General features: G+C 69.1%; 56 protein-coding genes (1 of these 56 only partly in view). 26 read left to right on the top strand and 30 right to left on the bottom strand.

Translation table 11 applies throughout. The features are described 5' to 3' along the window. Positions 1–48: 48 nt before the first annotated feature. Both cueR and ACSFBM_RS23920 read right to left on the bottom strand, forming a co-directional pair. Positions 49–447, bottom strand: a complete 399-nt coding sequence (cueR, locus tag ACSFBM_RS23925; protein ID WP_435486606.1) for a Cu(I)-responsive transcriptional regulator — start codon at positions 445–447, stop codon at positions 49–51. Continuing rightward, the gene (locus ACSFBM_RS23920; RefSeq protein WP_435486605.1) at positions 444–638 is read right to left on the bottom strand and encodes a heavy-metal-associated domain-containing protein; all 195 of its coding nucleotides are present in this window, start codon (positions 636–638) and stop codon (positions 444–446) included. Before ACSFBM_RS23920 ends, cueR begins: the two co-directional genes overlap by 4 nt. A gap of 143 nt (positions 639–781) precedes the next feature. Between ACSFBM_RS23920 and ACSFBM_RS23915 the strand changes: the two genes are divergently transcribed. After that, complete coding sequence (locus tag ACSFBM_RS23915; RefSeq protein WP_435486604.1) at positions 782–3,043, top strand: heavy metal translocating P-type ATPase; 2,262 nt, start codon at positions 782–784, stop codon at positions 3,041–3,043. A gap of 23 nt (positions 3,044–3,066) precedes the next feature. Here the strand turns inward: ACSFBM_RS23915 and ACSFBM_RS23910 are convergent, their stop codons facing one another. From ACSFBM_RS23910 to ACSFBM_RS23890, 5 genes are read right to left on the bottom strand one after another with little or no spacing between them, the layout of a single operon-like run. Next, complete coding sequence (locus ACSFBM_RS23910) at positions 3,067–3,549, bottom strand: GNAT family N-acetyltransferase (RefSeq protein ID WP_435486603.1); 483 nt, start codon at positions 3,547–3,549, stop codon at positions 3,067–3,069. Between the two features lie 44 nt (positions 3,550–3,593). Beyond that, the gene (locus ACSFBM_RS23905) at positions 3,594–4,721 is read right to left on the bottom strand and encodes a sterol desaturase family protein (RefSeq protein WP_435486602.1); all 1,128 of its coding nucleotides are present in this window, start codon (positions 4,719–4,721) and stop codon (positions 3,594–3,596) included. 35 nt (positions 4,722–4,756) lie between these two features. After that, on the bottom strand, positions 4,757–6,040 hold the full coding sequence (locus ACSFBM_RS23900; protein ID WP_435486601.1) for a beta-ketoacyl-[acyl-carrier-protein] synthase family protein: 1,284 nt from the start codon (positions 6,038–6,040) through the stop codon (positions 4,757–4,759). Continuing rightward, positions 6,037–6,324 carry a phosphopantetheine-binding protein gene (locus ACSFBM_RS23895; protein ID WP_435486600.1) on the bottom strand — a complete coding sequence of 96 codons (288 nt, stop codon included), beginning with the start codon at positions 6,322–6,324 and terminating at the stop codon, positions 6,037–6,039. The genes ACSFBM_RS23900 and ACSFBM_RS23895 overlap by 4 nt, the downstream gene beginning before the upstream one ends. A gap of 35 nt (positions 6,325–6,359) precedes the next feature. Then, entirely contained in the window at positions 6,360–7,220 is an 861-nt protein-coding gene (locus tag ACSFBM_RS23890; RefSeq protein WP_435486599.1) for an alpha/beta hydrolase, read from the bottom strand. Positions 7,221–7,360: 140 nt separating this feature from the next. On the opposite strand from ACSFBM_RS23890, the gene ACSFBM_RS23885 reads away from it, so the two are divergent. Both ACSFBM_RS23885 and ACSFBM_RS23880 read left to right on the top strand, forming a co-directional pair. Beyond that, positions 7,361–8,050 (top strand): response regulator transcription factor, encoded by a 690-nt coding sequence (locus ACSFBM_RS23885; RefSeq protein ID WP_435486598.1) that lies wholly within the window; start codon positions 7,361–7,363, stop codon positions 8,048–8,050. A 31-nt stretch (positions 8,051–8,081) separates the two neighbouring features. Beyond that, complete coding sequence (locus tag ACSFBM_RS23880; RefSeq protein WP_435486597.1) at positions 8,082–9,485, top strand: sensor histidine kinase; 1,404 nt, start codon at positions 8,082–8,084, stop codon at positions 9,483–9,485. A gap of 135 nt (positions 9,486–9,620) precedes the next feature. Here ACSFBM_RS23880 and gloA2 read toward each other — a convergent pair whose 3' ends face one another. The 7 genes from gloA2 to gstA all read right to left on the bottom strand — a co-directional run bounded on the left by gloA2 (position 9,621) and on the right by gstA (position 15,968). Then, positions 9,621–10,382, bottom strand: coding sequence for an SMU1112c/YaeR family gloxylase I-like metalloprotein (gene gloA2, locus ACSFBM_RS23875; RefSeq protein WP_435486596.1), 762 nt, complete (start codon positions 10,380–10,382; stop codon positions 9,621–9,623). Continuing rightward, a complete protein-coding gene (locus ACSFBM_RS23870; protein ID WP_435486595.1) occupies positions 10,379–10,864 on the bottom strand; it encodes a GNAT family N-acetyltransferase in 486 nt (161 codons plus the stop codon). Before ACSFBM_RS23870 ends, gloA2 begins: the two co-directional genes overlap by 4 nt. Continuing rightward, positions 10,861–11,343: a RidA family protein gene (locus ACSFBM_RS23865; protein WP_435486594.1), complete on the bottom strand. Its 483-nt coding sequence runs from the start codon at positions 11,341–11,343 to the stop codon at positions 10,861–10,863. Before ACSFBM_RS23865 ends, ACSFBM_RS23870 begins: the two co-directional genes overlap by 4 nt. Before the next feature lie 69 nt (positions 11,344–11,412). Beyond that, on the bottom strand, positions 11,413–12,516 hold the full coding sequence (locus tag ACSFBM_RS23860) for an alkene reductase (RefSeq protein ID WP_435486593.1): 1,104 nt from the start codon (positions 12,514–12,516) through the stop codon (positions 11,413–11,415). Positions 12,517–12,603: 87 nt separating this feature from the next. Continuing rightward, positions 12,604–14,463, bottom strand: a complete 1,860-nt coding sequence (locus ACSFBM_RS23855; protein WP_435486592.1) for an acyclic terpene utilization AtuA family protein — start codon at positions 14,461–14,463, stop codon at positions 12,604–12,606. Then, positions 14,460–15,188 carry an enoyl-CoA hydratase-related protein gene (locus ACSFBM_RS23850; protein ID WP_435486591.1) on the bottom strand — a complete coding sequence of 243 codons (729 nt, stop codon included), beginning with the start codon at positions 15,186–15,188 and terminating at the stop codon, positions 14,460–14,462. The genes ACSFBM_RS23855 and ACSFBM_RS23850 overlap by 4 nt, the downstream gene beginning before the upstream one ends. 171 nt (positions 15,189–15,359) lie before the next feature. Next, on the bottom strand, positions 15,360–15,968 hold the full coding sequence (gene gstA, locus ACSFBM_RS23845) for a glutathione transferase GstA (protein WP_435439851.1): 609 nt from the start codon (positions 15,966–15,968) through the stop codon (positions 15,360–15,362). A 180-nt stretch (positions 15,969–16,148) separates the two neighbouring features. On the opposite strand from gstA, the gene ACSFBM_RS23840 reads away from it, so the two are divergent. The 9 genes from ACSFBM_RS23840 (at position 16,149) to ACSFBM_RS23800 (ending at position 24,326) form a co-directional block, all read left to right on the top strand. Continuing rightward, the gene (locus tag ACSFBM_RS23840; protein WP_354353021.1) at positions 16,149–16,334 is read left to right on the top strand and encodes a DUF1328 family protein; all 186 of its coding nucleotides are present in this window, start codon (positions 16,149–16,151) and stop codon (positions 16,332–16,334) included. Between the two features lie 14 nt (positions 16,335–16,348). Then, a complete protein-coding gene (locus ACSFBM_RS23835) occupies positions 16,349–17,236 on the top strand; it encodes a transglutaminase-like domain-containing protein (RefSeq protein ID WP_435486590.1) in 888 nt (295 codons plus the stop codon). 174 nt (positions 17,237–17,410) lie between these two features. Beyond that, positions 17,411–19,384 carry a tRNA uridine-5-carboxymethylaminomethyl(34) synthesis enzyme MnmG gene (gene mnmG, locus ACSFBM_RS23830; protein WP_435486589.1) on the top strand — a complete coding sequence of 658 codons (1,974 nt, stop codon included), beginning with the start codon at positions 17,411–17,413 and terminating at the stop codon, positions 19,382–19,384. After that, a complete protein-coding gene (gene rsmG, locus ACSFBM_RS23825; RefSeq protein WP_435486588.1) occupies positions 19,381–20,022 on the top strand; it encodes a 16S rRNA (guanine(527)-N(7))-methyltransferase RsmG in 642 nt (213 codons plus the stop codon). The genes mnmG and rsmG overlap by 4 nt, the downstream gene beginning before the upstream one ends. Positions 20,023–20,189: 167 nt before the next feature. Further along, positions 20,190–20,804 (top strand): LysE family transporter, encoded by a 615-nt coding sequence (locus tag ACSFBM_RS23820; RefSeq protein ID WP_435486587.1) that lies wholly within the window; start codon positions 20,190–20,192, stop codon positions 20,802–20,804. Between the two features lie 18 nt (positions 20,805–20,822). After that, positions 20,823–21,737: a ParA family protein gene (locus ACSFBM_RS23815; RefSeq protein ID WP_435486586.1), complete on the top strand. Its 915-nt coding sequence runs from the start codon at positions 20,823–20,825 to the stop codon at positions 21,735–21,737. Positions 21,738–21,779: 42 nt separating this feature from the next. After that, entirely contained in the window at positions 21,780–22,325 is a 546-nt protein-coding gene (locus ACSFBM_RS23810) for an RBBP9/YdeN family alpha/beta hydrolase (protein WP_435486585.1), read from the top strand. Then, positions 22,325–23,281 (top strand): ParB/RepB/Spo0J family partition protein, encoded by a 957-nt coding sequence (locus ACSFBM_RS23805; RefSeq protein WP_435439858.1) that lies wholly within the window; start codon positions 22,325–22,327, stop codon positions 23,279–23,281. The genes ACSFBM_RS23810 and ACSFBM_RS23805 overlap by 1 nt, the downstream gene beginning before the upstream one ends. Before the next feature lie 139 nt (positions 23,282–23,420). Further along, entirely contained in the window at positions 23,421–24,326 is a 906-nt protein-coding gene (locus ACSFBM_RS23800) for a CsgG/HfaB family protein (protein WP_435486584.1), read from the top strand. A 104-nt stretch (positions 24,327–24,430) separates the two neighbouring features. On the opposite strand, the gene ACSFBM_RS23795 is transcribed toward ACSFBM_RS23800, so the two are convergent. Beyond that, positions 24,431–25,855, bottom strand: coding sequence for an FAD-binding oxidoreductase (locus ACSFBM_RS23795; protein ID WP_435486583.1), 1,425 nt, complete (start codon positions 25,853–25,855; stop codon positions 24,431–24,433). Positions 25,856–25,946: 91 nt separating this feature from the next. Here ACSFBM_RS23795 and ACSFBM_RS23790 point away from each other — a divergent pair, with 91 nt between their 5' ends. From ACSFBM_RS23790 to ACSFBM_RS23775, 4 genes are all read left to right on the top strand, one after another. Further along, entirely contained in the window at positions 25,947–26,447 is a 501-nt protein-coding gene (locus tag ACSFBM_RS23790; RefSeq protein WP_435486582.1) for a DinB family protein, read from the top strand. A gap of 18 nt (positions 26,448–26,465) precedes the next feature. Continuing rightward, positions 26,466–27,056, top strand: a complete 591-nt coding sequence (locus ACSFBM_RS23785) for a cob(I)yrinic acid a,c-diamide adenosyltransferase (protein WP_435486581.1) — start codon at positions 26,466–26,468, stop codon at positions 27,054–27,056. Beyond that, positions 27,053–27,412, top strand: coding sequence for a hypothetical protein (locus ACSFBM_RS23780; protein ID WP_435486580.1), 360 nt, complete (start codon positions 27,053–27,055; stop codon positions 27,410–27,412). The genes ACSFBM_RS23785 and ACSFBM_RS23780 overlap by 4 nt, the downstream gene beginning before the upstream one ends. 324 nt (positions 27,413–27,736) lie before the next feature. After that, complete coding sequence (locus ACSFBM_RS23775) at positions 27,737–28,267, top strand: class IV adenylate cyclase (RefSeq protein WP_435486579.1); 531 nt, start codon at positions 27,737–27,739, stop codon at positions 28,265–28,267. Positions 28,268–28,286: 19 nt separating this feature from the next. Here ACSFBM_RS23775 and ACSFBM_RS23770 read toward each other — a convergent pair whose 3' ends face one another. Beyond that, a complete protein-coding gene (locus ACSFBM_RS23770; protein WP_435486578.1) occupies positions 28,287–28,925 on the bottom strand; it encodes a GDSL-type esterase/lipase family protein in 639 nt (212 codons plus the stop codon). A 155-nt stretch (positions 28,926–29,080) separates the two neighbouring features. On the opposite strand from ACSFBM_RS23770, the gene ACSFBM_RS23765 reads away from it, so the two are divergent. From ACSFBM_RS23765 to ACSFBM_RS23735, 7 genes are all read left to right on the top strand, one after another. Continuing rightward, positions 29,081–30,274, top strand: coding sequence for an ABC transporter substrate-binding protein (locus ACSFBM_RS23765; RefSeq protein ID WP_435486577.1), 1,194 nt, complete (start codon positions 29,081–29,083; stop codon positions 30,272–30,274). Between the two features lie 145 nt (positions 30,275–30,419). Next, positions 30,420–32,249, top strand: a complete 1,830-nt coding sequence (locus tag ACSFBM_RS23760) for an ABC transporter permease (RefSeq protein ID WP_435486576.1) — start codon at positions 30,420–30,422, stop codon at positions 32,247–32,249. 12 nt (positions 32,250–32,261) lie between these two features. Further along, positions 32,262–32,831 (top strand): OsmC family protein, encoded by a 570-nt coding sequence (locus ACSFBM_RS23755; RefSeq protein ID WP_435486575.1) that lies wholly within the window; start codon positions 32,262–32,264, stop codon positions 32,829–32,831. Further along, on the top strand, positions 32,815–33,687 hold the full coding sequence (locus ACSFBM_RS23750) for an ABC transporter ATP-binding protein (protein ID WP_435486574.1): 873 nt from the start codon (positions 32,815–32,817) through the stop codon (positions 33,685–33,687). The genes ACSFBM_RS23755 and ACSFBM_RS23750 overlap by 17 nt, the downstream gene beginning before the upstream one ends. After that, positions 33,684–34,565: an ABC transporter ATP-binding protein gene (locus ACSFBM_RS23745; RefSeq protein ID WP_435486573.1), complete on the top strand. Its 882-nt coding sequence runs from the start codon at positions 33,684–33,686 to the stop codon at positions 34,563–34,565. The genes ACSFBM_RS23750 and ACSFBM_RS23745 overlap by 4 nt, the downstream gene beginning before the upstream one ends. Further along, the gene (locus ACSFBM_RS23740) at positions 34,556–35,458 is read left to right on the top strand and encodes a VOC family protein (RefSeq protein ID WP_435486572.1); all 903 of its coding nucleotides are present in this window, start codon (positions 34,556–34,558) and stop codon (positions 35,456–35,458) included. The genes ACSFBM_RS23745 and ACSFBM_RS23740 overlap by 10 nt, the downstream gene beginning before the upstream one ends. Positions 35,459–35,613: 155 nt before the next feature. Continuing rightward, positions 35,614–36,039: an RcnB family protein gene (locus tag ACSFBM_RS23735; RefSeq protein WP_435486571.1), complete on the top strand. Its 426-nt coding sequence runs from the start codon at positions 35,614–35,616 to the stop codon at positions 36,037–36,039. 69 nt (positions 36,040–36,108) lie between these two features. Here ACSFBM_RS23735 and ACSFBM_RS23730 read toward each other — a convergent pair whose 3' ends face one another. Beyond that, the gene (locus tag ACSFBM_RS23730; protein ID WP_435439868.1) at positions 36,109–36,372 is read right to left on the bottom strand and encodes a hypothetical protein; all 264 of its coding nucleotides are present in this window, start codon (positions 36,370–36,372) and stop codon (positions 36,109–36,111) included. 127 nt (positions 36,373–36,499) lie between these two features. After that, positions 36,500–37,444: a CysB family HTH-type transcriptional regulator gene (locus ACSFBM_RS23725; protein ID WP_435439869.1), complete on the bottom strand. Its 945-nt coding sequence runs from the start codon at positions 37,442–37,444 to the stop codon at positions 36,500–36,502. Positions 37,445–37,691: 247 nt separating this feature from the next. Between ACSFBM_RS23725 and ACSFBM_RS23720 the strand changes: the two genes are divergently transcribed. Continuing rightward, the gene (locus ACSFBM_RS23720) at positions 37,692–40,619 is read left to right on the top strand and encodes an SEL1-like repeat protein (RefSeq protein WP_435486570.1); all 2,928 of its coding nucleotides are present in this window, start codon (positions 37,692–37,694) and stop codon (positions 40,617–40,619) included. 37 nt (positions 40,620–40,656) lie between these two features. Here the strand turns inward: ACSFBM_RS23720 and minE are convergent, their stop codons facing one another. The 5 genes from minE to ACSFBM_RS23695 all read right to left on the bottom strand — a co-directional run bounded on the left by minE (position 40,657) and on the right by ACSFBM_RS23695 (position 44,592). Then, a complete protein-coding gene (gene minE, locus ACSFBM_RS23715; protein WP_435439871.1) occupies positions 40,657–40,935 on the bottom strand; it encodes a cell division topological specificity factor MinE in 279 nt (92 codons plus the stop codon). Positions 40,936–40,938: 3 nt separating this feature from the next. After that, a complete protein-coding gene (gene minD, locus ACSFBM_RS23710; protein WP_435486569.1) occupies positions 40,939–41,754 on the bottom strand; it encodes a septum site-determining protein MinD in 816 nt (271 codons plus the stop codon). Positions 41,755–41,818: 64 nt separating this feature from the next. Next, the gene (gene minC, locus ACSFBM_RS23705) at positions 41,819–42,589 is read right to left on the bottom strand and encodes a septum site-determining protein MinC (protein WP_435486568.1); all 771 of its coding nucleotides are present in this window, start codon (positions 42,587–42,589) and stop codon (positions 41,819–41,821) included. A gap of 129 nt (positions 42,590–42,718) precedes the next feature. Beyond that, entirely contained in the window at positions 42,719–44,002 is a 1,284-nt protein-coding gene (locus ACSFBM_RS23700) for a solute carrier family 23 protein (protein WP_435486567.1), read from the bottom strand. Between the two features lie 167 nt (positions 44,003–44,169). Further along, a complete protein-coding gene (locus tag ACSFBM_RS23695; RefSeq protein WP_435439875.1) occupies positions 44,170–44,592 on the bottom strand; it encodes a hotdog fold thioesterase in 423 nt (140 codons plus the stop codon). Positions 44,593–44,685: 93 nt separating this feature from the next. Here ACSFBM_RS23695 and ACSFBM_RS23690 point away from each other — a divergent pair, with 93 nt between their 5' ends. Further along, complete coding sequence (locus ACSFBM_RS23690) at positions 44,686–46,029, top strand: hypothetical protein (RefSeq protein ID WP_435486566.1); 1,344 nt, start codon at positions 44,686–44,688, stop codon at positions 46,027–46,029. On the opposite strand, the gene ACSFBM_RS23685 is transcribed toward ACSFBM_RS23690, so the two are convergent. From ACSFBM_RS23685 to ACSFBM_RS23675, 3 genes are all read right to left on the bottom strand, one after another. After that, positions 46,026–47,414, bottom strand: coding sequence for a tripartite tricarboxylate transporter permease (locus tag ACSFBM_RS23685; protein ID WP_435486565.1), 1,389 nt, complete (start codon positions 47,412–47,414; stop codon positions 46,026–46,028). The genes ACSFBM_RS23690 and ACSFBM_RS23685 overlap by 4 nt on opposite strands. After that, the gene (locus ACSFBM_RS23680) at positions 47,411–47,863 is read right to left on the bottom strand and encodes a hypothetical protein (protein WP_435486564.1); all 453 of its coding nucleotides are present in this window, start codon (positions 47,861–47,863) and stop codon (positions 47,411–47,413) included. The genes ACSFBM_RS23685 and ACSFBM_RS23680 overlap by 4 nt, the downstream gene beginning before the upstream one ends. A gap of 95 nt (positions 47,864–47,958) precedes the next feature. After that, complete coding sequence (locus ACSFBM_RS23675; RefSeq protein WP_435486787.1) at positions 47,959–49,287, bottom strand: hydroxymethylglutaryl-CoA reductase, degradative; 1,329 nt, start codon at positions 49,285–49,287, stop codon at positions 47,959–47,961. A 95-nt stretch (positions 49,288–49,382) separates the two neighbouring features. Here ACSFBM_RS23675 and ACSFBM_RS23670 point away from each other — a divergent pair, with 95 nt between their 5' ends. Continuing rightward, a complete protein-coding gene (locus tag ACSFBM_RS23670; protein ID WP_435486563.1) occupies positions 49,383–50,771 on the top strand; it encodes an aminotransferase-like domain-containing protein in 1,389 nt (462 codons plus the stop codon). On the opposite strand, the gene ACSFBM_RS23665 is transcribed toward ACSFBM_RS23670, so the two are convergent. The 4 genes from ACSFBM_RS23665 to ACSFBM_RS23650 form a co-directional block, all read right to left on the bottom strand. Further along, positions 50,761–51,558, bottom strand: a complete 798-nt coding sequence (locus tag ACSFBM_RS23665) for a crotonase/enoyl-CoA hydratase family protein (protein WP_435486562.1) — start codon at positions 51,556–51,558, stop codon at positions 50,761–50,763. The two genes, ACSFBM_RS23670 and ACSFBM_RS23665, sit on opposite strands and share 11 nt — an antisense overlap. A 73-nt stretch (positions 51,559–51,631) precedes the next feature. Then, positions 51,632–52,879, bottom strand: coding sequence for a metal-dependent hydrolase family protein (locus ACSFBM_RS23660; protein WP_435486561.1), 1,248 nt, complete (start codon positions 52,877–52,879; stop codon positions 51,632–51,634). Next, positions 52,876–53,385: a GAF domain-containing protein gene (locus ACSFBM_RS23655; protein ID WP_435486560.1), complete on the bottom strand. Its 510-nt coding sequence runs from the start codon at positions 53,383–53,385 to the stop codon at positions 52,876–52,878. The genes ACSFBM_RS23660 and ACSFBM_RS23655 overlap by 4 nt, the downstream gene beginning before the upstream one ends. Before the next feature lie 15 nt (positions 53,386–53,400). Then, positions 53,401–54,045, bottom strand: partial view of an MFS transporter gene (locus ACSFBM_RS23650; RefSeq protein WP_435486559.1) — the 3' portion only. Its footprint extends 723 nt past the window's final position; 645 of the gene's 1,368 nt are visible here — the last part of the coding sequence; the start codon falls outside the window, past its right edge; it ends in the stop codon at positions 53,401–53,403.

The following is a 54,045-nucleotide window of genomic DNA, read 5'->3' as shown; positions in this document are numbered from 1 at the left end:
GAGGGGGAAGGAGAAGCGACACGAAGTGCGCGCAGCCTGGCGGAGTGCCTAGTTCGCGAGGTCGTCCAGGATCGGGCAATCCGGCCTGGCGTCCCCGTGGCAGCAATGCACCAGGTGGGACAGCGTGTTGCGCATCGCCTGCATGTCCGCAATGCGCTGCTCCAGTTCGCCCAGGTGCTTCTGCGCGATGCGCTTCACGCTGGCGCTGGCGCGGCGGCGGTTGTGCCACAGGCCGACCAGCTCCGAGATTTCTTCCATCGAGAAACCCAGGTCGCGCGAGCGCTTGATGAAGCGCAGCGTGTGGATGTCGGCCTCGCCGTACTGGCGGTAGCCGCTTTCGGTGCGTGCCACCGCCGGCAGCAGGCCCAGCCCTTCGTAATGCCGGACCATGCGGGCCGACACGCCGGAGCGCTGCGCCGCTTCGCCGATGGCGACCGTGCCCGTCATTGGACGGCGTAGCCCGCGTTCTCGATCGCGACCACGAGATCCTGGCGCGGCTGTTCGCTCAGCACGTCGACGTGACCCGTCTGCAGATCGACCGTGACCTGCGCTTCGGGGTCCACCGTCTGCACCGCGTTCTGCACCGCGCTCACGCAGTGACCGCAACTCATGCCCGTGACCTGGAATTTCTGGCTCATTGTTCTGACTCCTTCGAAGTGGATGAATGGTTGACCGGGAAGAGGCTGCAGTCTGAACCCTCTCACGATGTCAATGTCCAGCGAAGGGGCACTGGAATCCAGTGCTTGACCTTGCCATCGTGTGAAGCCTTAGCCTCTTACCCATGGAAATACTCATGGAAAACCTGCAGCCATCCCCCGCCGCCACGCTCGACCTCTCGGTCGGCGGCATGACCTGTGCCTCGTGCGTCATGCGCGTCGAGCGCGCCCTGAAGAACGTGCCCGGTGTGCAGGACGTGAGCGTGAACCTGGCGACGGAGTCTGCCCGCGTCGTGACCACACCCGGCAGCGGCGGCAGCGACGACATGGACGTTCGCCTGCGCCGCGCCGTGCGCGCCGCAGGCTACGAGCCGCGCGCAGCGAGCACCGCCGCCGACGAAGCCGCGGCGCTGTCGCCATGGCACGGCTTCGCGCCTGTCGCGGCCGGCATTGCGTTGTCGATCCCCTTGCTTGCGCCCATGCTCGGCGACCCCTTCGGACAAGACTGGATGCTGCCGCCCTGGGTGCAACTGCTGCTGGCCACGCCGGTGCAGTTCTGGTTGGGCGCGCGCTTCTACCGCGCCGGCTGGCACGCGGCCAGGGCGCGCACCGGCAACATGGACCTGCTGGTCGCGCTCGGCACCAGCGCCGCGTTCGGGCTGTCGCTGTGGCTGTGGTGGCGTTCAGCCACCGGCGCGCACGCAGGCCACGGCGCGATGCCGCACCTGTACTTCGAGGCCTCGGCCGTGGTGATCACGCTGGTGCTGCTCGGCAAGTGGCTCGAGGCGCGCGCCAAGCGCCAGGCCACCTCGGCCATCCGCGCGCTGCAGCAGTTGCGGCCCGAGGTGGCGCACTTGGTGGGCCTGCGCGGCAAGGAAAGCGACGTGCCCCTGGCCGAGGTGATGGTGGGCGACCGCCTCGCGGTGCGCCCCGGCGAGCGCGTGCCGGCGGATGCCCGGGTGATCGAAGGCCAGTCCGAAGTCGACGAATCGATGCTCACCGGCGAGCCGCTGCCGGTGCCCAAGGGCCCGGGCGATGCATTGACCGGCGGTGCGGTGAACGGCGACGGCCGCATGGTCGTCGAGGTGCGCGCGGTCGGTGCCGAGAGCGTGCTGGCGCGCATCATCCGCCTGGTCGAGGACGCACAGGCGGCGAAGGCGCCGATCCAGCGGCTGGTGGACAAGGTCGCGGCCGTGTTCGTGCCGGTGGTGCTGGTGATTGCGCTGGTCACGCTCGCCGGTTGGCTGATGGCGGGCGCAGGCATCGAGACCGCGCTCATCCATGCGGTGGCCGTGCTCGTCATCGCCTGCCCGTGCGCCTTGGGGCTGGCCACGCCGGTCGCGGTGATGGCGGGCACGGGCGTGGCGGCGCGCCACGGCATCCTCATCAAGGACGCACGCGCGCTGGAGATTGCCCACCGCGTCGACACCGTCGCGTTCGACAAGACCGGCACGCTGACCGTCGGCCGGCCGGTGCTCACCGCGCTGGTGGTGCTGGCAGGTGTGCAGGCCAGCGAAGACGAATTGCTGGCCACGGCCGCGAGCCTGCAGGGCGGCAGCGAGCACCCCTTGGCCAAGGCGGTGCTGGCCGCCGCGGCGCAGCGCGAGCTGCAGGCGCCGGCGCTGGGCGCGATGCAGGCATGGCCGGGTCGCGGTGTGCGCGGCGACGTCGAAGGCGTCAACTGGGCGATCGCCAGCCTGCGCTGGTGCCGCGAACTCGACGCGATGCCCGAGGCCGCCGACATCGACGGCCTGCAGTCGCAAGGCGCCACCGTGTCCGCATTGCTTCGTTTCGACGAAGCAGGCACCGCGCATGCGCAGGCCTTGCTCGCCTTTGCCGACGAGCCCAAGCCGCAGGCCGCGGAGGCGGTTCGCACGCTGCGTGCGCGCGGCCTGCGCGTGGTCATGATTTCCGGCGACAACCTGCGCGCGGCGCAGGCCATGGCGGCGCGGCTGGGCATCGATGCGGGCGACGTGCGCGCCGACGTGCTGCCGGCCGACAAGGCAGCGCAGGTCGGCGCACTGCGAAAGAACGGGCACGTCGTCGCGATGGTGGGCGACGGCGCCAACGACGCGCCCGCGCTGGCCGCGGCCGACGTGGGCATGGCGATGGCGCCTTCGGGCGGCGGCACCGACGTGGCGATGGAAGCCGCCGGCATCACGCTGATGCGCGGCGACCTGGCGCTGGTGGCGCAGGCCTTCGAGCTGTCGGGGCGCACGGTGGCGAAGATCCGGCAGAACCTGTTCTGGGCCTTTGCCTACAACGTGGCCGGCATTCCGCTCGCGGCCTTCGGCCTGCTGAGCCCGGTGGTCGCCGGCGCGGCGATGGCGCTGTCGAGCGTGAGCGTGATGGCCAATGCGCTGCTGCTGCGGCGCTGGAAGCCTTGACGCTGTTGCCGCCGGCGTTTCATTCAGTCGATCAGCAGCGCCATCACGTACTCGTCGATGTAGTCCGCATCGCCCGCGCGCTTGTAGAACTTGCGCAGCGTGCCTTCGCGCTCGAAGCCCATTTTTTCGTAGAAGCGCAGCGCGGGCGCGTTGTCGCTTTCGGCGAAGAGCTCGATGCGCTTGACGCCGGCCGCCTTCAAGGCATCGATGGCTTCGCTCACCATCGCCAGCGCGATGCCCTGGCCGTGGAACGCAGGGGCGACCGCCAGCGTGCCCAGGCAGGCCACGTGCTGCACACGGCCCGGGTAGCGCGTGGCACGGTAGAAGCCGGCCATCTTTCCTTCGCGCTCGTAGATGAAGAAGCAGCCGCTGTCGACCAATGCCTGGTAGACCGGGCGGAAGTCGTCGAGCGGCATCGGGTCGTAGGCCAGGAAGGGCACGACCTTCTCGTGCATGTAGAGGGCGAAGACGGCGTCGAGGTCTTCAGGGGTGGCCAGCCTGCGCATGAGGGGAAGCTTCGAAGCGGTGAAGCCGCCGAGCATAGCGAGGCTCAGGCGAGCAGCAGCGCGGACAGCGCCAGCAACAGCAGTTGCGCGCACCACGCCCACCGCAGCCGCAGCCGCGCGTCGAGCACCGCGCCAATGGCCCAGAAGCCACCGACCGACAAGGCGAGCAGGGCCAGCCCGGTGTGGAATGCGAGGTCGTCGGCGCGCCACAGAAAGGCCAGCGTCATGCCAACCCAGCAGGCGAAGTGAATCGAAGCCGAGGCCGACTGCGCTCGCGTGAGGGCAGGCGCGTGGATGCGCCGGGCTTCGTCCAGCGAGAACGGCGGCTCGGGAAAGCGCGCCGCCACATCGGCCGGGCGCCACCCCGGCGGCTTGAACCACACCGCGACCTTGTCCTGCCAGCGCTTCGTGTGCCATGCGTCGCGCAGCAGCGGCACATAGGGCCCGAGGATCGCGCGCATCGGGTCGAAGCTGGCCAGTGCCTTGCGTGTGCCGTACACGCAGGGCTCCTTTTCTTCGGTGAAGGTGCCGAACATGCGGTCCCACACCACCAGCATGCCGCCGTAGTTGCGGTCCACATAGCCGTCGTTCACCGCGTGATGCACGCGGTGGTTCGAGGGCGAGGAGAACACGCGGTCGAACCAGCCGAGCTTGCCGATGTGCTCGGTGTGGATCCAGAACTGGTAGACCAGCACGATCAGCCCGGCCAGCCCGAACTGCTCGGGCGGCACGCCCACCACCGCCATCGGCAGGTAGAAGGCCCAGCCCAGGAAGGCCACGGTGCTCTCCTGGCGCAGCGCGGTGGAAAAGTTGAAGTGCTGGCTCTGGTGATGCACCGAGTGCGCGGCCCAGAACACGGCCGATTCGTGGCCCGCGCGGTGCAGCCAGTAGTCGAAGAAGTCGAACAGCAGCACGGCCAGCACCCAGCCGAGGGCGCTGTCCCAGAAGCCGGGCCGCGTCCACACGGCGACCAGCGGATAGACCATGGCGTACAGCCCGATCTGGAACAGCTGCGTGCACACCGCGAGCGCCTGGCTGAACAGGCCCTGGCTCAGGCTGCCGAGCGTGTCGGCGAAGCGGTAGGTGTTGCGCTGCTTGAGCCAGCCCCAGGCAAGTTCGCACGCCATGAGCAGCGCGAACACGGGCACCACGAGAACGACCAGCCGATGCACCGTGTTCTTTTTTTCAGCAAGCGTTCAGCGAATCTTCAGTCCTGCGCGGCACGGCCGGCGACGATGACCGCGTTGGTGCCGCCGAAGGCGAAGGAGTTGGACAGCGCGTAGCGGATGCCCTTGGCCTCGCGCGCCTCGCCCTGGACAAAGTCGAGGTCGAACGCGGCGTCCGGTGCCTGGAGGTTGGCGATGGGCGGCAGCGTCTCGCGTGCCAGCGCGCGCAGCGCCGCAATCAGCTCGATGGCGCCGCCGCCGCCGAGCACGTGGCCGTGGATCGACTTGGTCGCGCTGACCGGCGTGCCCTTGCCGAACACCTCGCGGATCGACGCGGCCTCCGCGGCGTCGCCGGCCGAGGTGGCGGTGCCGTGCGCGTTGATGTGGCCCACGTCGGCCGCCTCGATGCCCGCGTCGCGCAGCGCGGCGCGCATGGCGCGCACCTGGCCCGCGCTGTCGGGGTTGGTGATGTGGGTGCCGTCGCAGTTGGTGGCGTAGCCCGCAAGCACGAAGGGCGCGGCCTGCGCACCGCGTGCGGCCGCATGCGCTTCCGATTCGAGCACCAGGGCTGCGGCGCCTTCGCCGATGGCAAAGCCCGCGCGGTCGCCCGAGAACGGGCGGCAGGCGGTGGAGGGCGCGTCGACCGGCGGCGGTGCCATCACGCGCATGGCGTTCCAGCTGGCCATCACGCCCGGCGTGAGCATGGCGTCGTGGCCGCCGACGATGGCCACGTCGATCCAGCCGCCGCGAATGGCGCGCATCGCCTCGCCGATGGCCACGGCCGAGGAGGCGCAGGCGCAGGCGTACGCAATGGCCGAGCCGCGCGCACCGAAGTGCAATGCCAGCTCCGCCACCGCGGCGTTGGGCATCACGGTGAGCACGGTGGTCGGGCGCATGCGGCGCTGTTCGCCGTAGAGCGCGCTGGTGGTGTTGTCGAAGGTGCCGGCGCCCGCGAGGCCGCTGCCCCAGAAGACACCCAGGCGGTCGCGGTCCAGCGTATCGAGGTCGAGCTTCGCTTCGCAGGCCGCGTCCTGCGCGGCCGCCAGGGCCATGGCGGTGCCGCGGTCCAGCGGCAGGCGGGAGGTGCTGCGCACGCCGTTCGAGTCGAACTCGCAGGCGGCCACGGCCAGCTGCACGGTGTCCATGCCCTTGATGGCCAGCGTGTGCGAACGCACGGCCGAGCGGCCCGCGAACAGGGCCTCGTCGAAGGCCTCCACGGTGCGGCCGATGGGCGTGACGAAACCGATGCCGCTCACGCGCACCGGCGCGGAGGCGGCGCGCGCGGCCGAGGCGGCGAGTACGGCGTGGGCGGCACCGCTGCTCATGCCACGGCTTCTGCGGTGTGTGCGGAGACGGCGGCGCCGGTGCTCTCCGCGTCGATCACTTCGCACAGGCGCTGCAGCGTGATGCCGGCTTCGCGCGGGTCGAGGCGGTCTTCGGGAATGCGCAGGTGGAAGGCGTCTTCCACGGCGAACACGAACTCCATCAGCGCGAGCGAGTCCAGGCCGAGGTCCGACAGCGCGGTGGCCGGCGAGATGGCCGAGCGCTCGACGCGGAAGTCGGTCTCCAGGATCGTGGCGATGCTGTTGAAAGTGGGGGAAGAAGACATGGGAATGCTTTCCTTTCAGGCGGGGTCGGAAGGGTTCAGGCGTACAGCGGATGCTCGGGCATCGTGCCATGCGCTACCGCATCGGCGAACGACACGGTTTCGCGCATGACCTGTTGCCGGTCGTTGTCGATCGTGATCATGTGGTAGCTGTTCGCGACCACCACCGTGCGGAATGCGCGGCAGCGCAGGCCGCGCGCGAGGATGTCGAGATTGGCCACGCTGGCCACCTCGTCCTGCTGGGCGTGCAGTGCGAGCACGTTGCCGCATTGCACGTTGTGGAGGTTGCGCCGCACGTGGCGGATGAGCCGGTCGTGCTCGCGCAGGTGGCCCACGCCGATCACCGAGCTGCCCGCGCGCGAGACCTTGCGGTGGCGCAGCTCGCGCTCGATCCAGGCGCGCACGCGCTCGTTCTTCACGCCGTAGGGCGGGCGCTCGCGGTATTGCCACAGCCGCCCGAGCGGCGTGTAGAAGGCCAGCGGCAGCAGGAACTGCGTGCGCGGAATGGCCCAGCCGTCGAAGCGCAGCGTGGTCGACATGAGCACCAGCGCATCGACGTCGCTGCCGCAGCGGATGGCCGCGCCGAGCGCGAGCGACGAGCCGGCCGAGATGCCCACCAGCAGCACGCGGTCGTGCCGCACGCGAAGCGCCTTCACCTGCGCCTGGATCGCGTCGATCCAGCGCTCGTACGGCGCCGCGCGCTGCATCGGCGCGCCGGCGTCGAACGAGTAGCCCTCGATCGACATCGGGTGCACCGGGTAGCCGCGGCTGCGCAGCGCGGACTGCACGGTCAGCAGCTCGTCAGGCGTGCTGCATAGACCATGCAGCAGGACCACCGCCGTGCCTTGCACCTCGGGGGGAACAATGCTCAACTGATCGGAGGGTTCGCGTGCACTCATCGCGCGGCACAGGCCATGAAAGTGGCCCGTGTTTCGTGTGGCTGTCGTATGCTCATGCAGCGTTTATCGCTTGGAGCGACTGACGGGCCGCTGACCCATCATTCGCAGGGCAGACTACCCCCCTCACCATTCAAAATACCATGCGAATCCTGCTTGTCGAAGACGATGCCGTTCTGCGCGACGTGATGGTCCGCAGCCTTGCGGACGCAGGCCATCGGGTCGACGTGTCGACCAACGTCGAAGACGCCGACCACCTGTGGCGCGTGCAGCCTTTCGATGCCGTGCTGCTCGACCTCAACCTGCCCGCCACCGCCAGCCCCACCAGCGGCCTGGCTAGCGGCCTCACCGCGCTGCGACAGGCGCGTGCGCGCGGCGACCGCACGCCGGTGCTGGTGCTCACGGCGCGCGGGCGCACCGAGGAGCGCATCGCAGGCCTCGACGCCGGCGCCGACGACTACCTCGGCAAGCCCTTCGACCTGGCCGAGGTCGAGGCCCGCTTGCGCGCGCTGGTGCGCCGCGCCAAGGGCACCGAAGACATCGTGCTGCTGGGACAGCTCAAGCTCGACCGCAAGGCGCGGCGCTTCTCCACCGCGAGCGGCCCGCTCGACCTGCCGGCGCGCGAGTTCGAGGTGCTGTGGGAGCTCATGAGCCCGCCCGGGCGCACGGTGAGCAAGCGGGCGCTGTCCGACAAGCTTTCCAGCTTCGACGAATCGCTGGGCGACAACGCGCTGGAGGCCTTCATCTCGCGCCTGCGCAAGAAGCTGCAGGGCACGGGCGCGGGCATCCGCACGCTGCGCGGCATCGGCTACCTGCTTGAAGCCGAGGTGTGATCCGCGCCTTACCCACCCGGCGATCGATCGCGTGACCGAGTTCGCGAAAGAACGGCTGCAGGAGCCGAAGAAAGCAAGACAGGCACCGTCGCTCACGCGGCGCGTGCTGCGCAACGTGCTGGTGCCGCTGGCGCTCACCTGGATGGTCGGCGCGGTCATCGCGCTGGTCATCGCCAACTACTTTTCCGAGCAGGCCTTCGACCGCGGCATGCTCGACGACGCGTATGCGCTGTCGGCCAACGTGCAGGCGGGCGAGCGCGGCATCGAGCTGCTGCTCACGCCGCGCGAAGTGGCCACCGTGCTGTTCGACCAGGTCGACAAGGTGTACTTCGCGGTACAGCGGCTGGACGGCGCGCTGATCTCGGGCCAGTCGGGCCTGCAGGCGCCGCTGCCGGTCGATGGGGCGCGCTACCGCTTCTCGGACATCGACTACCAGGGCAGCGTGCTGCGCGCGGTGGTGCTCGAGCACGACGCCGAGCCCGACCTGAGCATGCCCTACCGCGTGATCATTGCGCAGACCACGCTGAGCCGGACCGCGCTGGTGCGCCAGCTGCTGGGCTATGCGCTGGCGCCGCAGATCCTGCTGCTGGTGCTGCTCGCCATCTGGCTCTGGTACGGCATTCGCAGCGACCTGCGCCCGCTGGGCGAACTGCAGCGCGCGCTCGACCGGCGCGACGTGCATGACCTGTCGCCGGTGGCGGTGGCCGAAACCTCGCGCGAGCTGCAGCGCCTGGGCAATGCGGTGAACGCGTTGTTCGAGCGGCTCGGCCAGAGCGTGCAGGCGCAGCGCGAGTTCGTGGGCAACGTGGCGCACGAGCTGCGCACGCCGCTGGCGGGCATTCGTGCGCTGGCCGAGTACGGCCTGGCGCAGCAGGACACGGCCGTGTGGCGCGAGCAGCTGGAGCGCGTGTCGGAGCGGCAGTCGCGTGCGAGCCACCTGATCGACCAGCTGCTGGCGCTGGCGCTGGCCGAAGAGGCGCGCGCGGGGCTGGAGCGCGTGCCGGTGCGCCTCGATGTGCTGGCCGAGCAGACGGTGCTGCGGCACCTGGCGCGGGCCGATGCGCGCGGCGTCGACCTGGGCGCGCGCGGCCTGGACGACGGCGTGGTCGTGATGGCCAACGACGCGCTGGTCGAAGGCATCCTCGACAACCTGATCGACAACGCGCTGCGCTATGGTGGAAGCACCATCACGGTCGAACTCTCGGGCCGCACGCTGAGCGTGATCGACGACGGACCCGGCATTCCGCTGGAGGCGCAGCGCGACCTGATGCAGCGCTGGGCGCAGGGGCCGGAAGGGCAGAAGCTGGGGCAGGGCTCCGGGCTGGGGCTGTCGATCGTGTCGCGCTATGCGGAGCTGCTGGGGGCGGAGCTGCGGCTGGAAGCGGCGGAGCCGACGGGCCTGCGCGTGAGCGTGGCGTTCGGCGAGGTGGCGTAGCGCTGTCTTGCTCCCTCCCCCGTTGGGGGAGGGCTGGGGTGGGGGCACGACGGCGCTGGTTGGAGCGCGGCGCCTGTTCGAAGGCCTGCCCCCATCCCTGCCTTCCCCCAGAGGGGGAAGGAGAAAAGCCGGCGCCTACAGCGCCGTGCCCTGGTGAAACACCATCCGCCACCGCCCCTGCCTGCGCTTCCACAGCGAGCTGCGCAGCGAGTCCGCCGCAGGCCTTTCAGCGATGGCTTCGCGGTGCGCGCGGTACGTGACCAACGCCACGTCGCTCGCCATGCGCAGCACGCGAAAGTCCGACATCGTGCGCTTTGAAAACGCTTCGTCGCGCAGTGCATCGACGATGGCCGCGCGTGTCCACACGGTGCCCGACACGCCGAGTTCATGGAAGTCGTCGTCGAGCAGTTCCATGAGTTGCTCCGCGCTCGCGCGCACCTCGCGCAGGTGCAATGCGCCTTCGAGTTTCAGCAGCAGGGCATCGAGTTCCTCGGCCGGCGGGGCCTCGTAGAGCTCCAGCGGAAGACCGTCGGGATCGGCGAAGAACGTGAAGCGCCGCCCGGTGAATTCGTCGACGCGCAGCGGCTCCACCGCAATGCCTTGCGCCGCGAGTTCGTCGGCGGCGGCCTGCACGTCGTGCACCTCGAAGGACAGGTGGCGCAGCCCTTGCGCTTCAGGCCGCGTGGGCCGCGCGGGCGCACCGGGAAAGGAGAAGAGCTCGATCTGCGAGCCGTCGGGCAGGGCCAGGTCGAGCTTGTACGAATCGCGCGCGGCGCGGTGGTTCTCTGCGACCACGCGCAGGCCGAGCACCTCGGTGTAGAAGCGTTTGGACACCGCGTAGTCGGCGCAGATGATGGCCACGTGGTGGATGCGGGCCAGCTGCATCGCGGTGCTCACTGCAAGGGCTTTCGCAGGTAGACGCGGGTGCGGCCGTCGAGCGTTTCGCGCTTGTATTCGACGTAGCCGATGCGCTGATAGAGCGCGCGGTTCTCGGTCATCTTCTCGTTGGTGTAGAGGTAGATCGACGCATGGCCTTGCCGCACGGCCTCGCGCTCTGCGAACTCGAGCAAGGCACGCCCGAGGCCCGTGCCCTGGTGCGCCGGCAGCACCGCGATCACGTCGATCAGGAAGCCCTCGCCGGTCACGTCGAGCAGCAGCGCGGCGACGGTCTCCTGCCGCAGCGTGGCGACCCACACCTGCGCATGGGCGATGGCCTCGGCGTAGTCGCGCGTCATCGGCCTGGGCTCGACGCCCAGGCGCGGAATGTAGACGCGGAAGGCGTCGGCGGCGCAGGCGGCAACGGCGGCCGTGTCGGCCGCGGTGGCACGCCGCAGCGTCCAGGGCAAGGTGGCGTTCGAGGGGATTGTGGGGTGCGTCATTCGAACTCCACCTCGCCCTCTATCTCCACCGGAATGTTGAACGGCAGCTCCGCCATGCCCACGGCACTGCGCGCATGCGCGCCGATGTCGGGGCCGAAGAGTTCGAGGATGAGGTCGGAGAAGCCGTTGATCACGGCCGGCTGCCTGTCGAAGCCGGGTACGCACGCGACCATGCCGAACACGCGCGTCCACGCGGTGATGCGGTCGAGGTCGCCGAGCGCGCGCTGCAGGCTGCCGAGCATGGCGAGCGCGGTGAGGCGCGCGGCCACGTAGCCCTGTTCGACGGTCACTTCGCGCCCCAGCTTGCCCAGCGGTTCGGCGATGGTGCCGTCGGCATTGAGCGGACCGTGGCCCGAGACGAGTGCGCGCCTGCCGATGACGCGCACGAACTGGAAGGGCAGCACGACGCCGGGCGGCGGCGTCACGGGAGGGGGCAGCACGAGGCCTGAAGCGGCCAGTCGTTGTGCAATGCGGGCCATGGCGGTTGTCTCCTGTCGGCGGACGAATGGGTCCGCCGCATCTTGCCATGGCCCCCTGCGGCAGCAGGGTCAGGCCAGCGCCGGATAGTCCGTGTAGCCCTTCGCGCCGCCGCCGTACATGGTGGCCTTGTCGATCTCGTTGAGCGGTGCGTTCTCGCGCAGGCGGCGTACCAGGTCGGGGTTGGAGATGAAGGGCTTGCCGAAGGCCACGAGGTCGTCGCCTTCCTTCACGGCTTCCTCGGCCAGCGGGCGGTCGTAGCCGTTGTTCACCATCCATGCGCCCTTGCCGCCGGCTTCGCGGTAGGCGGCCTTCAGCGCTTCGTAGTCGAAGGGACGATCGGCAATTTCGCGCGGGCCGCCGGTGGCGCCTTCGATGATGTGGATGTAGGCCAGGTTGAGCTGCGCGAGCTGCTTCACCACGTAGGTGAACAGCGGCTGCGGGTTGCTGTCGTGCGCGTCGTTGGCGGGCGTGACGGGCGACAGGCGGATGCCGGTCTTGCCGCCGCCGACCGCGTCGACCACGGCGCGCGTGGCTTCGAGCAGCAGGCGTGCGCGGTTCTCGATGGAGCCGCCGTAGTCGTCGGTGCGCTTGTTGCTGCCGTCCTTCAGGAACTGGTCGAGCAGGTAGCCGTTGGCGCCGTGCAGTTCCACGCCGTCGAAGCCGGCGGTTTCCACCGCGCTGCGAGCGGCCACCGCGAAGGCGTGCACGATGCCCGGGATTTCACCGGCGTCGAGCGCGCGCGGCTCGGAGGTGTCGACGAAGCCCGGCACGCCGTTCTTGATGAGCACGGTCTTGGTCTTGGCGGTGATGGCCGAGGGCGCCACCGGCTTGCCGCCGTCGGGCTGCAGTTCGGTGTGCGAGACGCGGCCCACGTGCCACAGCTGCACGACGATCTTGCCGCCTTCGGCATGCACGGCGTCGGTCACGCGCTTCCATGCGTCGAGCTGTTCGCTGCCGTAGAGGCCGGGCACGTCCGAGTAGCCCTGGCCCTGGTGGCTGATGGCGGTGGCTTCGGTGATGAGCAGGCCGGCACTGGCGCGCTGGGCGTAGTAGGTGGTGGCGATGTCGGGCGGAATCGCGTTGGGCGAGCGGTTGCGCGTCAGCGGCGCCATCACGATGCGGTTGGCGAGCTGCAGGTCGCCGGCCTGGACGGGGTCGAAGAGGGTGGACATCGGAGTTGCGGGTGGGCAGAGTTGAAACAGGCGCAAGGCTAAGCGCGCGGCCTCAACCCTGCTGTCGTACGGTTGTCCTGTTTGGTGCTAGGACAAGGGCGACAGCAAGGACAACAGCGCGGGGCTCACCCGCACCGGCACGGCCAGCAGGATCTGCCCCATGCCCTTGCCCAGCGGGTCGTTGCGCAGCGACGCCATGCCGCCGCCGCCCAGCGCCTGCTCGCAGACGAAGTTGAAGGCACCGATGCCCGGCACCTCGAAGCGCGTGACGCTGCCCTTGACGAGGTGGGCCAGCCAGCCGGCCACGCGCGCTTCGGTGAGCTGTTCGCGCAGCAGCGGCAGCAGGGCGGGGTGGCGCGCGATGACGCCGATGTTCGAGGTGTCGCCCTTGTCCCCGCTGCGGGCCCAGGCGAGTCGCACCAGGGGCACTTCGACGGTGTCCGATGCCTGGGGTGCGGGTGCGGGTGCGGTCTCCCGGGCCTTGTCGGGCTGCGCGACCGGTGCGGCGGCATCGGTCGCCACCGGTGCGTCGAGGCGCGGCAGCGCGATGGGTTCGCCGCCGACGTGCACGCCGGCCTGCACCTGCGACTTGTCGAGCAGGAAGGCGTACTGCCGGATCGACGGCGACACCGAGGCCCGCCCGCCGCCCGCGCCCGTGGTGCCCGGCGCCCACGAGGTGCCGGCCGGCGCCACCTCGCGCGCGAACAGCGCCAGCGCCTCCTTGCGCGGATGCGTCACGGCGAGCCGCAGCACCGCTTCGCGCGTCTGCAGGGCCTGCGCATTCGCATGCGGGCCGTAGCAGGACTCGGCCCCCAGCACCTCGAGCTGCGTGCCGCTGTAGGGGCCGAAGCCGTGCTGCGCGAACAGCGCCTGCGTGCGCGCCAGGATCGCCTCGCCCGTGCGCCTGGCCTTGGCCGCCGCGTCGAAGCCCACGAGGGTGAGCTGCGCCGCGGTCTTGAAGCCGTCGACGTAGGTGGCGCTCACCTTGTAGCTCGCGGTCGGTGCGCGGCCGCGCGCGCCGTGCACGCGCACGCGGTGCTCGCCGGCCTGCGCGATGTGCACCTGCGTGAAGTCGGCCGTCACGTCGGGCAGCAGGTAGGCGGCAGGGTCGCCGATTTCATAGAGCATCTGCTCGCCCACCACGGCGGGCGTGAGCTTGCCGCCGGTGCCCGCGGGCTTGGTGACGACGAAGCTGCCGTCGGCGCCGCACTCGACGATCGGGTAGCCGATGTTGGGCCAGTCGGGCACGGTGTCCCAGTCGGTGTGCAGGCCGCCGGTGGCCTGGCAGCCGCATTCGATGATGTGGCCCGCGAGGCTGCCGGCGGCGAGCAGGTCGAAGTCGCCCGGCTGCCACTTGAATTCGTGCATGAGCACGCCCAGCGTCACGGCTGAGTCGACGCAGCGGCCGGTGATGACCACCTGCGCACCGGCGTCGAGCGCGGCCTGGATCGGGCGCGCGCCCAGGTACGCGTTGGCCGTGAGCACGCGTTCCGGCAACGCCGCGCCGCTCTGCAGTTCGCGCACCGGCGGCTGCGACTGGCGCAGCTGCGGCAGCAGCGCGGACACGTCGTCGCCGCTCACCACGGCGATCTTCAGTTCGATGCCCTGCTCGGCAGCAAGGGCCGCGAGCGCGTCGGCGCAGCCCTGCGGATTGACGCCGCCCGCGTTGCTCACCACGCGAATGCCTTGTGTGACCACGTCCTTCAGCACGGCCTTCATGGCCACGGTCACGAAGTCGGTGGCATAGCCCAGCTCGGGCTTCTTCAGCCGCGCGCCGGCCAGGATCGACATGGTGAGTTCGGCCAGGTAGTCGAACACCAGGTAGTCGATCTGCCCGCTGCCCACGAGCTGCGGCGCGCCCACGCTGCTGTCGCCCCAGAAGCCCGAGGCGCCGCCGATGCGCACGACGCGGTTGGCGTGGTGCTCTTTGCTGCTGCTGCTGTTCATCGCCCACTCCATTGCGGCTTGCGTTTCTCGCGGAAGGCGAGCTGTCCTTCGGCGGCGTCCTCGGTCAATGCGAAGAGGCCGATCTGGCTTTCGGTGAAGGCCATCGATTCCTCGAAGGCCATCGCCTCGATCTTCTTCATGGTGTACAGCCCGCGGCGGATGGCGGCGGGCGACTTGTCGAGCAGGCGCGCCAGCAGCCCCTCGACGGCCTCGTCGACGTCGTCGCTCACGCGGTTGATCAGGTGGAGTTCCAACGCCTGCGCGGCGGTGATGGGCTCGCCGGTGATGCACATCTCGGCCAGCACGCGGCGCGGCAGCAGGCCGCCCAGCACGCTGAGCACCTGCGCGGGAAAGACGCCGACCTTGACCTCGGGCAGGCCGAACACGGCGTGGCGGGCGGCCACCGCCATGTCGCACATCGCCATGAGGCCCATGCCGCCCGCCATGCAGGCGCCGTTGACGCGCGCGATCAGCGGCACGGTCGATTGCCGCGCCTGGCGAAAGAGGTTGGCCATGCCCTGGTAGGGCGCGGCGTAGTCGAACTTGAAGGAGGTGCCGCTCTGCAGGTCGGCCCCCGAACAGAAGGCGCGCGTGCCGGCGCCGGTGAGCACCACGGCGCGCACGGCGGTGTCGGCGTTGGCGCGTGCGAGGGCATCGCCCAGGCCGGCGATGACGGCGGCGTTGACGGCGTTGCGGCGCTCTTCGCGTTCGATGGTGAGCCACATGACGGGCCCGCGCAGCTCTTGGCGCAGTTCGGTGCAGGAGGGGGACGGAGGCAATGAGGGCGAATTGGGCATGTGCCTAGCGTCGCCCGAAAAAAAAGCCGCTTCATGCGGCTTGTGGCTGAAGCGGGCCGGGTTTTCCCTGAGGGGAATCCGGCCGCGCCGTTGCCCGGCTTACTTCAGCAGGCCTTCGGCCTTCAAGGCTTCCTGCACCGCGGGGCGTGCGCCCACGCGTGCATGCCACGCCTGCAGGTTGGGGAAGCCGGAGATGTCCACGCCCGTCGGCTTGGTCCAGTTGGTCACGGTGAACAGGTAGCCGTCGGCCACGCTGAAGGTGTCGCCCATCAGGTATTGCTTGTTGGCCAGTTCGCTGTCGAGCCACTTGAAGCGCGAGGCGAGCTTGTCCTTGAAGATGGTCTTGGCTTCTTCGGGCATGTTGGGGTTGAACAGCGGGCTGAAGCCCTTGTGCACCTCGGTGCCGATGAAGGTCAGCCACTCCTGCAGGCGGTAGCGCTGCAGGGTGCCGTTGGCCGGTGCCAGGTTCTTGGTGGGCGCCAGGTCGGCGATGTATTGCAGGATGGCCGGGCCTTCGCGCAGGCGGGTGCCGTCGTCGAGTTCGAGCATCGGCACGTAACCCAGCGGGTTGATGCCGTAGTAGTCGGTGCCGTCTTGCAGCTTGTGGCTCTTGGTGCTGGCCAGCACGGCCTCGACGGCAATGCCTGCTTCATGCAGCGCAATGTGGGGCGAAAGCGAGCAGGCGCCCGGCGAGTAATACAGCTTCATTCGAATAACTCCAAAGGATGACGAGGTGATTGTTGTGGGAGACCGCGCAGGATGCTAGCGGGTTTGGCTGCGTCGCGTTTTTGTCCTACGGCGCCTTGAGGAGGGCGACTATCGGGCGCGGGGCGGGCTTTTTCTAAGCTGCGTCGCACGGTGGGCAGGGCCCCGCTGAAGGAGTTTCAAATGTTGAAGTACGCGATCATTTTTGCGGTCATCTCGTTGCTGGCGGGTGTGTTGGGCTTCGGTGGCGTGGCCGCCGGTGCCGCAGGCATCGCCAAGCTGCTGTTCGGCCTGTTCCTGGTGCTTGCCGTGCTGTTCGTCGTGCTGGCCGCGCTGGGCGTGGGTGCGGTGAAGAAAGCGCTCGACTGAGCTGCGAGGAACCCATGCATCTCTCCCACATCGACGCGCAACTCGACTACGAGGTGGCCGCGCCCGCCCACATGCTGCTCAACATCGAGGCGGCCAGGTGCGGCGTGCAGGCCGTGGTCAACGAGCAGCTGACCATCGAGCCGCCGACCGAGATGCAGGTGTTCTGCGACGAGGCGAGCGGCAACCGCTTCATCCGCTTCGATGCCAACCCCGGGCCGCTGAAGATCAGCTACAAGGCCAGCGTGCAACGCGCCCATGTGCTGGTGCCGCCCGACCTGCGCGAGGTGTCGGTCAGCCAGGTGCCCGACGAGGTGCTGCACTACATGATGCCGACGCGCTACTGCGAGTCGGACCTGATGTCGCGATGCGCGCAGCAGCTCTTCGGCGACCTGCCGCCGGGCATCGGCCGGGTGCAGGCCATCGTCGACTGGATCCACGACAGCATTGCCTACGAGCCGGGCAGCAGCGTCTCGACCACCACCGCCAGCGAGGTGTTCGTGGAACGCGCGGGCGTGTGCCGCGACTTTGCGCACCTGGGCATCACCTTCTGCCGCGCGCTGAACATTCCGGCGCGGCTGGTGGTGGGCTATGTGTGGTTCGACGAACCGCCGCAGGACTTTCATGCGGTGTTCGAAGCCTGGATCGGCGGGCAGTGGGTGCTGTTCGATCCGACGCGCATGGCGCCGGTCGACCGCCTCGTGCGCGTGGGCACCGGGCGCGACGCCAAGGACGTGGCCTTCTGCACGATCTTCGGCAACGTGCGCATGACGGACAAGCGCTTGTCGATTCGCGAGCTGCAGGACGAGAGCCTGCAACCCTCGAAGGCACCGCCGCCCACCGGCGCGCTGGTGGGCATCGAGAAGCCCGTGCCTGTGGTGCAAGTGGCTGAAGTGACCGGCTGACGCGGATTGGTTGCTATTAAATTGATAGCAAACTATTCAGCGGGCATGCGCGTAGAGGGCCAATTTGGCAGGGCCCTCTAGCTTGTCCACACAATGGGCGCAGGCGGGCACCGGCGATTAAAATTGGCGCCCCCTTTTGCGCCGCGCACGCGTCAGTTGTGCGCCCCCATTCAAATGCTGTACCCCGAAGAATTCGACGTGATCGTCGTCGGCGGTGGCCATGCCGGCACCGAAGCCGCGCTCGCCGCCGCGCGCATGGGCGCCAAGACGCTGCTGCTCTCCCACAACATCGAGACGCTGGGCCAGATGAGCTGCAACCCGTCGATCGGCGGCATCGGCAAGGGCCACCTGGTGAAGGAGGTCGATGCGCTGGGCGGCGCGATGGCCATTGCCACCGACGAGGCTGGCATCCAGTTCCGCATTCTCAATTCGAGCAAGGGCCCGGCGGTGCGCGCCACCCGCGCGCAGGCGGACCGCGTGCTGTACAAGGCGGCCATTCGCCATCGCCTGGAAAACCAGCCGAACCTGAGCCTGTTCCAGCAAGCCGTCGACGACCTGATGGTGGAGGGCGACCGCGTGGTCGGCGCCATCACGCAGGTGGGCATTGCCTTTCGTGCGCGCACCGTGGTGCTGACCGCAGGCACCTTCCTCGACGGCCGCATTCATGTGGGCCTGGACAACTACCAGGCCGGCCGCGCGGGCGATCCGCCGGCCATCAGCCTGTCGGCACGGCTGAAGGAACTGAAGCTGCCCCAAGGCCGCCTGAAGACCGGCACGCCGCCGCGCCTGGACGGGCGCAGCATCGACTTTTCCAAACTGGTCGAGCAGCCGGGCGACGGCATGCCGGGCGGGGCAGGGCCGATGCCGGTGTTCAGCTTCATGGGCCGTGCGGACATGCATCCGCGGCAGATGGCGTGCTGGGTCACGCACACCAACGCGCGCACGCACGACATCATTCGCTCCGGCTTCGACCGCAGCCCGATGTTCACCGGGAAGATCGACGGTGTCGGCCCGCGTTATTGCCCGAGCGTGGAAGACAAGATCAACCGCTTTGCCGACAAGGAAAGCCACCAGATCTTTCTGGAGCCCGAAGGCCTGACGACCAACGAGTACTACCCGAACGGGATCTCGACCAGCCTGCCGTTCGACATCCAGCTGCAGCTGGTGCGCTCCATGGCGGGCCTGGAAAACGCCCACATCCTGCGCCCCGGCTACGCCATCGAGTACGACTACTTCGATCCCCGCGAACTCAAGAGCAGCTTCGAGACCCGCTCGGTGAAGGGCTTGTTCTTTGCCGGGCAGATCAACGGCACCACCGGCTACGAAGAGGCGGCTGCCCAGGGCCTGTTCGCCGGCATCAATGCCGCGCTGCAATGCCGGGGTGAAGACGCCTGGCTGCCGCGCCGCGACGAGGCCTACCTGGGTGTGCTGGTCGACGACCTGATCACCAAGGGTGTGACCGAGCCCTACCGCATGTTCACCAGCCGCGCCGAGTTCCGCCTGCAACTGCGCGAGGACAACGCCGACATGCGACTGACCGAAGCAGGGCGCAAGCTGGGCTTGGTGGACGACGCGCGCTGGGACGCTTTCAGCCGAAAGCGCGACGTTGTTTCACGTGAAACAGAGCGGCTCAAGTCGATCTGGGTGAACCCGCGCAACCTGCCGGCCTCCGAATCGGAGCGGGTGCTGGGCAAAGCCATCGACCACGAATACAACCTGGCCGACCTGTTGCGCCGGCCCGATGTGAACTACGAAACGCTGATGTCCCTGGACGGCGGCAAGTACGCTGCCCCGGCGGCACTCAACGGCACCGAGGTCGAGCAGATCGAGATTTCGGCCAAGTACTCCGGCTACATCGAGCGTCAGCACGACGAGGTGGAGCGCGCGTCGCACTTCGAAAACCTGCAGCTGCCGGCCGATTTTGACTACGGGCAGGTCAAGGCGCTGAGCTTCGAGGTCCGCCAGAAGCTCGACAAGCACCGTCCGGAGACGCTGGGCCTGGCCTCGCGCATCTCCGGCGTGACGCCGGCTGCCATCTCGCTGTTGATGATTCATCTGCGCAAGGGCGGCCACAAGGCCTTTGCCCGCGGCGCCGAAGTGACCGAAACCGCCACGGAAGCAGCCGCCGCGCCGCAGTCTGCGGAATGACGGCGCCCATCGATACGCTGCGCGCGGGCGCGGCCGCCATGGGCGTTGCCTTGTCTGACGGGCAGGGCGAGCAACTGCTGGCCTTCGGCACGCTGATGCTCAAGTGGAACAAGGTCTACAACCTGACAGCGCTGCGCGACCCCGCCAGCGTGCTCACGCACCATCTGCTCGACAGCCTGGCAGCGGTCGCGCCGTTGCAGCGCGAGTGGCCGGGGGAGGGCAAGCTGCTTGACGTGGGCTCCGGCGGCGGGCTGCCCGGCGTGGTGATCGCCATCATGCGGCCCGACCTGCATGTGAGTTGCCTTGACGCCGTGGCCAAGAAGGCTGCCTTCGTGCAGCAGGTGTCGGCCGAGCTGGAACTGCCCAACTTGCGCGGACTTCACGCACGGGTCGAGTCGCTGACCGGCAACTACGAGGTGATCAGCTCGCGCGCCTTCGCCTCGTTGCCGGACTTCTTCAACGGCTCGATGAACCTGCTCGCCCCGGGCGGCGTGTGGCTGGCCATGAAGGGCAAGGTCCCCAGCGACGAACTCGCTGTCTTGCCCAAGGGCGTGGCGGTGTTTCACGTGGAACAACTGACGGTTCCAGGCCTCGATGCCGAGCGCTGCATCGTCTGGGCACGCAAAGAAGCCGCCTGAAAGCCGACCGAGGTGGGCGGGAATCGCGTTCGATTCCGTAAAAGAAGCGGAGGCACCGGCAAAACCCGGTGCCTCGACCGCCCTCCCGGCATCGTGCTCGCTTAGACTCGTTGTCTCCCTCGCGTTTCTGTCCCGTCTGTTCCCGGCTCTCTTTTTGAGGCAATCCCATGTTCGGCATCGCTGACTACGGCGCATTCGTCGCCGCCATCGTCCTGTTTCTCCTGATTCCCGGCCCGGGCAACCTCGCGCTGATCACGTCGACCAGCAAGGGCGGGATTCGTGGCGGGTTGGCCGCGACGGCCGGACTGATCCTCGGTGACCAATGCCTGATGTGGGCCGCAGTGGCGGGCGTGTCGGCTGTGCTGGCGGCGTACCCTGCCGCCTTCAAGGCGGTGCAATGGCTGGGTGCCGGCTACCTGGCGTGGCTGGGCCTCAAGATGCTGCTGGCCAAGCCTGGCTCGGCGCCCATTCTCAACATCAAGCCCAGCCACTTCCTGCGCCAGGCCTTCACCATCACCTTGCTGAACCCGAAGGCCATCGTGTTCTACATGGCCTTCTTCCCGCTGTTCGTGGACCCGGCCCGCCACCAGGGGCTGATCAGCTTCGGCGCCATGGCAGTCACGATTGCGGCGCTGACCTTCCTGTACGGCCTGACCTCGACGCTGCTCACGCACTTCCTGGCCGAGCGCATCCGCGCCAATCCCCGTATTTCCACCACGCTCGAGAAGCTGGCCGGCACCTTCCTGATCGCCTTCGGCATCGAGCTCGCGATTTCCCGCTGATCGACCTCCCGTACTGACATGGCCAAGATTTTCTGCATTGCCAACCAAAAGGGCGGCGTCGGCAAGACCACCACCACCGTCAACCTCGCGGCCGGCCTGGCCAAGGCCGGTCAGCGCGTGCTGATGATCGACCTCGACCCCCAGGGCAATGCCACCATGGGTTCGGGCATCGACAAGCGCCAGCTGGAGCTGACGGTGTACGACGTGCTGCTGGAGTCGGCCTCGGTGGCCGAGGCCCGCGTCAAGGCCGACAAGCTGGTGGAGGGCGGTTGCGGCTACGACGTGCTGGGCGCCAACCGCGAGCTGGCCGGCGCCGAGGTCGAAATGGTGGCCATCGACCGCCGCGAGAAGCGCCTGCGCACCGCACTGGCCGCTGTCGGTGCCGAATACGACTTCGTGCTGATCGACTGCCCGCCCAGCCTGAGCCTGCTCACGCTCAACGGCCTGTGCGCCGCGCACGGCGTCATCGTGCCGATGCAGTGCGAGTACTTTGCGCTCGAAGGGCTGACCGACCTGGTCAACACCATCAAGCAGGTGCACGCCAACCTCAACAAGAACCTGCAGATCATCGGCCTGCTGCGCGTGATGTTCGACCCGCGCATCACCCTGCAGCAGCAGGTGAGCGAGCAGCTCAAGTCCCACTTCGGCGACAAGGTGTTCGACACCGTGATCCCGCGCAACGTGCGCCTGGCCGAGGCGCCGAGCTACGGCCTGCCGGGCGTGGTGTTCGATCCGGCGGCGCGCGGCAGCCAGGCTTTCATTGCCTTCGCGCAGGAACTGATCGAGAAGATGCCGCCCGCGAGCGCCTTCGCCTCGGGCGCGGTGGCGCCGCCCATCGCCGCGGTCGGGCGCGCCGCGCCGGACCTGGCCATTCCAGACGACGTGCTGGCACCGGCTTCCTCGCCGAATTCCACCAGCGAAAACAATGCCTGACCCACGTCCTGTCTACGTGTGTTGCTATCAAAGTAATAGCAAATGACGGCGCCCCGCATCCTGCTCCTGCCCGGTTGGCAGAACAGCGGCCCAGGGCATTGGCAAACCCGCTGGGAGTCGGCGTACGGCGACCAGCGCGTCGAGCAGCACGAGTGGATGCGCCCGTTGCGCGGCGACTGGTCGATCCAGCTCGAGGAGGCCGTGCTGGCCGCGCCGGGCCCGGTGGTCTTCGCGGCACACAGCCTGGGCTGCATCCTGGTCGCCTCCTGGGCCGCGCATTCGCGCCACACGCACAAGGTGCGCGGCGCCTTGCTGGTCGCGCCCGGGGACCTGGAGCGCGACGACCTGCGCCAGCTGATTCCCGGCTGGGCGCCCATCGTGCGCCAGCCTCTGCCGTTTCCCGCAGTGCTGGTCGCCGCCAACGACGACCCGTACTGCGACGCCGCGCGCTCCCGGCAGCTCGCCCATGACTGGGGCGCCCGCTTCGTCGACGCCGGCCCGGCCGGCCACCTGAATGCCGAATCCGGCCTGGGCGACTGGCCCGAAGGCCGGCACCTATTGAACGAAATCTCGAAAGACACCGACTGATGGCGACCAAGAAACCCAAGGGCCTGGGCCGCGGCCTCGAAGCCTTGCTCGGCCCCACCGCCGCGCCGGCGGCCGACCACGGCAACGGCGACGGCACCCCGGGCTCGCAAGACGGTGGCGCGCAGCGCAATCCGAACACGCTGATGCTCGACCAGATGGTCGCGGGCGTCTACCAGCCGCGCACGCGCATGGACGAGGGCGCGCTGTACGAGCTGGCCGAGAGCATCAAGGTGCAGGGCATCATGCAGCCGATCCTGGTGCGCCGGCTCGACGCCGAATCGGCCGCCGCCAAGAACGCCGAGTACGAAATCATCGCGGGCGAGCGGCGCTTCCGGGCCGCCAAGCTCGCGGGCCTGGACAGCGTGCCGGTGCTGGTGCGCGACGTGCCCAACGAAGCCGCGGCGGCGATGTCGCTCATCGAGAACATCCAGCGCGAAGACCTCAACCCGCTGGAAGAGGCGCAAGGCCTGCAGCGCCTGGTGAACGAGTTCGGCCTCACGCACGAGCAGGCGGCACAGGCCGTGGGCCGTTCGCGCAGCGCCGCCAGCAACCTGCTGCGCCTGCTGAACCTGGCCGAGCCCGCGCAGCAGATGCTGATGGCCGGCGACATCGACATGGGCCACGCGCGCGCGCTGCTGTCGCTGGACCGCGGCACGCAGATCACCGCGGCCAACCAGATCGCGGCCAGGAAGATGTCGGTGCGCGAGGCCGAGGCGCTGGTGAAGAAGCTCGCGGCCGAGTTCACGCTCACGCCTTCGCGGCGCAGCAACGACGGCGAGAAGTCGCGCGACCTGCAGCGCGTGGAAGAAGAACTCGCCGACCTGTTGACCGCCGAGGTCGAGGTGCGCATCAAGAAGCGCACCAAGCGCGGCGAAAGCGGCGAGCTGGTCATTCACTTCGGCTCCATCGATGCGCTCAACGGACTGATCGAGCGCATCCGCCGAACGGCGGCCTGAACGGGCGGCATCCTCCGAATGGCCTGTGGTGTGAACGCAGAGTCGGGCATTCGTTTGGTTGATCAGTGCAATCCTTTGCGCGTATCCTTCGCGACTGAATTTGTTAACTAATATCTCTGAACACAGAGGGAGTCCACCCATGCAGCTCACCAAGTTCCCGCTTGCGGCCATTGCCGCGGGCGCCTTTTTTCTCACCGGTTGCGCGGCCACCGACATGCAGATGGGCAGCCAGTCGGCCAAGACCATGGCCACCGGCAGCGCGGCCGGCGGTGCCACCTCCGGCGAAAGCAGCCAGCTCGAGCGTTGCGAATCGCCGCTCGGCACGGTCTCGCTGATCGAGAACCAGAGCGCGGGTTGGTACACCGTGCTCACCGGCGAATACAAGCTGCCGCCCACCGCCAACCTGCTGCGCTTGCTGGTGCAACAGTCGAACTGCTTCGTCGTCGTGGAACGCGGCGCGGCCGGCATGAACGCCATGACGCGCGAGCGCGCGCTGCAGCAGTCGGGCGAAATGCGCGGCGGCAGCAACTTCGGCCGCGGCCAGATGGTGGCGTCCGACTACGGCCTGTCTCCTGAAATCGTCTTCAGCAACAGCGATGCCGGCGGCATCGGCGGCGCGCTCGGCGGCCTGGTGGGTGGCGGCCGCGGCCGTGCGCTGGCCCAGCTCGGCGGCAGCATGCAGACCAAGGAAGCCAGCGCGCTGCTGACTCTCATCGACAACCGCTCGGGCGTGCAGGTGGCGGCCGCCGAAGGCAGCGCCTCCAAGACCGACTTCGGCGCCTTCGGTGCGCTGGCCGGCCGCGGCGGCGCTGGCGGCGTCGGCGGCTACACCAACACGGCGCAGGGCAAAGTGATTGCCGCCGCGTTCATGGACGCCTTCAACCAGATGGTTCGTTCGCTGCGCAACTACAAGGCGCAGACAGTTCGCGGCCAGGGCCTCGGCGGCGGCGGGCGCCTGGGCGTGGACGGCGGCGCGGCACCGTCGCAAACCTACGTGCCCGCAGAGAAGGCACCGGCGCGTCGACGCAGCAACAGCAACCAATAAACAAAAGCAACCAGCAAGCACGGCAACTGCAAAGCAGAAAGCCCGGTGGCTCTCACGAGCCACCGGGCTTTTTTTATCGTGGCGCCTGAGCGGGCCGAGCCGGCTCAGAGCGCGAAGATCTTGCCCGGGTTCATGATGTTCTTCGGGTCCAGCGCGCGCTTGATGGTGCGCATCATGTCGATGGCGCCGGCACCGGCCTCGGTCACCAGGAAGTCCATCTTGTGCAGGCCCACGCCGTGCTCGCCGGTGCAGGTGCCTTCGAGCGCCAGCGCGCGGCTCACCAGCGCATGGTTGAGTTCCTCGGCCTTCACGCGCTCTTCGGGAATGTTCGGGTCGAGCAGGTAGCCGAAGTGGAAGTTGCCGTCGCCCACGTGGCCGACGAGGAAGTAGGGGATGCCGCTGGCATCGGCCTCGGCCACCGAGTCGAGCAGGCAGTCGGCCAGGCGCGAGATGGGCACGCAGGTGTCGGTGGAGATCACGCGGCAGCCCGGGCGCGACTGCACGGCCGCGAAGTAGCTGTTGTGCCGCGCGGTCCACAGGCGCGTGCGTTCTTCGGGCGTGCTGGCCCATTCGAAGGCATTGCCGCCGTGGCCGCTGGCGAGCTCCTGCACCGTCTCGGCCTGTTCCTTCACGCCGGCGGGCGAGCCGTGGAATTCCATCAGCAGCATCGGCTCTTCGCGCAGGTCGAGCTTGGCGTAGGCGTTCACCATGCGCACCGTGTTCACGTCGATGAGCTCCACGCGCGCAATCGGCACGCCCAGCTGGATGGTCTCGATGGTGGTGCGCACGGCGGCCTCGATGCTCGGGAACGAGCAGATGGCGGCCGACACCGCCTCGGGCAGCGGGTAGATGCGCAGCGTGATCTCGGTGACCACGCCCAGCGTGCCTTCGCTGCCCACCATGAGGCGCGTGAGGTCGTAGCCGGCGGACGACTTCTTCGCGCGCGTGCCGGTGCGAATGACCTCGCCGCTGGCGGTGACCACTTCGAGCGCCAGCACGTTCTCGCGCATGGTGCCGTAGCGCACCGCGTTCGTGCCGCTGGCGCGCGTGGCCGTCATGCCGCCGATGGAGGCGTCCGCGCCCGGGTCGATGGGGAAGAACAGGCCCGTGCTCTTGATCTCTTCGTTGAGCTGCTTGCGCGTGACGCCCGGCTGCACCGTCACCGTGAGGTCGTCGGCGTTGATCGACAGCACCTTGTTCATGCGCGACACATCGATGCTGATGCCGCCTTGCACCGCCAGCAGGTGGCCCTCGAGCGACGAACCCGCGCCGTAGGGAATGACCGGCACGCTGTGCTCGCTCGCGAGCTTGACGGCATCGGCCACGTCCTGCGTGCTTTCGGCGAACACCACGGCCGAGGGTGGCGGTGCGTCGAACGACGATTCGTCGCGCCCGTGCTGCGTGCGCACCGCCATGGCCGTGGAACAGTTGGCGCCGAAGCGCGTCTTCAGGCCGTCGATGAGTGCGGCAGGGACGTCGCGCAGATGAAGCTCCGGCATCAGGTGCGAGGTTTGGGTCGGGGCGTTCATCGGGCGTCTCCTGGCAGGGTGAGAGGGTTCGGGATCAAGCGGGGAGGGGCCATTTTACGGAGCGCGCACCATAATGCGCTTCGGAAAAAACATGAACCCTACGACCCTCAGCGCTCTCGCGGCCTTCCCGTCGCAACTGGAGGCCCACTATGCGGCCATTCCCGCCGCCTACAGGCACTGGACGCCGCCTTCGTGGGAGGGCGTGCCCAGCGAGGCCTTCACCGCCATCGAGCAGCTCTGCCATGTGCGCGACATCGAGATCGAGGGCTACCACGTGCGCTTTCGCCGCACGCTGGCGGAAGCCCATCCGACACTGGCCTCCATCGACAGCGAGCCGCTGGCCGTCGAGCGCGGCTACGGCACGGCCGATGCGGCCCGGGTGCTGACCGACTTCCGCATGGCGCGCATCCAGACGATGGAAATCGTCTCCAGCCTGAGCGACGCCCAACTGCAGCGCACGGCCGTGTTCGAGGGCTACGGCCCGCTCACGATGCGCAGCCTCATTCACTACCTTTGCAGCCACGACCAGCAGCATCTTGCAGGCCTGCAGTGGCTGGCCGGCAAGATCGACGCTTCCACCGTCGGCGCCTAACCCCTTCAGGAGCCTCCAATGGGCAACCGACTCTCACAGATCGCCACCCGCACGGGCGACGACGGCACCACCGGCCTCGGCGACAACACGCGCGTGCCCAAGGACCATCTGCGCGTGCATGCGATGGGCGACGTGGACGAGCTCAACTCCAACATCGGCGTGCTGCTGTGCGAGCCCCTGCCAGAGCCCGTGCGCGAACTGCTGGTCGACGTGCAGCACCAGCTCTTCAACCTGGGCGGCGAGCTGTCGATGCCGGGCTTCACGCTGCTGAAGGCCGAGGCGCTGCTGCAGCTGGACAACGCGCTGGCCGAGCACAACGCCGCCTTGCCGCGCCTGGCCGAGTTCATCCTGCCGGCAGGCACGCGCGCCGCGTCGCTCGCGCATGTGTGCCGCACGGTGGCGCGCCGGGCCGAACGTGCGGTGGTTGCGCTGGGTGCGAACGAACAGCTCAACGATGCGCTGCGGCAATACCTCAACCGGCTCAGCGACCTGCTCTTCGTGCTGGCGCGCGTGCTCAACCGCATGGACGGCGGCGACGACGTGTACTGGAAGAGCGAGCGCATGGCGCGCGCGGCCGAGGCAGAAGCCGACACCCAGGAGGCCCCATGAAATTCCCGAACACCTTGCACGCGTCGCTCACCGCAGCGATGGTTGCAGCGCTGTGGTTGCCCGTTGGCGCGCAGGCGCAAAGTGCCGACAACCCACCCCAGGCCCAGCGGGCCCACACCCTCAAGTCGCCCTCGCGCAGCGGCAAGGTCGTGGGCAGCGTGCAGCGCGGCACCAACGCCGCGGGCCGTGGCGTCAACCGTGCGGACGCCGCCACGCGACGCGGTGTGAACAACGTGTCGGAGAAGGCGAGCCGACCCGTGCGCAACGTGGGCGAAGCCTTCGGTCGCAAGCTGTCGCCTGGGTCCGGCGGGCGTGCGCGCCCACCGGCCGTGGGGCCGCAGGGCAACGCGCCCTGATCTCGGTGCACTCGGGGGGCAGTTCGGGGTGCGCTCACGCCGACGGGGTACCTTGCTCCGCGAATGTCCCCCGGCCTGCGGCCTCCTCCTTTATTTCGCTGCGCAAGGCACCCCATCGGCGTGAGCGTGTTCAGAGCCGTGGTTGATCGGCCGTTCACCGACAGCGTGCCCAAGTGAACAGGGCGTCGGGTGCTTCCCGCAGCGAAATAAAGGAGGAGGGGCGCAGCCCCGGGGGACATTCGCGGAGGGAAGTACCCGGCGGCCTGTTCACACGCCCTGGACAGGAGACCGCCGAACATCGGCAACTCATGAAGAGGAACAGGCATGCCAAGAAACATCGAGATCAAGGCCCGCATCGACAGCGTGGACCGCGTTGCAACCATCGCAGCAACGCTGGCCGACCAGGGCCCCATCGAGATTGCGCAGGACGACACCTTCTTCCGCTGCAACGACAGCGCAGACCGCCTCAAGCTGCGCACCTTCGCGCACGACCGCGCCGAGCTGATCTTCTACCGCCGCGCCAACAGCAGCGGGCCGAAGGAATCGTTCTACCTGATCACGCCCTGCACCACGCCCGACGTGCTGCGCGAATCGCTCTCGCTCGCTTGGGGCCAGGCCGGGCGCGTGCGCAAGCAGCGACGGTTGTTCATCGCCGGCCGCACGCGTGTGCACCTCGACCGCGTCGAAGGCCTGGGTGAGTTCCTCGAACTCGAAGTGGTGCTGGAAGAGGGCGAGTCCGCAGAGGCCGGCACGGCCGAAGCGCACGCGCTCATGGCACGGCTGGGCGTGGGCGCCGACCAGCTGGTGCAGGGCGCCTACGTCGACCTGCTGAACGCCCCGATCAGCAGCGCCTGATCAATTAGCGCCTGATCAATCAGCGCCAGCCCGCGGCCTTGAGCTGGTCCGCCAGCAGCTGCGCGACCTTTTCATAGCCTCGTGCATTGGCATGAATGCGGTCGGAGCGCAGCGACGCGTCCGACAGCACGCTCGAATACACATTGGGCACCAGCAACGCCTGCTGCGATTTCGCCACCTCTTCGTAGAACGGCGCGTCGCTGAGCGAACCGACCGCCGCGCGCATCGCATCGGGCGCGGGCGTGGCCAGCACGGCGACGTAAGGCGTGTGCGCACGCGCCTGCGTGATCAGCGCCGCGAGGTTGTCGCGCGTGGCCGTGGCCGACACGCCGCGCAGCATGTCGTTGCCGCCGATGCCGATCAGGATGGCGTCGTAGGCGCGCGCGTTCAGCAGCGCGGGCAACCGCTGCAGTGCGCCCTCGGAGGTGTCGCCGTTGACGCCCTCGTTGTCGACCTGCCAGCCCGTGAACTCGCCGAGTTTCACGGGCCACGCCGCCTCGGGCGTTGCGCCGTAGCCATGGGTCAGGCTGTCGCCGATGGCCAGCACGCGGGCATCGGACTTCAGCGCGGCGATGGCGGGCTTGCGCTTGCCGCAGGCCGACAAAAGGGCCAGGGCGGGCACGCAGGTCCCCAGGTGGAGGAGGTGTCGTCGCTTCATGTGGCGCGCAGCATAAACGCAGCCGCAAGGCGCGCAGGCGCTTGCCCCTTTGCGCGGAAAGCGCATAAGCCTCCCCGTTTTTGTTCGTTCCCCGGCGCAGGGTGCAGGCGAAGAATCGCGGCCCTGCACGTTCATTCATCACGGGGTTCGACACCATGCCCACGCCTACGACGCTTCTCACTCGCCACCGCTTCCTGCGCCACGTGGCAGCTCTCTCTACCGCCTTGCTGGTGGCGCCTCTCTCGGCCTGGGCCGCACCCGCCACCGGCGAGCCCGTGTGGTTCGGCGTGAGCGGGCCGCTCACCGGACAGAACGCGCAGTACGGCGCGCAGTGGAAGGCGGGCTTCGACCTGGCGCTCGACCACATCAACGCGCAGGGCGGCATCCTGGGCCGCCCGCTGGCCTACAACTTCGAGGACAGCCAGAGCGATCCGCGCCAGTCGGTGGCCATTGCGCAGAAGCTGGTGAACGACAAGCGCGTGCTCATCGAGCTGGGTGACTTCTCCAGCCCGGCATCGATGGCCGCCTCGCCCATCTACCAGCGCGCGGGCCTGGTGCAGCTGGGCTTCACCAATTCGCACCCCGACTTCACCAAGGGCGGCGACTACATCTGGAGCCCTTCCATCAGCCAGGCCGACGCGCAGCCGCTGCTGGCCGAGCTCGCGGTGAAGACGCTGGGCTTCAAGCGCATCGCGGTGCTGTACCTCAACACCGACTGGGGCCGCACCAGCAAGGACGTGCTGGTGAAGGCCGCGCAGGAGCGCGGCGCGCAGCTCGCCATTGCAGAGGGCTACCAGCCCGACGAGAAGGACTTCCGCTCGACGCTGGTGCGCGTGCGCGACGCCAACCCCGACGGGCTGGTGCTCATCTCCTACTACCCCGACGGCGCGCTCATCGCGGGCCAGGTGCGCAGCGTGGGGCTGAAGCAGCCGATCGCGGCGGTGGGCTCGGTGTATTCGCCCAAGTTCATCGAGCTCGGCGGCGCGGCGGTCAACGGCATCCACACCAACACGGCCTTCTATCCCGAGGAGCCGCGCACCGAGGTGCAGGACTTCGTGAAGAGCTTCCGCGCCAAGTACAACAAGGAGCCCGATGCGTTCAACGCCTACGCGTACGACGCGGTGGTGTACGCCGCGGCAGCGCTGCGCCAGGCCGGCCCCAAGGCCGACCGCAAGGCGGTGCGCGATGCGTTCTACAAGATCAAGGACGTGCCGAGCGTGATCTTCGGCAAGGCCAACTTCGATGCGCAGACGCGCCGCGTGGTCGGCGTGAAGAGCGTGAACCTGGTGGTGAAGGACGGCAAGTGGGCGCAGCTGGACGAGAAGGCGGCCGTGGCCTCCACGAAATGACCGGGTCTTGGCGTTGTTCCCTCTCCCTCTGGGAGAGGGCTAGGGTGAGGGCAGTCGGCCTCGCAACATCGCGCGGCGTTGATGGCCGCGTGCCCTCACCCCAACCCTCTCCCAGAGGGAGAGGGAGCAAGGCAGGCAGCACCGCATGAGCTTCACCTCCTTCTTCGACTACACCGTCAACGGCCTGATCATCGGCAACATCTACGCGTTGCTGGCGGTGGGCCTCGCGCTGATATTCGGTGTGTCGCACCTCATCAACTTCGCGCACGGCTCGGTGTACACGGTGGGCGCGTACATCGGCTGGGCCAGCATCACCTACCTGCACACGCCGCTGCCCGTCACCATCCTGCTGGTGGTGCTGGGCTCCGGCGCGCTGGGCATGCTCATCGAGCGCGTGGGCCTGCGCCCCCTGCAGGGCGCGGCACGCATCGCGCCGCTGCTGGCCACCATCGGCATCAGCTTCGTGCTCGACATCCTGGTGCAGCTGGTGTTCAGCCCCGACCCGCGCTCGCTGCCCACGCAGCTGCCCGACTGGCGCCTGCAGATCGGCACCGGCACCATCGGCGCGCTCGACCTGCTCATTGCGGGCATCGGCATCACGAGCGCGGCCGTGCTGTTCGGCTTCCTGCGTTTCACCAGGCTCGGCTGGGCCGTGCGCGCCACCGCGCAGGACCGCGACGCCGCGCAGCAGATGGGCGTGGACGTCGACCGCGTGAACCAGACCGTGTTCGCCATCGCCGCCGCGCTGGGCGGGCTCTCGGGCCTGCTGGTGGGCATGTACTACAACAACATCAGCCCGGCGATGAGCTTCCAGGCCACGCTCAAGGGCGTGGTGGCCACGGTGGTCGGCGGCGTGGGCAACGTGCCCGGTGCCATCGTCGGCAGCCTGCTGCTGGGGCTGATCGAGAGCTACGGCGTGGCGATCCTCGGCACGCCGTACCGCAACCTGTTCGCCTTCGCGCTGCTGCTGGTCATTCTGGTGTGGAAGCCCAACGGGCTGTTCGGCCGCAAGCGTGCGTTGCCACCGGAGCCGCTCACGGGGACCTTCATCGCGCCGAGCAAGCCATGGCATGTGCCGCCGCGGGTGCTCGTGGCGCTTGCCGCGGCGGCGGTGGCGTTGCCGCTGTTCGATCCGTCGCCCTACCTGCTGCAGACGCTCACCAACGCATGGCTCTACGGTGCGCTCGCGTTGAGCCTCACGCTGGTCGCCGGCACCATCGGGCAGATTTCGCTGGGCCATGCGGGGCTGCTGGCCATCGGCGCGTATGCCTCGTCGCTGCTGGTGCTCGACCTGCACCTGCCGGTGGGCACGGGCATCGTGGGGGCGGGCATTCTCACGTCGCTGATCGGCACCGCGCTGATCTTCCCGGCCTTCAGGCTGCGCGGCCACTACGTGTCGATCGCCACGCTCGGCATCGGCGAGATCGTGGCGCTCACCATCCTCAACTGGGAAAGCCTCACGCACGGGCCCATCGGCGTGTCGGGCATTCCGCCGCTGTCGCTGTTCGGGCGCGACGCCTCGTCGAACGAGGCCATCTACTGGGCCTCGTTCGGTGCGATGGTGCTGCTGGCCCTGCTGCAGTGGCGTCTGCTGCGCTCGCACCTGGGCCGCACCTTCCGCGCGGTGCGCGAAGACGAGGTGGCCGCGCGTGCCTATGGCGTGAGCCCCGACCGCTACAAGGCGCTGGCCTTCGGCTTCGGCGGCTTCGCGGCCGGCGTGAGCGGCGCCTTCACCGCGCACATGTACTCGTACATCAACCACGAGACCTTCGGCTCGCAGATCTCGATCCTCGCGCTGACGATGGTGATCCTCGGCGGCCTGGGGAACATCAGCGGCGCGCTGCTCGGCGCGGTGGCGCTGGTGAGCCTGCCGGAGCTGTTCCGCGTGACGGCCGAGTACCGCATGCTGATCTACGGCGTTGCGCTGCTTCTGTTGATTCGCTTCCGCCCGCAAGGCCTGCTGGGCACTGTCTGAAAGAACCACACCATGAGCCACCTGAACGACTACCTCGCCGAGAAACGCGCCGCCGTGCTGGCACGCAATGCCGCTGTCGAAGCAGGCACCGCCAAGCCCGCGCAACTGAAGGCCAGCGTCAAGGCCGAGGGCCGCAGCGGCGTGCGCCGCCTGCGCATCCGCGAGCACCAGGTCATCAGCGACAGCCCGCCCGATTTCGCGGGCTACAACCTCGGGCCCAGTTCGCCCGAGCTGCAGCTGGGCGTGCTGGGCACCTGCGTCACGCACATCTTCCTGATCCATGCGGCCGAGCGCCAGGTGCCGCTCGAGAGCCTCGAAGTGGAAGTCACGGGCGTCATCGATCCGCGCGGTGGCAAGCCGGGCCACGAGCAGACGCCCATCTGGCCGCACGAGATCGGCTACACGGTGCACATCGATTCGCCCGCGAGCCGCGAGGAGATCGACGCGCTGTTCGAGGCGGTGGAGCGCAACTGCCCCATCCTCAACCTGCTGCGCAACCCGCAGACCATCCGCGCCGAGGTGAAGCTCGTCAACTCGAAGGCCCGCACCGTGGATCAAACCGCCGATGCCCTCGCTGCTTGAGATCCGCGGCCTCGTGCGCCGCTTCGGCGGGCTCACGGCCGTCAACGCCGTGGACCTGCACGTGCGCGAGGGTGAACTGCTCAGCGTGATCGGGCCGAACGGCGCGGGCAAGACCACGCTGTTCAACCTGGTGACCGGGCTCGACCGGCCCGACGAAGGGCAGGTGCTGTTCGACGGGCAGGACATCACCGGCCTGCCGGCGCAGCAGCTCGCGCAGCGCGGCCTGGCGCGCACCTTCCAGCATGGGCGCGTGTTCGCGAACCTCTCGGTGCTCGACAACGTGCTGGTGGGCGCGCACACGCGGCTGCGCGCCGTGAAACCGCGCGTGGGCGGCATGCCGGGCCTGGGCGCGTTGGCCGAGCTCGCGCTGGCGCTGCTGCAGCCCGGCGCCGTGCGCCGCGAGGAACAGGCCCTGCGCGAAGAAGCGCGCGAGATCATCGCGCTCTTCGGCGAGCGCCTGGCACCGCGCGTCGACCACCCGGCCTACAGCCTGTCGTACGCCAACCGACGCCGCGTGGAGATCGCACGGGCACTGGCGCTCAAGCCGCGCCTGCTGCTGCTCGACGAACCCACCGCGGGCATGAACGAGAGCGAGACGGCCGAGATGCTGGAGATCATTCGCGGCCTGAAGGCGCGCGGCCAGACCATCCTGCTGATCGAGCACAAGCTCGACCTGGTGATGCAGCTGTCCGACCGCGTGGCCGTGCTCGACGACGGCCGCAAGATCGCCGAAGGCCTGCCCGACGAAGTGCGCAACGACCCGGCGGTGATCGAGGCGTACCTGGGGCATCGCCATGTGGGCACGGCACGGACGCAGACGCAGACGCATGCAGAGGCAGAGGCGGTCTCCGCATGATCGCCACCGTCGCCCGCTCCGGTCTTGCTCCCTCTCCCCAGCGGGGAGAGGGTTGGGGTGAGGGTCTGCCTGAACGCACCACCGCGCCCGCATCCAGCGGCTCGAAACATCCCCTGCTCCAGCTCAAGAAGATCAACAGCTTCTACGGCCCCGTGCAGGCCCACTTCGACCTCGACATCGAGGTGCGCAAGGGCCAGATCGTGAGCCTGCTCGGCGGCAACGCGAGCGGCAAGTCGACCACCATGAAGATCGTGCTCGGGCTGCTCAAGCCGCGCTCGGGCGAAGTGAACTTCAACGGTGCATCCACGCTCGGCCTGAGCACGCCGCAGATCATCCGCCAAGGCATCGGCTCGGTGCCCGAGGCCCGCCGCCTGTTCCCCGCGATGACCGTGCGCGAGAACCTGCTGATGGGCGCCTATGCGCGCAGCGACCGCAGGGCCGTGGCCGAAGACCTCGAGCGCATGCTCGAACTCTTTCCGCGCGTGGCCGAGCGCATCGAGTTCCAGGCCGGCACGCTGTCGGGCGGCGAGCAGCAGATGGTGGCCATGGCGCGCGCGCTCATGGGCCGCCCGCAGCTCATCTGCATGGACGAGCCCACCATGGGCCTGTCGCCGCTGTACGTCGACAAGGTGCTGGAGCTCATTGCGCGCATCAACGCGCAGGGCGTGTCGGTGTTCATGGTCGAGCAGAACGCCAGCCTGGCGCTGCAGATCGCGCACCACGGCTACGTGCTGCAGACCGGGCGCATCGTGCTGTCGGGCCCGGCGCGCGAGCTGCTGGCCGACGCGCGCATCCGCGATGCGTACCTGGGCGGCAGCGATGCCGCGCGCACCGCTTCCTGGTCCAGACCACCCACAGAGAAACACACATGTCCTTGAAGCTCGACCACATCGTCATCGCGGTCCACGACCTGGAACGCACCATCGCCGACTACGGCGCGCTCGGCTTCCACGTGGTGCGCGGCGGCGACCATCCGGGCCGCGCCACGCACAACGCGCTGGTGGTGTTCGGCGACGGCAGCTACTTCGAGCTGATCGCATGGCGCGAACCGTCGCCCACCGAACGCTGGTGGCAGCTGCTGCAGCGCCACGGCGAAGGCATCGTCGACTTCGCGCTGCTGCCGCGCAGCACCGCCGCCACCGTGGCCGACGCGAAGGCGCGCGGGCTGCTGCTCGAAGGTCCGCTCGACGGCGGCCGCGTGCGCCCCGACGGCGAACGCCTGCGCTGGCAAACGGCGCGCTCGCCCTCGGCCGACCTGCCCTTCCTGTGCGGTGACCTCACGCCGCGCGCCCTGCGCGTGCCCGAAGGCGAGGTGCGCGTGCATGCCAACGGCGCACTCGGCGTGGCCAGCCTGGCCATTGCCGTGCGCGACCTCGACGCCACGCTGGCGCGCTACCGCGCCTTGCTCGGCACTGAACACGACAACACGGACACGCACATCGGCGAGCCCGTGGCGGTGCCGGCCAGCAATGTGCGCGTGGCGGTCATCGCGCTGGGCGGCAGCGTGCTCGTGCTGTCGTCGCCGCGCGAGAACGCGGCGAATGCGGCGAATGGGGGGGAAGGCGGCGACACGCTCGCCCAGCGCATTGCTGCGCGCGGCGAGGGCCCGTACGCGCTCGTGCTGCACACCGGCAAGCCGCAGTCGACCGGCACGCTCGACCTGGCGCGCACGCATGGCGCGTTGATCGAGCTCGACCTGCCACCGGTGGGGCGCGAAGCCAGGCTCGACCGTTCGCACACCGACCCGGCCGACAGCGCGGTGGGCGGATGAGCTGAACCTGCGCGGCGCTGACGGGCCGTGCAGGACAAGGCCCCGCCCGGATACCAGCGCTTACCTGATTTCACCTGACCGCGACCTGAAGTGCCCGAAGCGGACACAAGCGGGGCACACAATGGACTCGTCACCAACGCATGAAGGAGTTCCAGATGATCCGCAATTCAAAGAGCATGGCCGTTGCCGCCGCGGCGCTTGCAATGTGCATGGCCGCGGGGAGCGCCTTTGCGCAAGACCGCCGCTTCGACGGTCGCCCGGGTCCCGGCGGCGATGGCCGTTTCGAACAGCGTGGCCCCAATGGCGACCACCGTGGCGGCCCTCCGGGCTACCGCGGCAACCAGGACTTCCGCGACGGACGCCAGTTCGATCGCCGCGGCTTCCCGCAGCCGCACGCCGAATGGCGCCGTGGTGGCCGCGTGCCGCCCGAGTACCGTGGCCGCAACTATGTGGTGCAGGACTGGCGCTCTTACCGCCTGCAGCAGCCGCCCCGCGGCTACCAGTGGGTGGGCGTGGGCGGCGACTTCGTCCTCGCGGCCATTGCCACCGGTGTGATCGCCAACATCATCGCAGGCCAGTAAACAGACGCTGTTTCGGCTTCAGCACGCAACAGACGAACGCCGCAGGCCTGAAGGCTTGCGGCGTTTTTTTCAGACCAATGCGGTGGGTGCGGACTGGGCGCAGACGTTGCGCCCGGTGATGGTCAGGCGCAAGCCGCCGCCGTGCCATTCGAGCCAGTTGAGGCCCACGTACGCGTCGATGTCGGCGTCGTCGATGCGGTCGGCCTGTCGGCTCTGCAGCAGCTCCACCGTGGCGGGCAGGGCCCGTCTCAACCGCTCGCGGCGCTCTGCTGCATCGGCCGCCTTGAGGGCGGCCCTGGTTTGCTGTTGCTGCTGCTGCGGGGTCGATGCCATTGCTGATCCGTTTCCAGGAAGCCAGGGAATTAACCCGAATGTACGCCCCCTGTGTGAAGCCGCATTCTTCTTTTTTAACCTTTCTGTCGTCCGCAGTACACACCCCGCAACTGGCGCTGGACAGGCTCTAGATTTCGTAGTGCGAGGCCTTGGCCTCGTCGCCCAGCGCCTTTTCCACGACGGCACGCGTCAGCGTCGGCGCGAACGACTCGATGAAGGCGTAGACGTACTTGCGCAGGTAGGTGCCCCGGCGCACCGCCAGCTTGGTGAGGTTGATGCCGAACAGGCGCCCCGCGTCGAGCGCGCGCAGCTGCGTGTCGCGCTCGGCTTCGTAGGCCACGCCGGCGACGATGCCCACGCCCAGGCCCAGTTGCACGTAGGTCTTGATCACGTCGGCGTCCATGGCGGCCAGCACGATGTTGGGCTGCAGCCCGCGCTGCTCGAAGGCCTCGTCGATGCGCGAGCGGCCGGTGAAGCCGGTGTCGTAGGTGATGAGCGGATAGCGCGTGAGCGCGTCGAGCGTGAGCGGCGCGTCCAGCAGCGGATGGCCCGGCGGCACGATCACCGAATGCGTCCAGCGGTAGCAGGGCAGGGCGACCAGCTGCGGGTAGTCGCCCAGCGCCTCGGTGGCGATGCCCACGTCGGCCTCGCCGTCGAGCAGCATCTGCGCGATCTGCTTGGGCGAACCCTGGTGCAGGTGCAGCTTCACGTTCGGGAACTGGGTGCGGAATTCCTGCACCGCCACCGGCATGGCGTAGCGCGCCTGCGAATGCGTGGCCGCCACCGAGAGCAGGCCGCTTTGCTGCGCCACGAACTCCTGGCCCGCGTGCTTGAGGTTGCTGCTCTCCATGAGCATGCGTTCGATGATCGGCAGCACGTGGCCGCCGGGCTCGGTGAGCCCGGTGAGCCGCTTGCCGGCGCGCACGAAGAGCTCGATGCCGAGCTCTTCCTCGAGCTCGCGGATCTGCCGGCTCACGCCGGGCTGCGAGGTGTGAAGGGTGTGGGCGACTTCGGTCAGGTTGAAGCCGCAACGAACGGCCTCGCGTACCGAGCGCAGTTGTTGGAAGTTCATCTGCCGCGGAGGAGTCAGGAAAGTCGGGGCCCCGGTTGGAGCCGAGGGGCGATTCTCGGCAGAAGTGCTTATTCGGGGAACGATGCGTTTGTTGGTTCCACATGAGCAAAACATCTTTAAGGCGTTTGCCGCCGCTTCGAGGAGGGCGTGGGGGGTGAGTGCGCGGGTCGCTCGGCGCCTCGTGCCGCACCCCTAAACTGCCCGCCAACCCTGGCCTTCGCCAGGACCACACACGCACCGACCGCACATGGGTAATCGCTCCTGGCTCTATCTCGAACACCGCACCGCAGCCGATGACGAAGAGGCCGCCTCCACCGAATTCGGCGCGGCCAACAACAACTTTCCCGTGCTCTGGCAGATCCTGCTGGCGGACGGCGCGGCGGGCGCGGCCATCGACCACCAGCGCGTCTTCGGCGATGCCGGCACCCGCAACCTCGCCAGCGACGCGCACGCCGCGCTGGGCCGCGTGCGGCGCATGCAGGCCTTCGTGGGGCAGCATCCGATGCTGCACACGCTGCCGCAGGTCGCGCTGCAGTTCGAGGCGCTGGCGCTGCACCTGGCCGCGCTGATCGACGAGGCGCCCGAAGGCACCCGGGCGTGCCTGTCCGCCGACCTGGACGAACTGTCGTGGATGGACGGCGATGCGCAGCAGGACGGCTTCATCGAGCGCAGCCGCAACGAATGCAATGCGCGGTGGGCGCGCGTGCAGCGTTGCATCGACAGCGGCAACCACCCGGGCTTCGACGCCGAACTCGGCATCAAGCGCTTCTCGGACTGGGAGGGCTGGGCCTGGCAGTTCGGCCTGGGCGGTGTGTCGCATCCGTACTTCAACGGCTACGAGCCGCCGCGCGACGAGCGCTTCGAAGACTTCCTGGCGAATGAAGGCGACGGCGGCGACGAGGAGGACGGGGAAGCCGGAGAAGACCGCGACTGGGACAACCACCTGGGCGGCCCGCTCTGGCGCTTCGAGGCCGACGGCCTGTGGGGCGTGCGCTTCTCGCAAGACGGCGATCGGCGCACCGTGGCCGAGCCCGCGTGGGACGACATCCGCACCAGCGGCGCGAGCGACGCACGCCTGCTGTGGGTGTCGCGCGGCGAGCACACCGGGTTGCTGCTTGCGCACACCGATGCGCCGCGCGTGCTGCTCGAACCGCAGCTCGACGAGGCATGGGACTTCGAGGACGACATCGCCACCGTGCTGGTGGGCGACCACATCGGCCTGCTGCGCCCGGACGGCAGCTGGCTCATGGCGCCCTCGGTCGACGAGATCTGGAGCTTTGCCGGCGGCATGGCGCGCGCCCGCGTGGGCGAGCGCCAGGGCTATGTCGATGCGCAGGGCCGGTGGGCCGTTGCGCCGCAATTCGACGAGGCCGAAGACTTCGCGCCCTGCGGCCTCGCACCCGCGCACACCGACGCCGGCTGGGGCCTGGTGCGCACCGACGGCGCATGGGCCGTGCCGCCGGGTTTCGACACCCTCGAGTGGCACCACGACTGGGACGCCTTCGAAGCCACGCGCGGCGGCAGGACCGGGCTCATCGACACGCAGGGCCGCGTGGCGGTCGAGCCGGTGTACGAGGTGCTGGAGTTGCTCGAGGAATATCCCGTCGAGATGCTGCAGGCCGCCGACGCGGCGCCGGACCATGCGCCCGTGGCCCGGCCGAAGCGCTTCGCCGTGCAGCGCGAAGCCGGCCGGTGCGGGCTGATCGACGCGCGGGGCCGGGTGCTGGTGCCCTTCGACTACGGCCTGTTCGAATCGCTGGAGCCGCTGACCGGCGAGGAGCGCGCCCACGCGATGGTGCAGCGCGACCTGGTGCGCGTGGCGTCCAAGGGCGGCCGCACGGCGAAGAACGCGCCGTGGCTGCGCGGCATCTACGACATCGGCGCCGGCCGCGAGCTGGTGCCCTGCAGGCACCGCACGGTGCAGCCGCTCACGTGGGGCACGCAGGACATCGGCTGGCTGGTGGCCGACCCGCTGCCGCGCGCTGAAAAGACCGACAAGACCGCCAAGGGACAGCTGGCCGTGGGCGTGCTGCGCGCCGACGGGTCCACGCTGCATCCGCAGGCCTACCCCTGGATCGCGTCGCCGGTCTCCGTCAGCGAGGGCTGGTACGCCGTGCTGGTCCGCTCCGAACTGCGCAAGCGCTGGAGCGCCGGCGAGCCGGTGAAGGCCGCGCGCAACGACCGCGACGTGTACGTCTGGCTGCATGCCGACGGCCGCGAGCAGGACCACGCCGCGCACATGGCCGCGCGCCATGCGGCGGGCGACCTGCGGGCGGCCTACGAGCTGGCCTGCCATCTGCGCGACGGCGAGGGCGTTCCGGCCGACGCAGCGCAGGCCCTGCAATGGATGGCGCGCGCCGCCGGCGTGCGCGCGCCGGGCGATGCGCCTGCCAGCGCGTCACCGGGCGGCTTGCCCGAAGCCATGCGCGAGCTCGCGCTGATGCTGCGCGCGGACGCGGCTGGCAGGGGCGCCGACCTGGCCGGCGCGCGCGCCTGGCTCGCCCATGCCGTTGCGCACGGCGGCGCCGACGACGCGGAAACCCGGGCCCAGCTGGGCTACATGCTCTTCGAAGGGCTGGGCGGCGAACGCGACCCCGAGGCCGGCGTGCGGCACTACGAGGCGGCCGCCGAACGCGACAACCCCATGGCGCTGTTCAACCTGGGGCTGGCGTTGCGGGCCGGCGAGCAGGTAGCGCCCGACCTGGCGCGCGCCGCAGGCTACTTCCGCCGCAGCGACGAAGCCGGCGACCACGACGGCACGCTGCAGCTCGGCGTCACGCTGTGCAGGCAGGCCGTGGAAGCGGGCGAGAAAGATGGCGACGAGGCAGCCGATGCGGCGCAGGCGAAGGTGCTCTACGCCGAGGCGGCCTATGCGTTCCAGAAGCTGGCCGAAGACGACGACAGCCGCCTGCAGGGCTGGGGGTGCTACGAGCTGGGCATGCTGCGCTTTCACGGGCATGGCGCGCCGCCAGACGCCACCGAAGCCGAACGCTGGCTGCTGGCCGGCGCCGCGCTCGGCGATTGCGAGCAGAACCTGGAAAGCCAGCGCGCCTGTGTCGAAGACCTGGCGCAGGTGCTCTACGGCGACCGCGAGAGCCCGCTGTTCGACGCGCACAAGGCGGCCGAATGGGCGCAGCGCCTGCAGGCGCTGCCCGAGGCCGCTCCGGGGGACTGAGGCCGCCGGCGGTGCCGGTCCGGCCCTGTGGGCCCGCTCAGCGCGCGGGCGCAGGCGTCGGGTCGGGCAGCTCGATCTTGATGTCGAGCACTTCGAGGTTGTCCTGGGTCTCCAGGTGCACCTTGATGTCGCTCGGGTTGATCGACACGTACTTGGAAATCACCGCCACCAGCTCGCGCTGGAGTTCGGGCAGATAGTCGGGCCGCTTCTTGCCGCTGAGGCTGGACCGCTCGTGCGCGAGGATGATCTGCAGCCGCTCCTTCGCGACACTGGCAGTCTTCTTCTTTTCGCCCAGCAGGAACGAGAGAAAGGACATGGCCTACTTGCCTCCGAAAATCCGCTTGAAGAAGCCCGGCTTCTCGGCGTCGACGAAGCGCATCGGCCTGTCTTCCCCCAAAAAGCGCGCCACCACGTCGGTGTAGGCCTGGGCCACGTCGGTTTCCTTGTCGTGGATGGCCGGCACGCCCTGGTTGGAGGCGTGCAGCACGCTCTCCGACTCGGGGATCACGCCGATCAGCTTGATGCGCAGGATGTCCTGGATGTCTTCCAGCGACAGCATCTGCCCGCCCGCCACCCGGTTCGGGTTGTAGCGGGTGATGAGCAGGTGCTCCTTGATGGGGTCGCCGCCGTCCTTGGCGCGCTTGGTCTTGCTGCTGAGCATGCCCAGGATGCGGTCCGAGTCGCGCACCGAGGACACCTCGGGGTTGGTCACCACCAGCGCTTCGTCGGCGAAGTACATCGCCATCATGGCGCCGGTCTCGATGCCCGCGGGCGAGTCGCAGATGATGTATTCGAAGTCCATCGCGGCCAGGTCGGTGAGGATCTTCTCCACGCCCTCTTGCGTCAGCGCTTCCTTGTCGCGCGTCTGCGAGGCGGCCAGCACGAACAGGTTGTCGCACTGCTTGTCCTTGATGAGCGCCTGGCTCAGGTTGGCCTCGCCCTGGATGACGTTGATCAGGTCGTACACCACGCGGCGTTCGCAGCCCATGATCAGGTCCAGGTTGCGCAGGCCCACGTCGAAGTCGATCACGGCCGTCTTCTTGCCCGCGAGCGCCAGGCCCGAGGCGAAGCTGGCGCTCGTGGTCGTCTTGCCGACGCCGCCCTTGCCCGAAGTCACCACCACAATTTTGGCCATGGCCATTCCTTCTTGTTTCGATTCAGTTGTTGGTTGTCAGGGTCGCCGCGGTCCGTGAGGGGGCTCAGGGAATCGGGTCGATCGCTAGTTTTTTTCCGTCCAGGCGCACCTGGGCCGATTTTCCCAGCACGTTGTCGGGCAGCGGCACTTCGTTGGTCCGGTAGATGCCGGCGATGGCCACCAGCTGCGCTTCCATGCAGGTCGAGAAGATCCGCGCCTCGGTGTTGCCCCGCGCGCCGGCAATGGCCTTGCCGCGCAACGGCGCGTACACGTGCACGTTGCCGTCGGCGATGACCTCGGCGCCGAAGCTCACCACGGCCGTCACCACCACGTCGCCGCCGCGGGCGTAGATCTGCTGGCCCGAGCGCAGCGGCTTGTCGATCAGCAGCGTGCCGTTGGCCGGCACCGGCACCTCGCGCACGATCTGCGGGGCTTCCGACACCGGGGCTTCGGCCGGCGGCGCAGGGGCACGCGGCGCCGGGGCCGCGGGCATGGCGGCCACCGAGAGGCCGGCGGCGCGCGCCGCGGCGTTCTGCCCGGCGTTGCCGCCGCGCACCGCGATGGGCTGGGTCTGGTGGCGCGCCAGCAGGCTGCGCAGCGCGGCAAAGTCGATGTCGGCGGCGGCCTGGCCCTCGCCCTGTGCGTCCTGCAGCAGGGAAAGATCGATGACCACCGGCTCCTGCTCGAAGAAATCGGGCGAATCCGCCAGCTGTGCGTCGAGCGCCTCGGCCAGCACGTCCAGGTCGGACGTCTTCAGGATCACTGCGATCAGCGGCAGCGTGGCGCTCTTGAATTCGAAAACCGCCTTGGTGCGCGCGGCGGAGACATCGGCCATTGGAAAACGTCGGTGCGAAAAGCGTTGGAGTCTAACGGGCGCGGGCCAAACCCCGGCGACCCGTCCCCGCCTGGAGCACCCCGGACAACACTTCTTTCATGAGGTTGCACTTTTCCGGGGTGGGCCGCGTCAGTTCTTCGAGCGCCCCAGCAGGGCGTAGAGAATGATCGCGCCGAAGGTGGCGGTACCGATGCCGCCGAGCGCGAAGTCGCCGAACTTCAGCGTGAAATCGCCCGTGCCGATGATCAGCGTGATGGCCGCCACGATCAGGTTCTTGTTCTGCGAGAAGTCCACCTTGTTGTCGACCCAGATCTTGGCGCCCGCGATGGCGATCAGGCCGAACACCACGATGCTCACGCCGCCCATCACCGGCAGCGGAATGGCCTGGATCAGCGCGCCGAACTTGGGGCTGAAGCCCAGCACCAGCGCAATCACGGCCGCCACCACGAACACCGCCGTCGAGTAGATGCGCGTGGCCGCCATCACGCCGATGTTCTCGGCGTAGGTGGTCACGCCCGTGCCGCCGGCGGCGCCGCTCACCACCGTGGCGATGCCGTCGCCGATGAAGGCGCGGCCCATGTAGGCGTCCAGGTTGCGCCCGGTCATGGCCGTCACTGCCTTCAGGTGGCCCAGGTTTTCCGCCACCAGGATGATCGCCACCGGGGCGATCAGCAGCATGGCGTTGGCCGTGAACACCGGCGCGGTGAAGGTCGGCAGGCCGAACCAGGCCGCGTTGGCGATGCCGCTCAGGTCCACCGGCTTGCCCAGCCCCAGGCCGTTGGTCAGCACCGCGTAGACCACCGTGGCCAGAATCAGCCCGATCAGGATCAGCAGGCGCTGCAGCATGCCGCGCGCGAACACCGCCACCAGGCCCACGCACAGGAAGGTCACGGCCTGCATCCACGAATCGAAGTTGCTGGCCGCCATGTTCTTGATCGGCACGCTCGCCAGGTTGAGCCCGATCACGGCCACCACCGCGCCCGTGACCACGGGCGGCATGAAGCGCTCGATCCAGCCGGTGCCGATGGCCTGCACCAGCGCGCCGATCAGGATGTAGACCACCCCGCAGGCCACGATGCCCCCCAGCGCCACCGCGATGTTGGCGTTGGGCCCCTTGCCCGCGTAGCCGCTGGCCGCGATCACCACGCCGATGAAGGCGAAGCTCGAGCCCAGGTAGCTGGGCACCTTGCCGCCGGTCACGAAGTAGAAGATGAGCGTGCCGATGCCGCTCATCAGGATGGCGATGTTGGGGCTGAAGCCCATCAGGATCGGCGCCAGCACCGTGGCGCCGAACATGGCGATGACGTGCTGCACGCCCATGGCGCCGGTCTGCAGCCAGGGCAGCCGCTCGTCGGGCCCGATGACCGCGCCGTTGGCCAGCGCGGACGCGGGTCGTTCTGTCCAGTTGAACATTGCTTATCTCCTCTTGTTGGTTGTGTGTGCCCGGCGGCCAGGACGCCCTGGCTTGCCCGGGGCGTGATTGTGGGCGAGGAAACGGGGGCTGAACATCCGGCACGCACCCTGCACATCGGAGAAAGCGGCGTGCCGGCCCTGGCAGGCCGGCGCGTGTCGACGCCCGCTCAGCGCGGCTGCAGCACCGCCATCGTGATGCGCGACACGCAGGTCAGCTCGCCTGCCTCGTTCGTCAGGTCGATCTGCCAGACCTGCGTGCTGCGCCCGCGGTGCACCGGCCGCGCGGTGCCGATGACCCAGCCGCTGGTCACCGAGCGGATGTGGTTGGCGTTGATGTCCAGGCCCACGGCGCGGTCGCCTTCGGGGGCCGAGTAGTGCGCGCCGCAGGAGCCCAGCGTCTCGGCCAGCACCACCGACACGCCGCCGTGCAGGATGCCGTAGGGCTGGCGGGTGCGCTCGTCGACCGGGCAGCGGGCGCGGATGAAGTCGTCGCCCACCTCCAGGAATTCCATGCCCAGCGTGGAGACGGCGGTGCCGACGTGGTTGCGGGTGAGCGCCTCGACGGAGATTTCTTTTTGCCAGATACGCATTCGGTTCTTTCGTGCTTGGTGCCTGTAGGGGTGGCAAAACTATAGCGACGGCGGCTGACAGGCGCAGTCGCCTTTGCGTGTTACCTTGGCCCGATGAAGCACCCCGTCCGTCGTTGGCTCCTCGGCATTGCCGCCGTTCTGGTGCTGGGGGCAGGCACGCTGGTGCTGGTGGTGAGCGCCAGGCTGCCCACCGACGACGAGGTGGCCGCAATGATTTCCGCGGGCTTCGAAAAGCGCTTCGGCGTGGCGCTGAAGGTCGGCGCCGCCCACTGGGCGCTGCTGCCCACGCCCATGCTGGTGCTGACCGACGTGGCCACCGACCAGCCCCGCCCCATCACCCTGAAGCGCGCCAGCATGCAGGTGCAGCTGGCGCCGCTGCTGCACCGCGTCGTTGCGCTGGACGAAATCGACGTCGAAAGCCTGGTGCTGCCGCGTGCCTCGGTGCGGGCGTTTCGCGGCTTGGGCCCCAAGCCGCAGGAGGGCGCCGGCGCCATCGCGCTGCCCGCGCCCTGGACGCTGGCCGCCGTTCCGGTGGAGCAGGTGCGCTGGCGCGACGTGGTCTGGATCGACCGGCGCGACATCGCGCTGGCCTACGACGGCGAGGTCAGCTTCGATGCGCAATGGCGTCCGCGCGAGGCCCGCCTCGAGCGCGCCGGCCTGACGCCGCCCGCGCGCCTGCGGCTGGACCGCGAATCCGGCCAGGACCGCTGGCGCACCCGCATCGACGCAGGCGGCGGCACGTGGAACGGCGTGACCTGGCTGGAGACGCTGCCCAGCGGCAAGTTGCGCGTGTCGGCCGAACTGGAGCCGCGCCAGATCGACATCGAAAGCCTGGTGCAGGCCTTCGACCGCCGCACCTCGCTGGCCGGCAAGGTTTCCGGCCAAACCACGCTGACGGCCGAGGCAGACACGGCGCAGGACCTGGGCGCGCTGATGCGCAGCCTGCACACCCGCACCACCTTCACCGTGCAGCCCGCCACCCTCACCAAGCTGGACGTGGCCAAGGCCGTGAGCACCGCCGGCATCAGCCGGGGCGGGCGCACCCCGCTCGACCAGCTCACCGGCACGCTCGACACCCAGGGCACCGAAGACGGCGTGGTGATGCAGTACACCAACCTGAAGGCCCGCTCGGGCGTGCTCACGGCCAGCGGCAACCTCAAGATGTTCAACCGCAAGCTCGACGGCGAGATCGCGGTCGACCTGGTCGACGGCGTGGTCGGCGTGCCGCTGAAGATCGGCGGCACCATGAGCGACCCCGAGCTGTCGCTGACCGGCGCCGCGCTCACCGGCGCGGCCATCGGCAGCGCGGTGCTGCCGGGCGTGGGCACGGCCATCGGGGCCCGGGTGGGGCAGCAGGTGGAGAAGATGTTCGGCGGGGACAAGAAGCCGGCCGCCAAACCCGCGGCGAAGCCTGCGCCCCGTTCCGCCAGGCCCTAGCCGAACGCCTTGATCACTGCCGGCACCGTCAGCACCGCCGTGTAGTAGCCCATGAACTGCACGCCGGTGTTGAACCCGATGGCGCGCGACAGCAAGCCGCCCAGCAGCCCCATCGTCAGGATCACCAGCAGCCCGAGCAGCTGGCCCTCCCACACGCTGATGACCACGATCAGCCCGACGAAGGTCGCGATGATCGCCTCGTGGCTCACCTTGCGCGACACGAACAGCGCCGCGCGGCGCGCGAAGTTCATGGTGAACGGGTAGGCCACCAGCGCCGCGAGCACCACCGCCAGCATGCCGTAGCCCAGGAACTCCCAGTGGCTGAGCAGGTTGTGCAGGTTGTGCGTCTGGCCCGTGGCCGCGTCGATGGTGTAGACCGGCGGCGCATTGAACAGCGGCGCGGCCGGGCCGGCCGCCACCGGGCTCAGCGGCAGGCCGATGGCGATCAGCGGGATCAGTGCCTCGGCGATGTAGGTCGCCTCGGTCACGCCGTTGCGCGCGGCCAGCGTGGTGGTGAGCCGGTGGTACGCATGCTTGATGCGCGAGCCCACCAGTTCGCCCAGCACCACCGTCATCGCGACCGGGCTGAAGACGAAGGTCGCACTGGAGATGGCCGCCGTGGCAAAGGTCCACTTCACCTGGGTGCGGTCGAGCACCTTGAACGGGTTGGGGAAGTAGCCCGACCAGCCCTTGACGTCGGGCGCCAGCGAAAAGGTGCGCACCGTGTCGCGCTTCATGCGCGCACGCGCGGCCGGCGAGATCACCGAGAACAGGTCGGCCACCAGCGGCCCGATGGCAATGCCCAAAAAGTAGCTGATGCTGAGCTTCACCCCGTACTTGCCGGTGAGCGCCTGCAGCGCCACGATCACCATCACGAACGGCACCAGCGTGGCCACGCTGGCCCAGCGCCCGCTGGAGAACCAGGCAATGGCCACGGCCGCCACCACGAAGATCCACGGCGCCGCCTTGGTGATGGCCGCGCCGTAGGGCGCCAGCAGCACCGCGAACAGCACGGCCAGCGGCACCGCGAGGAAGGCCGCGATGATCGCGCCCGACACCATCTTGCGCAGCGCGATGTGCGGCACGCCCAGGTTGCGCAGCACGTTGGCGTCCTGCAGCAGCGGCGTGGCCATGGTGTCGCCCGGAATGCCCAGCAGCGCGGTGGGCACCGCATGCGTCATGTGCTTGGCGACGGCCGCCGCCAGGAAGAAGGTGAACACGCCCTCGGGCGGTACGCCGAGCAGCACCACCAGCAGCGTGAGCGGTGCGAGCGTGGTGGTTTCGTCGGTGCCCGACACGAGGCCGATGGCGGCGAACACCACGGCGCCGACGAGCCCCATGCCGGTGGCCACGAGGATCTGGTTGAGCAGTGCGGCGTCGATCACGTTGCGGCTCCTTCGACACCCTTGGCGCGGGGCTTGTACGACGCGAACAGCTCGTAGATCTCGAGCTCCTTCATCTCGCGCACCACCGGGGGCGGCAGGTCGTCCACCGAGCCCAGGTCGCCGTGTTCGCCGGCCAGTTCGGCCAGCACGTCCTCGCGCCAGCGCAGATCGGCCGCGGCGCCTTCCACCACCTCGCGCTTGGGCGCGAAGAGCTTCGCGCAGATCATGCCCGAGACCACGCAGCCGCCGAGCCCCGCCAGCATGGCGTAGGCGCGCGCCAGTTCGGGCGTGCTCACCAGGCTCGCGAGCACGCGGCTGGCCACGAGGTAGCCCGTGAGGCTCACCGCGACGCCGATGACGATGGCCCACGCGAGGTGGCCCAGGTCGGCGGTGTCGCCCCATATCTCCACCAGCCGCCAGCGGGCGGGCGTTGCACTGTCTGCGTTCATGTTCGTGTGTCTCCGTCTTTGGTTGTGTGACGGCCGCCTGCGCGGCCGCCGCGGTATCGGCCGCGGTCCGTGGTGCGGGACGCTCCCGCCGTTGCTTATTTCTTGCGCAGCGCGTCGAGCAGCGCCACTGCGCGGTCGGTGCGCACGTCGTGCTCCGCGGCCATCTGCCTGGCGATGCTGTCGACCTCGTCGCCCGTGGCGCCCGCCACCAGCGCGATGTTGCGTGCGTGCAGGGCCATGTGGCCGCGCTGGATGCCTTCGGTGGCGAGCGCGCGCAAGGCGCCCAGGTTCTGCGCCAGGCCCACGGCGACCGCCACTTCGCCCAGCTCCTGCGCCGACGCCACGCCGAGGATCTTCAGCGCCAGCCGCGCGAGCGGGTGCGTCTTGGTGGCACCGCCCACCAGGCCCACCGGCATCGGCATCTCGATGGTGCCGACCAGCGCGCCCGTGCGGTCCTTCTCCCAGGTGGTGAGCGAGGTGTAGCGGCCGGTGCGGCAGGCGTAGGCATGCGCGCCGGCTTCCACCGCGCGCCAGTCGTTGCCCGTGGCGACGATCACCGGGTCGACGCCGTTCATGATGCCTTTGTTGTGCGTGGCCGCGCGGTAGGGGTCGACCGCGGCGAAGGTGTACGCATCGAGCACGCCTTCCACCACTTCCTCTCCGCTGCGCTCCTTGGTCTCGAGCGCCTCGGGCGCCAGCCGCACGCGGGCGCGCGCCAGCCTCAGGTCCGCCAGGTTCGACAGGATGCGCAGGCGCACCGTGCCGCCGGTGAGCTTCTCGACCAGCGGCGACACCGCCTCGGCCATGGTGTTGACGGTGTTCGCGCCCATCGCGTCGCGCACGTCCACGATCAGGTGCATCACCACCATCGGGCCGCGCGGCGTGCTGTCGAACACATGCACCTCGATGTCGCGGCAGCCGCCGCCCAGGCCGATCAGCACCTTGTCGCGGCTGTTCGCCACGGCCAGGATCTCGTCGCGCGCGCGCAGCAGCGCAAGCCGAGCGCCGTACGGATCGCCCAGGCCGATCACCTGCACCTGCGCGCGCATCAGCGGGCCGGTGCTCGAGGTCTCGAAGCCGCCGCCTTCGCGCGCCAGCTTGGCCATGAACGAGGCGGCCGCCACCACCGAGGGCTCTTCCACCGCCATCGGCACCAGGTACTCGCGCCCGTTCACCAGGAAGTTGCCGGCCACGCCCAGCGGCAGCTCGAAGGTGCCGATCACGTTCTCGACCATGCCGTTGGCGCGCTCCACGCCCAGCGCGCCGGGCGCGGCCAGCAGCGCCACCTCCTCGTCGGTCAGCGATGCGGCGCGCGCGATGTGTTCGAAGCGCTGCGCGGGGGTGAGTGCGCGGAAGTTGGGAATGCGGGAGTCGGCGACCATCGTTGCGTGTCTCTTCAGGAGGTGAGTTCGGGAGACGGCAATTTAGGCCGGCTGTACCGCTGGCGGAAGGCACAGTTTGGCGGGACAGTGCGGACAGTGGCTCGCCGTGCGGGCCCGCTGTGTCACAGTCGAAACCCATGACGACCATTGCAGATTCGCTCGCCGACGCCCTCGAACGCCAGATCGCGAGCGGTGCCTACAAGGCCGGCGACAAGCTCCCGTCGCTGCGCGAGCTGGCGCAGCTGCACGGCTATGCGAAGAACACCGTGGTCGCCGCCTTCGAGCTGCTGGTGTCGCGCGGGCTGGTCGAGCCGCGGCGCGGCTCCGGCTACTTCGTGCTCGCGCGGCAGACCGCCAAGCCGGTGGAGGAAGACGCCGGCAGCCTGGGCCGCGCCATGGACATCGTGTGGCTCATGCGCGAGCAGCTCAAGACGCAGCCCGACGCCGTGGCCGTGGGCGACGGCTTTCCGCCGGTCGAATGGCTGGCCGACGTGCGGCTGGACAAGTACCACCCCAAGGTGGTCCGCACGGGGCTCGGCGCGCTGTTCCGCTACGGCAGCCGCTTCGGCTATGCGCCGCTGCGCGACCACCTGGTGCGCAAGCTGGCGGACTTCGGCATCGGGGCGGAGCCCCGGCAGATCGTGCTCACGCACGGCGCCAACGAGGCGATGGACATCGTCATCCGCTACTTCGTGCCGCCCGGCGGCAAGGTGCTGGTGGACGACCCGGGCTACTACCCGCTGTTCGGCAAGCTCAAGCTCGCGGGCGCGCAGATGCTGGCCGTGCCGCGCCTGGCCGACGGGCCCGACCTGGAGGCGCTGGAGCGGCTGCTCATCGCGGAACGCCCGCGCCTGTTCTTCACGCAGTCGATCGCGCACAACCCCACGGGCTCCGACATGTCGCCGGCCAAGGCCTTCCGCGTGCTGCAGCTGGCGCAGAAGCACGACCTGCTGATCGTGGAAAACGACCCGCTGGCCGACTTCAAGCCCACGTCATTGCCGCGCCTGTCCGCGCTCGACCAGCTGGAGCGCACCATCTACATCGGCAGTTTTTCCAAGTCGTTCTCGGCCGCCTTGCGCGTGGGCTTCATCGCCTGCGGTGCCGACCTGGCGAGCGACCTCGCGGACCTGAAGGCGCTGATCCATGTGAGCAGCTCGGAGTATTGCGAGCGCACGGTCGACGTCATCCTGAGCGAGGGCCACTACCAGCGGCACCTGAACCGCCTGCAGACGCGCCTGGGCGAGGCCACGCGCAACGCGATCAAGCTGTTCGAGTCGGTCGATGCGGAGGTGTTCGCGCGCACGCCGCACTCGCTCTACGTGTGGGCCGCGCTGCCCGGCGTGGCCGATTCGCTGGCCTTCGCCAAGGAACTGCTGCCGCGCAAGATCGTGATGGCGCCGGGCCGCATCTTCAGCGTCGACTCCACGCAGGTGTCGCGCTGGTCGCGCTTCAACGTGGGGGCCATGGCCGACCCGCGCTTTGCGAAGGCGCTGCGCACCGCGCTGCGCCGGCGTGTCAGCGATTGACGCCGGAATCGCCGAAATCGCCGTGGCGCCCGGCGCCGCCCGCAAAGCGCGCGGCGCCGCGTTCGCCTTCGGCAAAGACGATCGGCACGCCGTGCACGCCTTCGCTGCGCAGGGCCTCGGCCAGCGGCATGTCCCACTGCGCGTAGGCCGATGCGCGATCGGCCCGCATGCATTGCTGCGGAAACGCCGCGATCTCGCGCGCCAGTTGCTGCGCGGCGGCCAGTGCACCTCCGGGCGGCGTGGTCCGGTTGAGCAGGCCCATCGCCAGCGCTTCGGCCGCGCCGACCGCACGGCCCGTGAGGATCATGTCGAGCGCGCGCGCCATGCCCACGATGCGCGGCAGCCGCACCGTGCCGCCGTCGATCAGCGGCACGCCCCAGCGGCGGCAGAACACGCCCAGCACCGCGTCGTCGTCGGCCACGCGCAGGTCGGCGAGCAGCGCGAGCTCGAGCCCGCCGGCCACCGCATAGCCGTTGATGGCCGCAATCAGCGGCTTGGACAGCGCCATGCGCGTCGGCCCCATCGGCCCGCTGCCGCCGCCTTCGGGGTCGAGCGCGTTGCGTTGCGCGGGGTCGCCCACCGCGGCCAGGTCGGCGCCGGCGCAGAAGTGGCCGCCTGCGCCGGTGAGCACCGCCACGCGCAGTGCGTCGTCGGCCTCGAAGCGCTCGAAGGCTTCACGCAGCTCCGCGGCCATGGGGCCGTGCACCGCGTTGCGCTTGTCCGGGCGGTTCAGCGTGATCGTGCAGACGGTGTCTTCGGTGTCGTAGCTCAGGTAGTGGGAGGCCATGTGCGTTCCTTTCGCGGCCAGCCTACTTGAGGCACCTCCCAGCGTCATCGTGGGAAATGCGGGGGCCGATGCATCACGCCAGTTCGTCGAACTGGATCACCCCTTCCTTCATCACCAGCGGAATGCGTTCGCCCTGTCCCAGCAGGCAGGCGACATCGCGCAGCGGATTGCCGTCGACCACCAGGATGTCGGCCAGCGCGCCGGGCACCAGGCGCCCCAGGCGGTCGGGCATGCCCAGCACCTCGGCCCCGATGGTGGTGGCGCTGGCGATGGCCTCGGCCGGCGACAGCACCTCGGCGCGCAGGCGGAACTCGTCGCTCTGCAGCCGCTGCGATTCGCCCAGCAGGTCGGAGCCGAAGCCCATCTTCACGCCCGCCGCCTTGTAGATTTCCAACGAGCGCAGGCCGGCCTCGCGCACGCTGGCCACCTTGGCCACGCTGTCCTTGGGCAGGCCGAAGCTCTCGCCCTCGTTGGCCAGCGCGTCGTAGGTGACCAGCGTGGGCACCACGTAGGCGCCCAGCTGTGCCATCAGCGCGGCCGTGGGCGCGTCCACCAGGTTGCCGTGCTCGATGGTGCGCACGCCGCAGCGCACGGCCCGCGCGATGGCTTCGGCGGTGTAGGCGTGGGCCATCACGTAGGTGCCGCGCGCGCGGGCTTCTTCGACGATGGCGCGGATCTCGTCCTCGCTGTAGCCGAAGGCTCCGACCGGGTCGGTGGGCGACGCCACGCCGCCGGAGGCCATGATCTTGATCTGGTCCGCGCCCATCTGCAGCTCTTCGCGCACGGCCCGGCGCACCGCGTCCACACCGTCGACCACGCGCGCCAGTGCGCCCACCCGCACGCAGGTTTGGCAGGGCGCGTTGGGGTCGAGGAAGTCGGTGCGCGCGCGCATGTCGCCGTGCCCGCCGGTCTGGCTCAGCGCACGGCCGGCGACGAACAGGCGCGGCCCCTGCGCGAGCCCTGAATCGACCGCCTGCTTGAACGCGAACCCCGCGCCGCCCGCATCGCGCACCGTGGTGAAGCCCCGGCGCAGCATGCCGCGCAGCATGGGCACGCTGCGCAGCGTGATCAGCACGTTGGGCATGTGCACCTGGCGCGCGAGGTTGAGCTCCACCGCGATCACATGCACGTGCAGGTCGATGAGGCCGGGCATCACCGTCTTGCCCTTCACGTCGATCACGCGTGCGGTCTTGCTGTGCAGCGGCTTGTCGGAAACTTCGCGCACCACGCCTTCTTCGACCAGGATGTCGCGGCCCTCCAGCAGCTCGTGGTGCTGCGGATCGAGCAGGTGGGCGTTCTTGAAAAGTACGGTGTTCGTCATGCCACGGCCTCCTTGGCTTGCAGCGCCATCACGGCCGGCACCGCCAGTTGCGCGAACACGCGCGCGGGTTCGATGTGCTGCGTGCCGTACCAGTTTTCTTCATGCAGCAGGTTGAGCGTGCCCAGCGTTTCGCCTTGCCAGCGCAGCGGAATGTTCAGCACGCTGCGGCAGCCCAGCGAGTCGATGAGCGCGTGGTCGTAGAACACCTCGCGCAGGTCGTCGGCATTGCGCCCGATGTAGGGCAAGCCGCGCTGCATCACCTGCTGCATCCATGGCGAATCGGTGACCGGCTTGCGCCCGCCCACCGGGTAGGCCTCGCGCATGTTGGTGTAGATGCGCTCGGACTCGCGCTGCGCAGGGTGATGGACCAGCACGGTGAAGAGCCGGTGGCCGATGGTGGCCGCCAGCGCCGCATTGATCGCGTCGAAGGTGGCCTGCGGCTGTTGCGTATCGGCATGGGCGCGTGCCACGGCCGAGAGTGAGGTGTCGAAGGAAGTGGGTTGCATGAATGTCGGATGTGTTCAGGAAAGTTCGGCCGCGGCAATGTCCTCGAGCGAGCGGCCGCGTGTGGGGATGCCCATGAACGTGACGGCCGCCGCGCCCAGCAGCAGCACCCCGGTCGTCATGCCGAACACGCCGGCGAAGCCCAGCGTCGGGTAGATCAGGCCGACCAGGATGGGCGAGGTGATGCCGCCGATGCGCCCGATGGCCGACGCCAGGCCGGAGCCGGTGGCGCGCACCTGGGTCGGGAACACCTCGGGCGTGTAGGCGTACACGCCCGCATAGGTGCCGTTCATGAAGAAGGACAGCAGCACGCCGGCCACCATGATCTGCGCGTCGCTGTGGGTGAAGGCCAGGCCCAGGGCCGACAGCCCGCCGAGCAGCATGTAGCTCACGATGGTGGCCTGGCGGCCGATGCGTTCGTTGAACCACGCGGCCGAGAAGTAGCCCGGAATCTGCGCGATGTACATCACCAGCGAATAGCCGAAGCTCTTGGTGATCGTCATGCCGTTCTGGATCAGCAGGCTCGGGATCCACGTGAAGAACGAGTAGTAGCTGAAGGTGATCGACAGCCACATCAGCCAGGTCATGGTGCTGATGCGGATGAGCTTTTGCGACAGCAGCGTGGCGTAGTTCTTCAGCAGGCTGCCCCGGCTGGTGCTGGG

Source organism: Variovorax pasteuri (assembly GCF_051216435.1).
GTDB lineage: Bacteria > Pseudomonadota > Gammaproteobacteria > Burkholderiales > Burkholderiaceae_C > Variovorax.
Note: the sequence above shows the minus strand (reverse complement) of the source record. Positions and strands in the feature narration are given on the sequence as shown.

Excerpts from the sequence above, each read along its gene's own strand:
- cueR (WP_435486606.1), bottom strand. The coding sequence starts at position 447 with ATGACGGGCACGGTCGCCATCGGCGAAGCGGCGCAGCGCTCCGGCGTG.
- ACSFBM_RS23920 (WP_435486605.1), bottom strand. The coding sequence starts at position 638 with ATGAGCCAGAAATTCCAGGTCACGGGCATGAGTTGCGGTCACTGCGTG.
- ACSFBM_RS23915 (WP_435486604.1), top strand. The coding sequence starts at position 782 with ATGGAAATACTCATGGAAAACCTGCAGCCATCCCCCGCCGCCACGCTC.
- ACSFBM_RS23910 (WP_435486603.1), bottom strand. The coding sequence starts at position 3,549 with ATGCGCAGGCTGGCCACCCCTGAAGACCTCGACGCCGTCTTCGCCCTC.
- ACSFBM_RS23900 (WP_435486601.1), bottom strand. The coding sequence starts at position 6,040 with ATGAGCAGCGGTGCCGCCCACGCCGTACTCGCCGCCTCGGCCGCGCGC.
- ACSFBM_RS23895 (WP_435486600.1), bottom strand. The coding sequence starts at position 6,324 with ATGTCTTCTTCCCCCACTTTCAACAGCATCGCCACGATCCTGGAGACC.
- ACSFBM_RS23890 (WP_435486599.1), bottom strand. The coding sequence starts at position 7,220 with ATGAGTGCACGCGAACCCTCCGATCAGTTGAGCATTGTTCCCCCCGAG.
- ACSFBM_RS23885 (WP_435486598.1), top strand. The coding sequence starts at position 7,361 with ATGCGAATCCTGCTTGTCGAAGACGATGCCGTTCTGCGCGACGTGATG.
- ACSFBM_RS23870 (WP_435486595.1), bottom strand. The coding sequence starts at position 10,864 with ATGACGCACCCCACAATCCCCTCGAACGCCACCTTGCCCTGGACGCTG.
- ACSFBM_RS23865 (WP_435486594.1), bottom strand. The coding sequence starts at position 11,343 with ATGGCCCGCATTGCACAACGACTGGCCGCTTCAGGCCTCGTGCTGCCC.
- ACSFBM_RS23860 (WP_435486593.1), bottom strand. The coding sequence starts at position 12,516 with ATGTCCACCCTCTTCGACCCCGTCCAGGCCGGCGACCTGCAGCTCGCC.
- ACSFBM_RS23855 (WP_435486592.1), bottom strand. The coding sequence starts at position 14,463 with ATGAACAGCAGCAGCAGCAAAGAGCACCACGCCAACCGCGTCGTGCGC.
- ACSFBM_RS23850 (WP_435486591.1), bottom strand. The coding sequence starts at position 15,188 with ATGTGGCTCACCATCGAACGCGAAGAGCGCCGCAACGCCGTCAACGCC.
- gstA (WP_435439851.1), bottom strand. The coding sequence starts at position 15,968 with ATGAAGCTGTATTACTCGCCGGGCGCCTGCTCGCTTTCGCCCCACATT.
- ACSFBM_RS23840 (WP_354353021.1), top strand. The coding sequence starts at position 16,149 with ATGTTGAAGTACGCGATCATTTTTGCGGTCATCTCGTTGCTGGCGGGT.
- ACSFBM_RS23835 (WP_435486590.1), top strand. The coding sequence starts at position 16,349 with ATGCATCTCTCCCACATCGACGCGCAACTCGACTACGAGGTGGCCGCG.
- mnmG (WP_435486589.1), top strand. The coding sequence starts at position 17,411 with ATGCTGTACCCCGAAGAATTCGACGTGATCGTCGTCGGCGGTGGCCAT.
- rsmG (WP_435486588.1), top strand. The coding sequence starts at position 19,381 with ATGACGGCGCCCATCGATACGCTGCGCGCGGGCGCGGCCGCCATGGGC.
- ACSFBM_RS23820 (WP_435486587.1), top strand. The coding sequence starts at position 20,190 with ATGTTCGGCATCGCTGACTACGGCGCATTCGTCGCCGCCATCGTCCTG.
- ACSFBM_RS23815 (WP_435486586.1), top strand. The coding sequence starts at position 20,823 with ATGGCCAAGATTTTCTGCATTGCCAACCAAAAGGGCGGCGTCGGCAAG.
- ACSFBM_RS23810 (WP_435486585.1), top strand. The coding sequence starts at position 21,780 with ATGACGGCGCCCCGCATCCTGCTCCTGCCCGGTTGGCAGAACAGCGGC.
- ACSFBM_RS23805 (WP_435439858.1), top strand. The coding sequence starts at position 22,325 with ATGGCGACCAAGAAACCCAAGGGCCTGGGCCGCGGCCTCGAAGCCTTG.
- ACSFBM_RS23800 (WP_435486584.1), top strand. The coding sequence starts at position 23,421 with ATGCAGCTCACCAAGTTCCCGCTTGCGGCCATTGCCGCGGGCGCCTTT.
- ACSFBM_RS23795 (WP_435486583.1), bottom strand. The coding sequence starts at position 25,855 with ATGAACGCCCCGACCCAAACCTCGCACCTGATGCCGGAGCTTCATCTG.
- ACSFBM_RS23790 (WP_435486582.1), top strand. The coding sequence starts at position 25,947 with ATGAACCCTACGACCCTCAGCGCTCTCGCGGCCTTCCCGTCGCAACTG.
- ACSFBM_RS23785 (WP_435486581.1), top strand. The coding sequence starts at position 26,466 with ATGGGCAACCGACTCTCACAGATCGCCACCCGCACGGGCGACGACGGC.
- ACSFBM_RS23780 (WP_435486580.1), top strand. The coding sequence starts at position 27,053 with ATGAAATTCCCGAACACCTTGCACGCGTCGCTCACCGCAGCGATGGTT.
- ACSFBM_RS23775 (WP_435486579.1), top strand. The coding sequence starts at position 27,737 with ATGCCAAGAAACATCGAGATCAAGGCCCGCATCGACAGCGTGGACCGC.
- ACSFBM_RS23770 (WP_435486578.1), bottom strand. The coding sequence starts at position 28,925 with ATGAAGCGACGACACCTCCTCCACCTGGGGACCTGCGTGCCCGCCCTG.
- ACSFBM_RS23765 (WP_435486577.1), top strand. The coding sequence starts at position 29,081 with ATGCCCACGCCTACGACGCTTCTCACTCGCCACCGCTTCCTGCGCCAC.
- ACSFBM_RS23760 (WP_435486576.1), top strand. The coding sequence starts at position 30,420 with ATGAGCTTCACCTCCTTCTTCGACTACACCGTCAACGGCCTGATCATC.
- ACSFBM_RS23755 (WP_435486575.1), top strand. The coding sequence starts at position 32,262 with ATGAGCCACCTGAACGACTACCTCGCCGAGAAACGCGCCGCCGTGCTG.
- ACSFBM_RS23750 (WP_435486574.1), top strand. The coding sequence starts at position 32,815 with ATGCCCTCGCTGCTTGAGATCCGCGGCCTCGTGCGCCGCTTCGGCGGG.
- ACSFBM_RS23745 (WP_435486573.1), top strand. The coding sequence starts at position 33,684 with ATGATCGCCACCGTCGCCCGCTCCGGTCTTGCTCCCTCTCCCCAGCGG.
- ACSFBM_RS23740 (WP_435486572.1), top strand. The coding sequence starts at position 34,556 with ATGTCCTTGAAGCTCGACCACATCGTCATCGCGGTCCACGACCTGGAA.
- ACSFBM_RS23735 (WP_435486571.1), top strand. The coding sequence starts at position 35,614 with ATGATCCGCAATTCAAAGAGCATGGCCGTTGCCGCCGCGGCGCTTGCA.
- ACSFBM_RS23730 (WP_435439868.1), bottom strand. The coding sequence starts at position 36,372 with ATGGCATCGACCCCGCAGCAGCAGCAACAGCAAACCAGGGCCGCCCTC.
- ACSFBM_RS23725 (WP_435439869.1), bottom strand. The coding sequence starts at position 37,444 with ATGAACTTCCAACAACTGCGCTCGGTACGCGAGGCCGTTCGTTGCGGC.
- ACSFBM_RS23720 (WP_435486570.1), top strand. The coding sequence starts at position 37,692 with ATGGGTAATCGCTCCTGGCTCTATCTCGAACACCGCACCGCAGCCGAT.
- minE (WP_435439871.1), bottom strand. The coding sequence starts at position 40,935 with ATGTCCTTTCTCTCGTTCCTGCTGGGCGAAAAGAAGAAGACTGCCAGT.
- minD (WP_435486569.1), bottom strand. The coding sequence starts at position 41,754 with ATGGCCAAAATTGTGGTGGTGACTTCGGGCAAGGGCGGCGTCGGCAAG.
- minC (WP_435486568.1), bottom strand. The coding sequence starts at position 42,589 with ATGGCCGATGTCTCCGCCGCGCGCACCAAGGCGGTTTTCGAATTCAAG.
- ACSFBM_RS23700 (WP_435486567.1), bottom strand. The coding sequence starts at position 44,002 with ATGTTCAACTGGACAGAACGACCCGCGTCCGCGCTGGCCAACGGCGCG.
- ACSFBM_RS23695 (WP_435439875.1), bottom strand. The coding sequence starts at position 44,592 with ATGCGTATCTGGCAAAAAGAAATCTCCGTCGAGGCGCTCACCCGCAAC.
- ACSFBM_RS23690 (WP_435486566.1), top strand. The coding sequence starts at position 44,686 with ATGAAGCACCCCGTCCGTCGTTGGCTCCTCGGCATTGCCGCCGTTCTG.
- ACSFBM_RS23680 (WP_435486564.1), bottom strand. The coding sequence starts at position 47,863 with ATGAACGCAGACAGTGCAACGCCCGCCCGCTGGCGGCTGGTGGAGATA.
- ACSFBM_RS23670 (WP_435486563.1), top strand. The coding sequence starts at position 49,383 with ATGACGACCATTGCAGATTCGCTCGCCGACGCCCTCGAACGCCAGATC.
- ACSFBM_RS23665 (WP_435486562.1), bottom strand. The coding sequence starts at position 51,558 with ATGGCCTCCCACTACCTGAGCTACGACACCGAAGACACCGTCTGCACG.
- ACSFBM_RS23660 (WP_435486561.1), bottom strand. The coding sequence starts at position 52,879 with ATGACGAACACCGTACTTTTCAAGAACGCCCACCTGCTCGATCCGCAG.
- ACSFBM_RS23655 (WP_435486560.1), bottom strand. The coding sequence starts at position 53,385 with ATGCAACCCACTTCCTTCGACACCTCACTCTCGGCCGTGGCACGCGCC.